Annotated in this window: 63 protein-coding genes (1 of these 63 only partly in view); 34 read left to right on the forward strand and 29 right to left on the reverse strand. The window is 54.5% G+C overall.

What is annotated here, in order from left to right:
* Both mltA and CSC3H3_RS19690 read left to right on the forward strand, forming a co-directional pair.
* Positions 1-118 carry the end of a murein transglycosylase A gene (gene mltA / locus CSC3H3_RS19685; protein WP_245881191.1) on the forward strand. It extends 1,145 nt beyond the left edge of the window, so only the last 118 of its 1,263 coding nucleotides appear in the window; its start codon lies off the left edge, out of view; the stop codon is at positions 116-118.
* Between the two features lie 355 nt (positions 119-473).
* Complete coding sequence (locus CSC3H3_RS19690; RefSeq protein WP_101265352.1) at positions 474-839, forward strand: Dabb family protein; 366 nt, start codon at positions 474-476, stop codon at positions 837-839.
* A gap of 52 nt (positions 840-891) precedes the next feature.
* Here CSC3H3_RS19690 and CSC3H3_RS19695 read toward each other — a convergent pair whose 3' ends face one another.
* Positions 892-1,788: an EamA family transporter gene (locus CSC3H3_RS19695; RefSeq protein WP_101285937.1), complete on the reverse strand. Its 897-nt coding sequence runs from the start codon at positions 1,786-1,788 to the stop codon at positions 892-894.
* Positions 1,789-2,120: 332 nt separating this feature from the next.
* Positions 2,121-2,525 (reverse strand): winged helix-turn-helix transcriptional regulator, encoded by a 405-nt coding sequence (locus tag CSC3H3_RS19700; protein WP_101285938.1) that lies wholly within the window; start codon positions 2,523-2,525, stop codon positions 2,121-2,123.
* A gap of 52 nt (positions 2,526-2,577) precedes the next feature.
* Here CSC3H3_RS19700 and CSC3H3_RS19705 point away from each other — a divergent pair, with 52 nt between their 5' ends.
* Positions 2,578-3,618: an aldo/keto reductase gene (locus tag CSC3H3_RS19705; protein ID WP_101285939.1), complete on the forward strand. Its 1,041-nt coding sequence runs from the start codon at positions 2,578-2,580 to the stop codon at positions 3,616-3,618.
* 90 nt (positions 3,619-3,708) lie between these two features.
* Here the strand turns inward: CSC3H3_RS19705 and rlmN are convergent, their stop codons facing one another.
* The 4 genes from rlmN to CSC3H3_RS19725 all read right to left on the reverse strand — a co-directional run bounded on the left by rlmN (position 3,709) and on the right by CSC3H3_RS19725 (position 7,281).
* The gene (gene rlmN / locus CSC3H3_RS19710) at positions 3,709-4,845 is read right to left on the reverse strand and encodes a dual-specificity RNA methyltransferase RlmN (protein WP_425444984.1); all 1,137 of its coding nucleotides are present in this window, start codon (positions 4,843-4,845) and stop codon (positions 3,709-3,711) included.
* Between the two features lie 508 nt (positions 4,846-5,353).
* Entirely contained in the window at positions 5,354-5,905 is a 552-nt protein-coding gene (locus CSC3H3_RS19715) for an invasion associated locus B family protein (protein WP_101265359.1), read from the reverse strand.
* A gap of 236 nt (positions 5,906-6,141) precedes the next feature.
* A complete protein-coding gene (locus CSC3H3_RS19720) occupies positions 6,142-6,780 on the reverse strand; it encodes a hypothetical protein (protein WP_101285940.1) in 639 nt (212 codons plus the stop codon).
* Positions 6,781-6,783: 3 nt separating this feature from the next.
* On the reverse strand, positions 6,784-7,281 hold the full coding sequence (locus CSC3H3_RS19725; RefSeq protein ID WP_245881193.1) for a bactofilin family protein: 498 nt from the start codon (positions 7,279-7,281) through the stop codon (positions 6,784-6,786).
* On the opposite strand from CSC3H3_RS19725, the gene CSC3H3_RS25050 reads away from it, so the two are divergent.
* Positions 7,271-7,543, forward strand: a complete 273-nt coding sequence (locus CSC3H3_RS25050; protein WP_245881194.1) for a hypothetical protein — start codon at positions 7,271-7,273, stop codon at positions 7,541-7,543. The genes CSC3H3_RS19725 and CSC3H3_RS25050 overlap by 11 nt on opposite strands.
* A 48-nt stretch (positions 7,544-7,591) precedes the next feature.
* Here CSC3H3_RS25050 and CSC3H3_RS19730 read toward each other — a convergent pair whose 3' ends face one another.
* Together CSC3H3_RS19730 and CSC3H3_RS19735 are read right to left on the reverse strand one after the other, a co-directional pair.
* Positions 7,592-8,272: an EI24 domain-containing protein gene (locus tag CSC3H3_RS19730; RefSeq protein WP_101285941.1), complete on the reverse strand. Its 681-nt coding sequence runs from the start codon at positions 8,270-8,272 to the stop codon at positions 7,592-7,594.
* 647 nt (positions 8,273-8,919) lie between these two features.
* Positions 8,920-9,630, reverse strand: coding sequence for a LolA family protein (locus CSC3H3_RS19735; RefSeq protein ID WP_101285942.1), 711 nt, complete (start codon positions 9,628-9,630; stop codon positions 8,920-8,922).
* Positions 9,631-9,831: 201 nt separating this feature from the next.
* On the opposite strand from CSC3H3_RS19735, the gene gshB reads away from it, so the two are divergent.
* The 5 genes from gshB (at position 9,832) to CSC3H3_RS19760 (ending at position 15,492) form a co-directional block, all read left to right on the forward strand.
* Positions 9,832-10,776 carry a glutathione synthase gene (gene gshB / locus CSC3H3_RS19740; protein ID WP_101265369.1) on the forward strand — a complete coding sequence of 315 codons (945 nt, stop codon included), beginning with the start codon at positions 9,832-9,834 and terminating at the stop codon, positions 10,774-10,776.
* 423 nt (positions 10,777-11,199) lie between these two features.
* On the forward strand, positions 11,200-12,573 hold the full coding sequence (locus CSC3H3_RS19745) for an alkaline phosphatase D family protein (protein WP_245881195.1): 1,374 nt from the start codon (positions 11,200-11,202) through the stop codon (positions 12,571-12,573).
* A 129-nt stretch (positions 12,574-12,702) separates the two neighbouring features.
* A complete protein-coding gene (locus CSC3H3_RS19750; protein ID WP_101285944.1) occupies positions 12,703-13,326 on the forward strand; it encodes a glutathione S-transferase family protein in 624 nt (207 codons plus the stop codon).
* Positions 13,327-13,469: 143 nt separating this feature from the next.
* A complete protein-coding gene (locus tag CSC3H3_RS19755; RefSeq protein WP_101285945.1) occupies positions 13,470-13,763 on the forward strand; it encodes a hypothetical protein in 294 nt (97 codons plus the stop codon).
* Positions 13,764-13,977: 214 nt separating this feature from the next.
* Positions 13,978-15,492, forward strand: a complete 1,515-nt coding sequence (locus CSC3H3_RS19760; RefSeq protein ID WP_101285946.1) for a YifB family Mg chelatase-like AAA ATPase — start codon at positions 13,978-13,980, stop codon at positions 15,490-15,492.
* A 352-nt stretch (positions 15,493-15,844) separates the two neighbouring features.
* Here the strand turns inward: CSC3H3_RS19760 and CSC3H3_RS19765 are convergent, their stop codons facing one another.
* The 5 genes from CSC3H3_RS19765 to CSC3H3_RS19785 form a co-directional block, all read right to left on the reverse strand.
* Positions 15,845-16,429, reverse strand: coding sequence for a class I SAM-dependent methyltransferase (locus tag CSC3H3_RS19765; RefSeq protein WP_101285947.1), 585 nt, complete (start codon positions 16,427-16,429; stop codon positions 15,845-15,847).
* A 172-nt stretch (positions 16,430-16,601) separates the two neighbouring features.
* Positions 16,602-16,892, reverse strand: coding sequence for a phosphoribosylpyrophosphate synthetase (locus CSC3H3_RS19770; RefSeq protein ID WP_101265379.1), 291 nt, complete (start codon positions 16,890-16,892; stop codon positions 16,602-16,604).
* A gap of 263 nt (positions 16,893-17,155) precedes the next feature.
* Entirely contained in the window at positions 17,156-17,626 is a 471-nt protein-coding gene (locus CSC3H3_RS19775; RefSeq protein ID WP_101285948.1) for a GNAT family N-acetyltransferase, read from the reverse strand.
* A gap of 251 nt (positions 17,627-17,877) precedes the next feature.
* Entirely contained in the window at positions 17,878-18,822 is a 945-nt protein-coding gene (locus CSC3H3_RS19780) for a 2-hydroxyacid dehydrogenase (protein WP_101265381.1), read from the reverse strand.
* 368 nt (positions 18,823-19,190) lie between these two features.
* Positions 19,191-19,610: a VOC family protein gene (locus CSC3H3_RS19785; RefSeq protein WP_101285949.1), complete on the reverse strand. Its 420-nt coding sequence runs from the start codon at positions 19,608-19,610 to the stop codon at positions 19,191-19,193.
* Between the two features lie 111 nt (positions 19,611-19,721).
* Here CSC3H3_RS19785 and CSC3H3_RS19790 point away from each other — a divergent pair, with 111 nt between their 5' ends.
* Positions 19,722-20,672: a LysR substrate-binding domain-containing protein gene (locus tag CSC3H3_RS19790; RefSeq protein WP_101285950.1), complete on the forward strand. Its 951-nt coding sequence runs from the start codon at positions 19,722-19,724 to the stop codon at positions 20,670-20,672.
* 18 nt (positions 20,673-20,690) lie between these two features.
* Here the strand turns inward: CSC3H3_RS19790 and CSC3H3_RS19795 are convergent, their stop codons facing one another.
* From CSC3H3_RS19795 to hisB, 9 genes are all read right to left on the reverse strand, one after another.
* Positions 20,691-21,191 carry a DUF6314 family protein gene (locus CSC3H3_RS19795; protein ID WP_245881196.1) on the reverse strand — a complete coding sequence of 167 codons (501 nt, stop codon included), beginning with the start codon at positions 21,189-21,191 and terminating at the stop codon, positions 20,691-20,693.
* Positions 21,192-21,464: 273 nt separating this feature from the next.
* Positions 21,465-21,836, reverse strand: coding sequence for a histidine triad nucleotide-binding protein (locus CSC3H3_RS19800; RefSeq protein WP_101285951.1), 372 nt, complete (start codon positions 21,834-21,836; stop codon positions 21,465-21,467).
* A 36-nt stretch (positions 21,837-21,872) separates the two neighbouring features.
* The gene (locus CSC3H3_RS19805) at positions 21,873-22,205 is read right to left on the reverse strand and encodes a phosphoribosyl-ATP diphosphatase (protein WP_101265389.1); all 333 of its coding nucleotides are present in this window, start codon (positions 22,203-22,205) and stop codon (positions 21,873-21,875) included.
* Between the two features lie 83 nt (positions 22,206-22,288).
* A complete protein-coding gene (hisF, locus tag CSC3H3_RS19810; RefSeq protein WP_101285952.1) occupies positions 22,289-23,050 on the reverse strand; it encodes an imidazole glycerol phosphate synthase subunit HisF in 762 nt (253 codons plus the stop codon).
* A gap of 15 nt (positions 23,051-23,065) precedes the next feature.
* Positions 23,066-23,794, reverse strand: coding sequence for a 1-(5-phosphoribosyl)-5-[(5-phosphoribosylamino)methylideneamino]imidazole-4-carboxamide isomerase (gene hisA / locus CSC3H3_RS19815; RefSeq protein ID WP_101265393.1), 729 nt, complete (start codon positions 23,792-23,794; stop codon positions 23,066-23,068).
* A complete protein-coding gene (locus tag CSC3H3_RS19820) occupies positions 23,791-24,345 on the reverse strand; it encodes a GNAT family N-acetyltransferase (protein WP_101265620.1) in 555 nt (184 codons plus the stop codon). The genes hisA and CSC3H3_RS19820 overlap by 4 nt, the downstream gene beginning before the upstream one ends.
* Positions 24,342-24,992 carry an imidazole glycerol phosphate synthase subunit HisH gene (hisH, locus tag CSC3H3_RS19825; RefSeq protein WP_101265395.1) on the reverse strand — a complete coding sequence of 217 codons (651 nt, stop codon included), beginning with the start codon at positions 24,990-24,992 and terminating at the stop codon, positions 24,342-24,344. Before hisH ends, CSC3H3_RS19820 begins: the two co-directional genes overlap by 4 nt.
* A complete protein-coding gene (locus CSC3H3_RS19830; RefSeq protein ID WP_101285953.1) occupies positions 24,989-25,417 on the reverse strand; it encodes a DUF2628 domain-containing protein in 429 nt (142 codons plus the stop codon). The genes hisH and CSC3H3_RS19830 overlap by 4 nt, the downstream gene beginning before the upstream one ends.
* Before the next feature lie 85 nt (positions 25,418-25,502).
* Positions 25,503-26,102 carry an imidazoleglycerol-phosphate dehydratase HisB gene (gene hisB / locus CSC3H3_RS19835; RefSeq protein WP_101265399.1) on the reverse strand — a complete coding sequence of 200 codons (600 nt, stop codon included), beginning with the start codon at positions 26,100-26,102 and terminating at the stop codon, positions 25,503-25,505.
* Between the two features lie 222 nt (positions 26,103-26,324).
* Here hisB and hslV point away from each other — a divergent pair, with 222 nt between their 5' ends.
* From hslV to CSC3H3_RS19855, 4 genes are all read left to right on the forward strand, one after another.
* Entirely contained in the window at positions 26,325-26,894 is a 570-nt protein-coding gene (gene hslV / locus CSC3H3_RS19840) for an ATP-dependent protease subunit HslV (protein ID WP_101265401.1), read from the forward strand.
* Between the two features lie 72 nt (positions 26,895-26,966).
* Positions 26,967-28,277, forward strand: coding sequence for an ATP-dependent protease ATPase subunit HslU (gene hslU, locus CSC3H3_RS19845; RefSeq protein ID WP_101285954.1), 1,311 nt, complete (start codon positions 26,967-26,969; stop codon positions 28,275-28,277).
* Positions 28,278-28,448: 171 nt separating this feature from the next.
* Positions 28,449-29,423: an aldo/keto reductase gene (locus CSC3H3_RS19850; RefSeq protein WP_101285955.1), complete on the forward strand. Its 975-nt coding sequence runs from the start codon at positions 28,449-28,451 to the stop codon at positions 29,421-29,423.
* A 42-nt stretch (positions 29,424-29,465) separates the two neighbouring features.
* Complete coding sequence (locus CSC3H3_RS19855) at positions 29,466-30,074, forward strand: TetR/AcrR family transcriptional regulator (protein WP_101285956.1); 609 nt, start codon at positions 29,466-29,468, stop codon at positions 30,072-30,074.
* 43 nt (positions 30,075-30,117) lie between these two features.
* On the opposite strand, the gene CSC3H3_RS19860 is transcribed toward CSC3H3_RS19855, so the two are convergent.
* Both CSC3H3_RS19860 and CSC3H3_RS19865 read right to left on the reverse strand, forming a co-directional pair.
* Complete coding sequence (locus tag CSC3H3_RS19860; RefSeq protein WP_245881197.1) at positions 30,118-31,512, reverse strand: ATP-binding protein; 1,395 nt, start codon at positions 31,510-31,512, stop codon at positions 30,118-30,120.
* 221 nt (positions 31,513-31,733) lie between these two features.
* On the reverse strand, positions 31,734-32,315 hold the full coding sequence (locus tag CSC3H3_RS19865) for a malonic semialdehyde reductase (protein ID WP_101285957.1): 582 nt from the start codon (positions 32,313-32,315) through the stop codon (positions 31,734-31,736).
* A 481-nt stretch (positions 32,316-32,796) separates the two neighbouring features.
* On the opposite strand from CSC3H3_RS19865, the gene CSC3H3_RS19875 reads away from it, so the two are divergent.
* The 5 genes from CSC3H3_RS19875 (at position 32,797) to cysK (ending at position 37,653) form a co-directional block, all read left to right on the forward strand.
* Positions 32,797-34,092 (forward strand): polysaccharide deacetylase family protein, encoded by a 1,296-nt coding sequence (locus CSC3H3_RS19875; RefSeq protein ID WP_245881198.1) that lies wholly within the window; start codon positions 32,797-32,799, stop codon positions 34,090-34,092.
* A gap of 125 nt (positions 34,093-34,217) precedes the next feature.
* Positions 34,218-35,438, forward strand: coding sequence for a bifunctional phosphopantothenoylcysteine decarboxylase/phosphopantothenate--cysteine ligase CoaBC (coaBC, locus tag CSC3H3_RS19880; protein WP_101285959.1), 1,221 nt, complete (start codon positions 34,218-34,220; stop codon positions 35,436-35,438).
* Positions 35,439-35,511: 73 nt separating this feature from the next.
* The gene (gene dut, locus CSC3H3_RS19885; protein ID WP_101265413.1) at positions 35,512-35,964 is read left to right on the forward strand and encodes a dUTP diphosphatase; all 453 of its coding nucleotides are present in this window, start codon (positions 35,512-35,514) and stop codon (positions 35,962-35,964) included.
* A gap of 80 nt (positions 35,965-36,044) precedes the next feature.
* Positions 36,045-36,500 carry an RrF2 family transcriptional regulator gene (locus CSC3H3_RS19890; RefSeq protein ID WP_101265415.1) on the forward strand — a complete coding sequence of 152 codons (456 nt, stop codon included), beginning with the start codon at positions 36,045-36,047 and terminating at the stop codon, positions 36,498-36,500.
* A gap of 205 nt (positions 36,501-36,705) precedes the next feature.
* Positions 36,706-37,653: a cysteine synthase A gene (cysK, locus tag CSC3H3_RS19895; RefSeq protein ID WP_101265417.1), complete on the forward strand. Its 948-nt coding sequence runs from the start codon at positions 36,706-36,708 to the stop codon at positions 37,651-37,653.
* Positions 37,654-37,724: 71 nt separating this feature from the next.
* Here the strand turns inward: cysK and CSC3H3_RS19900 are convergent, their stop codons facing one another.
* Positions 37,725-38,921, reverse strand: coding sequence for a Fic family protein (locus CSC3H3_RS19900; protein WP_215907532.1), 1,197 nt, complete (start codon positions 38,919-38,921; stop codon positions 37,725-37,727).
* Between the two features lie 214 nt (positions 38,922-39,135).
* Here CSC3H3_RS19900 and CSC3H3_RS19905 point away from each other — a divergent pair, with 214 nt between their 5' ends.
* Both CSC3H3_RS19905 and CSC3H3_RS19910 read left to right on the forward strand, forming a co-directional pair.
* Positions 39,136-39,936 (forward strand): HesA/MoeB/ThiF family protein, encoded by an 801-nt coding sequence (locus CSC3H3_RS19905; protein WP_101285960.1) that lies wholly within the window; start codon positions 39,136-39,138, stop codon positions 39,934-39,936.
* Positions 39,926-40,366, forward strand: coding sequence for a DsrE/DsrF/DrsH-like family protein (locus tag CSC3H3_RS19910; RefSeq protein ID WP_101285961.1), 441 nt, complete (start codon positions 39,926-39,928; stop codon positions 40,364-40,366). The genes CSC3H3_RS19905 and CSC3H3_RS19910 overlap by 11 nt, the downstream gene beginning before the upstream one ends.
* Positions 40,367-40,430: 64 nt before the next feature.
* On the opposite strand, the gene CSC3H3_RS19915 is transcribed toward CSC3H3_RS19910, so the two are convergent.
* Positions 40,431-41,150 (reverse strand): LysE family translocator, encoded by a 720-nt coding sequence (locus tag CSC3H3_RS19915; protein ID WP_101285962.1) that lies wholly within the window; start codon positions 41,148-41,150, stop codon positions 40,431-40,433.
* Between the two features lie 78 nt (positions 41,151-41,228).
* On the opposite strand from CSC3H3_RS19915, the gene CSC3H3_RS19920 reads away from it, so the two are divergent.
* Both CSC3H3_RS19920 and CSC3H3_RS19925 read left to right on the forward strand, forming a co-directional pair.
* A complete protein-coding gene (locus CSC3H3_RS19920) occupies positions 41,229-42,167 on the forward strand; it encodes a LysR substrate-binding domain-containing protein (protein ID WP_245881199.1) in 939 nt (312 codons plus the stop codon).
* 274 nt (positions 42,168-42,441) lie between these two features.
* On the forward strand, positions 42,442-42,999 hold the full coding sequence (locus tag CSC3H3_RS19925; RefSeq protein ID WP_245881200.1) for an MgtC/SapB family protein: 558 nt from the start codon (positions 42,442-42,444) through the stop codon (positions 42,997-42,999).
* Positions 43,000-43,098: 99 nt separating this feature from the next.
* Here CSC3H3_RS19925 and CSC3H3_RS19930 read toward each other — a convergent pair whose 3' ends face one another.
* Positions 43,099-43,497: a RidA family protein gene (locus tag CSC3H3_RS19930; RefSeq protein WP_101285963.1), complete on the reverse strand. Its 399-nt coding sequence runs from the start codon at positions 43,495-43,497 to the stop codon at positions 43,099-43,101.
* A 155-nt stretch (positions 43,498-43,652) separates the two neighbouring features.
* Between CSC3H3_RS19930 and CSC3H3_RS19935 the strand changes: the two genes are divergently transcribed.
* A complete protein-coding gene (locus CSC3H3_RS19935; RefSeq protein ID WP_101285964.1) occupies positions 43,653-44,255 on the forward strand; it encodes a TetR/AcrR family transcriptional regulator in 603 nt (200 codons plus the stop codon).
* 163 nt (positions 44,256-44,418) lie between these two features.
* Here the strand turns inward: CSC3H3_RS19935 and ddpX are convergent, their stop codons facing one another.
* Complete coding sequence (gene ddpX, locus CSC3H3_RS19940; RefSeq protein ID WP_101285965.1) at positions 44,419-44,976, reverse strand: D-alanyl-D-alanine dipeptidase; 558 nt, start codon at positions 44,974-44,976, stop codon at positions 44,419-44,421.
* A gap of 19 nt (positions 44,977-44,995) precedes the next feature.
* Between ddpX and tsaB the strand changes: the two genes are divergently transcribed.
* Entirely contained in the window at positions 44,996-45,823 is an 828-nt protein-coding gene (gene tsaB / locus CSC3H3_RS19945) for a tRNA (adenosine(37)-N6)-threonylcarbamoyltransferase complex dimerization subunit type 1 TsaB (RefSeq protein ID WP_101265431.1), read from the forward strand.
* Between the two features lie 143 nt (positions 45,824-45,966).
* Positions 45,967-46,464 (forward strand): GNAT family N-acetyltransferase, encoded by a 498-nt coding sequence (locus tag CSC3H3_RS19950; RefSeq protein ID WP_101285966.1) that lies wholly within the window; start codon positions 45,967-45,969, stop codon positions 46,462-46,464.
* 166 nt (positions 46,465-46,630) lie between these two features.
* Here the strand turns inward: CSC3H3_RS19950 and CSC3H3_RS19955 are convergent, their stop codons facing one another.
* Positions 46,631-46,888 (reverse strand): sulfurtransferase TusA family protein, encoded by a 258-nt coding sequence (locus CSC3H3_RS19955; RefSeq protein ID WP_101265435.1) that lies wholly within the window; start codon positions 46,886-46,888, stop codon positions 46,631-46,633.
* 188 nt (positions 46,889-47,076) lie between these two features.
* On the opposite strand from CSC3H3_RS19955, the gene CSC3H3_RS19960 reads away from it, so the two are divergent.
* From CSC3H3_RS19960 to lnt, 8 genes are all read left to right on the forward strand, one after another.
* Positions 47,077-47,499, forward strand: a complete 423-nt coding sequence (locus CSC3H3_RS19960) for a Fur family transcriptional regulator (protein ID WP_101265437.1) — start codon at positions 47,077-47,079, stop codon at positions 47,497-47,499.
* A gap of 163 nt (positions 47,500-47,662) precedes the next feature.
* Positions 47,663-48,451 (forward strand): l-ornithine N(alpha)-acyltransferase, encoded by a 789-nt coding sequence (gene olsB, locus CSC3H3_RS19965; RefSeq protein ID WP_101285967.1) that lies wholly within the window; start codon positions 47,663-47,665, stop codon positions 48,449-48,451.
* Positions 48,448-49,329: a lysophospholipid acyltransferase family protein gene (locus CSC3H3_RS19970; protein ID WP_101265441.1), complete on the forward strand. Its 882-nt coding sequence runs from the start codon at positions 48,448-48,450 to the stop codon at positions 49,327-49,329. Before olsB ends, CSC3H3_RS19970 begins: the two co-directional genes overlap by 4 nt.
* A gap of 166 nt (positions 49,330-49,495) precedes the next feature.
* Positions 49,496-50,875, forward strand: coding sequence for a tRNA (N6-isopentenyl adenosine(37)-C2)-methylthiotransferase MiaB (gene miaB, locus CSC3H3_RS19975; RefSeq protein WP_101265443.1), 1,380 nt, complete (start codon positions 49,496-49,498; stop codon positions 50,873-50,875).
* Positions 50,872-51,993, forward strand: coding sequence for a PhoH family protein (locus CSC3H3_RS19980; RefSeq protein WP_101285968.1), 1,122 nt, complete (start codon positions 50,872-50,874; stop codon positions 51,991-51,993). Before miaB ends, CSC3H3_RS19980 begins: the two co-directional genes overlap by 4 nt.
* On the forward strand, positions 51,977-52,546 hold the full coding sequence (gene ybeY, locus CSC3H3_RS19985; RefSeq protein WP_101285969.1) for an rRNA maturation RNase YbeY: 570 nt from the start codon (positions 51,977-51,979) through the stop codon (positions 52,544-52,546). The genes CSC3H3_RS19980 and ybeY overlap by 17 nt, the downstream gene beginning before the upstream one ends.
* The gene (locus CSC3H3_RS19990; RefSeq protein ID WP_101285970.1) at positions 52,543-53,535 is read left to right on the forward strand and encodes a hemolysin family protein; all 993 of its coding nucleotides are present in this window, start codon (positions 52,543-52,545) and stop codon (positions 53,533-53,535) included. The genes ybeY and CSC3H3_RS19990 overlap by 4 nt, the downstream gene beginning before the upstream one ends.
* On the forward strand, positions 53,532-55,115 hold the full coding sequence (lnt, locus tag CSC3H3_RS19995) for an apolipoprotein N-acyltransferase (RefSeq protein WP_101285971.1): 1,584 nt from the start codon (positions 53,532-53,534) through the stop codon (positions 55,113-55,115). The genes CSC3H3_RS19990 and lnt overlap by 4 nt, the downstream gene beginning before the upstream one ends.
* Positions 55,116-55,177: the final 62 nt, after the last annotated feature.

The raw sequence follows: 55,177 nt of genomic DNA on the forward strand, positions 1-55,177 counted from the left end.
GGGTGAAAAGGCTGCTTTGCATGCCGGTCATATGAACCGGCAGGGCCAAACGTATCTTTTGTTACCACGCAGTATTTCCATTGCTGACTCTGCAACAAACCGGCAGGATAAAAACTAAAGCATATTTTCTTTAGCAGGTTTTGTTTTAACCGTTACTGCCAGTGACTTGGGAATTGGGACCGGGACCAGGCCAGGATCAGGATCAAGACTAGGATAAGAACCAGTTTTTGCCCTGAATTGGCATAAGCCTGAAACAGGATAAGGTCCTATCGTTGGGTACTCTGTTGATGCGTCAGGCTGAGGTACCTTATTGGTGCTGTGATGGCAGGTTTGTTGCTGTCACTGGGTTGGGTGCCTTGGCCTATTCTGCCTGTTGCTGGCTGGGTTGGTTCGGTGTGCTGCCTGCTTATGAAAATTGGCTTTTAACGACATAAAACCATAAATCATCCCGTTATCAGGCAGGGACGCACGACGTGATCCGTCATATTGTTTTGGTACAGGTACCTTATCATGCCGATCCGGCCGAAAGGGATGCCGTATTTGCAGCCCTTAAGGATATTGCCCTGAAAACAAAGGGAATGCTGGCCTTTTCCGGTGGCCGCAGCCTGGAAAAGGATGGGCTGCATCAAGGTTTTACCCATGCTTTCACCATCGATTTTGTCGATGCCGGTGCCAGGAACGAGTATCTGTCCGGCCTTGATCAGAACCATACCGGACATCGCCTGATCAAACTGGCACAAGGGGGGCTTGGTGGTATTCTGGTCATGAATATCGAACTTGATCCGGCACCCCCTGCCGGGCCGGAGCGCCCGCGCAAATTGCAGGCAAGCTGGGGATGATTGAAAATATCGATGTTTAGATATTTTTGATAAATTCTGATGTTGAATTTTCTTAATTAACTTTGGCTTTTTGGGGCCTGTTAAGAAGTTTAAACAGCCTTTCACCAAAAATATTGATCAGCAAGCCCGCCATGACCAAAAGGGCAGCGATGATTTTGTAGAAATCAAACTGTTCGCCCAAAACCAGTGCCGACGTTGCCATACCAACAATCGGCACCAGCAGGCTGAAAGGTGCGACCAGACCGACCGGCAGGGTCGAAAGCAGCCGCCCCCAAATGGCAAAACCCAGCAGGGTTACCGGATAGGCCAGATAAAGAATGGCACCAATCCCCGTCCAGTTGATATGGTCCAGAAGATAGGCCGGATTGGCGCGGTCTTCTGTCAGGATCGATAACAGGATCAGGGGAATGGGCGGCACCAGGCTGGCCCAGACAACAAAAGACAGCATCTGGATTTTGCCAGCCCGTTTCATGATGATATTGGCCACCCCCCAGGCGCAGGCCGCAGCAATTACCAATAACAGCCCGGTAATCGTGACGGAACCGTCACTGACCAGCATCAGTACCGCAACACCGGAAAAGGCTACCAGCATTGCCAGATAGCGATGCGGTGCGATTTTTTCGGACAGGAAAACAAAGCCCAGAATAACGGTAAAAAACGCCTGGACCTGCAATACCAGCGATGCCAGCCCCGCCGATAGGCCCATATCCATGCCAATAAACAGCAGTGAAAACTTGATACAGCCAAGAACCACCCCAAAACCAACGACATAACCCCAATGGCATTTCGGGCGCGGCAGAAAAAACACGGCGGGAATGGCAGCAAAGGCAAAGCGTAATCCCGACAGCAAAATAGGCGGAATTTCACCCAGCCCCATTTTGATAACGGTAAAATTCGCCCCCCAGATGACAACAACCAGCAATATGGCAAGGAACTGACGCAGTGACATTTCCGGGGAACTCCGCATAGGCATAAAAGCGGGCTGCTTTGCCCATTTTCGTGGTTAGCATCGAATAATACGCCGCAAAATCAGGTGGTTAACCCTGTTGAATGCTTAACGCTAGTGCGGCCGTGTCGGCAGGTAAATTGAAACAATGTCACCGCGACAATTTTTTAGAATGCGCAGGTATTTTGCGATCCTCCCTATGGCTTCGCTTGAGGATTACCGGCGGGACCCTCAGGGTTCTGGTAGCGATTTGGCAGTGACTTGAGAGAGACTTGAGAGCGATTTGATAGTGGCTTGGCAGGTCCTGGTGGAGGTGTGGCTGGCGGACGATGGCCCTACTTTTCCGCTTCCTGTGCTTTGTCGTTATCCTGCTGTTGCAGGGTTTGACCCAGAATTTTAAGGGCGCGTAACGGTTCACGAAGGGCGCTGCCGCTTTCGCTCAGGGAATATTCCACCTTTGGTGGAATTTCCGGGTAAATCTGGCGGAAAATCAGGCCATCGCGTTCAAGCTCGCGTAATTGCTGGGCCAGCATTTTTTGGGAAATGCCATCAATATCGCGCTCCAGCATGGAATAGCGGCAGGGGCCATCATGCGACATCAAGGCAAACAGGATTTCGATTTTCCAGCGTCCTGCCAGGGCAGCAATACCGGCCTTTACCTGTGCGGCGGATCCCGCCGGGCCAAGGCAGTGTGACTTACTTTTTGGTAAGTTACTGATATTATTGTGCGTTCTTCCCAAACTTATCAATGCTCCCTATGTCTTTGGTTGCCATCACATACGGAGATTATAGATGAAATATCGTTTATTGGGCCAGAATACCGGTTTGGCCGTATCGGAACTGGTATTGGGAACAGCACGTATGGGAAAATCCGCCAGCGGGCAAAGCAACGCCAACGAAGCCCGCATGATTTTGCAGCATTTTCATGCTGCTGGCGGCAATTTTATTGATACATCCAGTGCCTATCAGGGGGGGCAAAGCGAAACCTTTTTAGGGGATTTTCTGGCAGGTCATCGGCGCGATGAATTTGTCATTGCCTCGAAATATTGTCGCACAGCAGAGGCAACACCTGCCATTGCCACCCATGGCAATCATCGCAAATCCCTGAAGATCGAGGTTGAAGGCAGCCTGAAACGCCTGAAAACCGATTATATCGATGTTTATTTTGTCCATTTTGATGATGGCATCACCCCAATCGATGAGATCATGCGCGGGCTTGATGATCTGGTGCGGGCGGGCAAAATTTTATATGTCGGCCTGTCCAATATGCCGGTCTGGCGTGTGGCATCGGCCTTTATGCTGGCAAAATCGGCCGGTTTGATACCGCCTAGCGTGATGCAGATGCAATATAACCTGGCTGAACGCGCGATCGAACGGGAATATCTGCCCTTTGCAAAGGCATCGGGCATGGCGATGATGGCCTGGTCACCGCTATTTGGCGGGGTTCTGGCAAAGGATATGGCTGATTTGGGCGATGTTGCGGGGGCGGGAAGCCGCCAATCAAATCCTCATAACCATAACCACCATAACAATGCCCATCTGGTCCCTGCCCTGGAAAAATTGGCAGAAATGGCCGGTCGCCTGCATAAAAGCCGGGCGGAAATTGCACTGGCCTGGTTGCTGGCCAAGGGGACATTCCCTGTTTTGGGGCCGCGCACGCTTGATCAGTTAAACGGCTGTCTTTCGGCAGGTGATGTTGTGCTATCAGACGATGATCTTGCCAGTCTTGATCAGGCCTTCGCCTTTCAGGCCGGTTATCCCTATGATCTGCTTGATAAAACCTGCCAGGCAGCCGGGTATCGCCGTTTGGCGCTAAATGGCCCGGTTTTATGAAAGCACCTAAACAAAACGGGCAGGAAAGGGTCCCGCCCGTTTAAATTATCTGTGTGCTGCCCGGTCTTGCCGTCTTGCCAGTATCTGCAATTACTGTGCGGCAACCGTATCGCTGTTGGTGGCAGTCGGGGCATCGCCTTTACAAACGCGGGATTTGCGCTGGCGCTGGCTTTCCGATTTCAACTGACCACAGGCAGCCAGAATATCACGGCCACGCGGCCAGCGGATTGGCGCTTCATAGCCATATTCGTTCAGCGTATTGGCAAATTTCTTGATGCCTGATGTCGGTGTGCATTCATAATCCGATCCCGGCCATTTATTGAAGGGAATCAGGTTGAATTTGCAGTGAACGCCCTTCACCAGTTTCGCCAGCGCACGCGCATGTTCGGGCTGGTCATTCACGCCTTTTAACATCACATATTCCATGGTGATCGGGCGTGAATTGGACATACCGGGATAATGGCGGCAGGCTTCCATCAGTTCTTTTAGCGGGTATTTTTTGTTGATCGGCATGATTTCGTTGCGCAGATCATCATCAGGTGCATGCAATGAAATTGCCAGGCCAACCCCCAGATCTTCGCCCGCGCGCACGATTTCAGGCACAACACCCGACGTGGACAGGGTAATGCGGCGGCGTGAAATTGAAATGCCTTCGCCGTCCATGGCAATGCGCAGGGCATCGCGAACATTTTCATAGTTAAACAGCGGCTCGCCCATGCCCATCATCACGATGTTGGAAAGCCGGCGTACACCATTGGCCGGGGTCGGCCATTCGCCATAGCTGTCACGTGCCACCATGAACTGGCTGATAATTTCACCCGGTGTCAGGTTGCGCACCAAAAGCTGGGTGCCGGTATGGCAGAATTTACAGGTCAGTGTGCAGCCCACCTGGGAAGAAACACACACCGCACCGCGTTCTTCGTGGCGATCAGGGATATAAACGGCTTCGGCTTCGTTACCATCGCCAAATCGCATCAGCCATTTATGGGTGCCATCCTCGCTAAGCTGGTCGGCGGTCAGGACCGGGCGGCCAATAACGTAATCCTGGCTCAGGCGTTCGCGCAGTTTGACCGAAATATTGGTCATGCCATCAATGCTGGTGACGCCGCGGTTATACATCCAGTTCCACAGCTGTTTGACGCGGAACTTGCTTTCACCCATGCCAGAAAGAACTTCGGTCAGTTCCTCGCGGGTCATGCCAATCAGGTCCTTGCGGCCATCGGCCATCAGGCCGCCTTTGGCACGGGCGACAAAATCGGCCAGACCGGGCTTGGACGGATCAGCAATTTCGGCCGAACGCGGCGCACTTTGGGCGCTCACCACATCAGAATCCTGATGTTGCGGGGCCATGTCGCTATTGGCTGCGCGTAAGACATCGCTGTCGGTCATTCCGGTCTCTCTCTTGTCTGGCAAGGGGTGTTTTGTTTTTATGGCCTGGCTGCTGCGGGGTGCCAGCAAAGGCTAGCCATAACATATTCAATTCCTGCCTGATATGGGCATGAGATTTGCCAATGCAAATTTCGCGGGAATATCGGTGTTATGACCCCTGCCCTGCAACATATCAGTTGGCACTGGCAGCCTGGTCCAAAAAACAGTCGCCCCGCATATAGCGGAGCGGCTGATATTTATAAACGATAAATTTCACATTGCTGCCATCAGGCCAGGGCAGGACCAAAGGGGACCTGCCTTGATGGATGAAGCCGGGTAACTGCCAACATCCAGGTTTGATCGCGCGTCAGCTTACCGGTTTGGTGCCGCAAGCCTTTGAAATCGCGTTATAGGCATCGGTAAAACCAGACAGGGAATAACTGTCGGTGGTTTTTGTATCACGGGATGAATAGCCAACAACCGTCATCTTGACGCCTGCTTTCATTGCCTTGACCAACTTGCGGTCTTCTTCGCTGTTCACGGCCCAGGCTGAATCATCATAGGTAAACAGTTTAAAACGATTCGAATCGACCTGAACATCGACTTCACTGTTTTTCTTGTAGGTATACCCGGTGATAAAGCTGACTTCGTTAAACAGTTTCAGGGCGGGACGATGCGTGACCATCACGTAAATTTTGCCGCGCTTGTTATAGTCACCTTTGGCCGATGTCGGCTGGCTGCCCATATAGCAAACCTTTTTGCCTTTCTCGGTATAGGTATAGGCTTCCCACTTATTGTAAACGTCGATCAATTCCGGGGAATTCTGCGCAAAGGCTGAACTGCTGCTGGTCACTGACACCATCATGGCAATTGCGCCAAGAAGTGTGCTTTTGACGAGACGATGTACTGCTTTTTCCATGGTATCCGCGTAACTAATCTGTGGTTATCAGGATCTTGGTGTTGGCAAAAAGCCAACAGGCGTACATTGCGATCAAAATGGAAAATCCAGCCAGAAGGCCGGTTTTGCAGGGTCCATTTTCATCACATTATAAACCGAATAAATCATTACCCATCAATGTGGCGTGGAAAGGTAAAGATTCGACCAAGGAATCACAGCTTTTTCACTATTGGCGGATGTATCTGCCCAGCAGATATTTACCCGGAATGCGATTGCCGGGATTTTACGATCTCGTCCAGGCAATCCTGCAGCTCGATTTTGTCTTCGCCGTTGCGCAGGCGCGCAAGCATATGCACCAGAACCGGTTCCTTGCTCGTACCCTGCGGATAAAAGAAAACATCAAGCGCACAGCGCTCAGACCGGTATTGCCAAACCTTTGCCGCACCTTCGCCGCGCTGCATTTCCGGTTTGCCCAGCTTGGCTTCAACCTTTTTGCCATCAAGATTGGCAAGCGAAGCCGCCTTGATCTGCACAAAGGGAATGGATGCCGTTTCCTTGGGCTTTACCGGTTTTGCCGGTTTTAGCGGGGGTTTGCGCGCGGCCAGCGAAGCTGCCTGGTTATTGGCCTTTTCAGGCGTTTCGGCATTTTTCGCAGCAGCGGTTTTGGAAGATGATTTGTAATCCGGCGTTATTGCGTCGCTATAGGACGCCCCTTTCAGGGTATTTTTGCCGTAATCATTATTTGTGGCACCAGGTGCAACCGCATTGCCAGCACAGGCGGCCAGCATCACCGAAAGCCCGATTGCGGATAAAACAGCACCCAGCCTTTTCCGGGCGCTGATGGACAGCATCCCGGAAAATTCAGGCAGGTCTTTTAAGATCGATGCGGCGCGCACGGATCAGGAATCGTCGCTTTTGCGCGGAATGGTAATCGCGGCAGACGGTGCCTGGCGCAGTGCCGGATCATCGATGCTTTCGACATAATCAAGGGTGCCCTTGATCTGCGCACCGCTGGCAACCTGCATGCTGCCGTAATTGATCGAACCCTGAATTTCAGCAGTTCCCAGAATGGAAACGCGATGTGCGTTCAGCTCGCCCTGGAATTTGCCGCTGATTTCGGCTTCATCAACCGTGACGGTGCCAACAAACGTGCCGCCGTCGCAAATTTCAATGCGCTGGCAGTCATTGATCTGGGCTTCGACATGGCCTTCAACAACCAGAATGTCGCATGAACCGATTTCACCCGACAGGCGGATATCCCGGCCAACCGTCAGCTTTTTGCCTTCGTTGTTGGAAACCGGGGTGCTCGGGCGGTTTGCACTGCCACGGGTCGGAATTTCCAACGGACGTTTCGGAATTTCCGGGCGGAAGTTGGTGGAATGCGGTTTGCTGGACATTGCGGGTTCATCCTTGGTGCGCGTCTGGGTGAACAGGCGCGGCTCACTGCGTTTTTCAGGTGTATCTTCCGGTTTGTTTGCCGGCGATGATGCTGCGCTTACCTCCGGCCCGGGGGTCGGTGCTTCATTCTTCGCGCCGGTAACTTCCGGTTCCAAAGATGTATCCGACGAAGCGGGTCTGCTGTCGACTGTTTTGTTGGCTTTTTTCTTACCGAACATGGGATTGATCAATCCTTGTCTTGCAGTTTCTGGCGAGAGGTAGCGCCATTAAGGTGGGTTGTAACGAAAAACGGGTTTGTTTTCAGACGTGTCAGGCGGCCACACCGGGCTGGAAGGCGCCAAGACGGATGGAATAATGCACCATGAAGGCCGTCGCAATGATCGGCGCAACCAGGTTGACGATGGGAATGGTCATCAGAAATGTCAGGGCCACACCGGCGATCCAAAGTTTCATCTGTCGGCGTTTGCGAAAGGCGGTCATGGTTGGAACATCAAAGCGGCGTGCTGCCACCAGTTCAAAATATTCGCGCGACAGCAGATAACCGTTCATCGCATAGAAGGCGATGACATAAACCGGGCCAAGAACCAGCAGCGGCAAAATCAGGATATTGAGCAAAAGGGCGGTCAGCGCAAATTTAAGCCCGCTGATCAGTGCTTCAAGAAACGGTTGGTGGCGGGGTTGCGGCAGGTGCGGATAATGCTTTTCTTCAACCGCTTCGGCGATCTGGTCAAGCAGCAGGCTGCTGATCAGAACCGTAACCGACGGGAATAACAGCAAAACCAGAACCGCCAGGCCAACACCAAGCAGCCAGTCAATAGCGGTTTCAAGCCAGCCGCCATTGGTGAAAAAATCAATCGAATTCAGGGCGAAACCAATAACGCCCCACAGGGCCAGTATGGTGACAATCGCACCGCCAACCCCGATCAGAACCACACGGCGAAATCGGGGGTCCGAAAACTGGGCCAGGGATTTCATGAAATCATTGATCATTTTTTCGGGTCGGTTCCTGTTTTCATCTGACGGGTGCCAATTACCATTTCCGGCCCGATCCGGGCGGAAAGGCGGGCAATTTTCATCACGCTCTATGGTGATAGGCAATTAAAATTAACAGCCGGTGAAGCCCGCCCCCACTTTTGCCAATAACCCCGAAAAGATGCAAATAATCGTTACTTTCAGGCGAACTTGCGCCGGAAAATCGCAACATCTGCTGTTTCATGGCCTGGGGAATGGGGGACGCGGGTGCTTCATACCACCCGTTTGCTTGAAAATCGCGGGAATCCGGACAAAAAAAGGCGCCCGGCCAGGGGGGTAACCGGACGCCAGCGCTCCATCAGTCTGGAGCGTGAGGAACGGTAGGGGAAACCGCTTCCTCACACTGGTCTTCCTGAAAATGAGGAAGCCTTGTGACAACAAAGGATATGGGAATATGGGTGCGCAATTACCAGTATCGCGCAGGACATGGCGGCTATTAATTTAACGCATGGCAACGAAAAAACGGTCAGTTAACCGGGCATTTCATGTGCCCAATAAAAAACGGGGCTGTCTGTATGCAGCGCCCCGTTTTACGTATGTTTTTCAATGTAAGGTATATTTTGCCAGGCCGGGTTTTAAATCATTGCGCCTGTGCTGGTGTTGGCCTAGTTACCCCGGCCAATCCAGATACGTTTAAATTCAAACAAACTTTGATCCAGTTTCATGCCTTCTTCGGCATTGAACAGGGTCACGGTGGTTTCAATACCGGTTGCATCCTCGACCACCCACTGGCGCAACTGCATTGGATTATCCTGGAAAACCAGGGTCACATTGCCAGCACCGGGGTCGGATTTACGGATCAGCTTGATACGGATGGTTTCGGCCGTACGGCGGAAATCGATGATTTTGACATCGCGGCTCAGCGAAACATTATCAGCCAGGATCAGCCCGGCCGGGGTTTCATCAATGTCAAAATAGGTTGGTGCGTTGATTTCCTTGTCATAATAAATGAAATCATGCCCGGTTGCGACCAGCAGGATTTGCGAGGGCGGCGCATATTCAAAGCGCATCTTGCCCGGCCGCTGCATGTAAAGTTCGCCCTTGGCGGCCCCGCCATCCGATGAAATCTGGACAAAATCGGCCTTCAGCGTGGTGATCCCGTTCAGGTAATCCTCGATCCGGGAAACATCCTGTTGCTGGTCGCTGGTCAGGGTTACGCTGTCGGCTGCCTGTGCACTGGCCGGGGCAAGTATGCCTGTTCCGGCAAAAGGTAAACCCGTGATGGCCGCACCGGCCAAAAGGGTGGTTACCGCAAGCGGACGAACGGCGGATGCAAGTTTTCTGGCAGTCGTGGCGAAGCGCAAATTTAAACCCATTTAAGTAGCCTGTTTGTCAGAACCGCTTGACGCAATGGCGATTGCGAAAAGCCGATGGCAGGTGATAGTAATTTCATCAAACTATTAACGTATCGCATCATTTGGCGTTCAAGGCCAGCCCGGTCAAGCAATGCCTGCAAATGATCACAATTGGCGGAAAATTGCCTGAATTGGCCTCCGCGACAAGGAGATACCCGGAAGATGAGCCGTATTGTAGCCATCCAGATGGACCCGGTTGAAGATATCAATATCAAGGGTGATTCGACCTTTGTGATGGGTCTTGAAGCCCTCGCACGTGGTTATCAGCTTTATCACTACCACCCTGACGACATGTTTTACGACCAGGGCCGTGTCAAGGCACAGGTCCGGCCGATGGTCCTGCGTTACGAAGCAGGCAACCATTACGACCTTGGTGAAGCAAAGATCATTGATCTTGGTCGTGAAACCGACGTGATCCTGATGCGCCAGGACCCGCCCTTTGACATGAACTATATTACCGCCACCCATTTGCTCGAGGCGGTCCACCCGGAAAGCTTTGTGGTCAACCATCCCGGCCATGTTCGCAATGCACCGGAAAAGCTGTTTGTTACCGAATTTCCCGATCTGATGCCGCCGACCATGATCACACGGTCCATTGACCGGATCCGTGATTTCCGCAAGCAGCATAAAGACCTGATCGTAAAGCCGCTTTTCGGGAATGGCGGCGCGGGTGTTTTTCACATTAAACCCGATGATGAAAACATTGCGTCCCTGGTTGAACTGTTTGCCGCACAATCGCGCGAACCGCTGATGGTTCAGGCCTATGTGCCCGCTGTGCGCAAAGGTGACAAACGCATCATTCTGGTCGATGGCAAGCCGGTTGGCGCGATCAACCGTGTTCCGGCCGAGGGTGAAGCCCGCTCGAACATGCATGTTGGTGGCGTTGCTGAAAAATCGATGCTGACCGATCGTGAAAACGAAATTTGCGAACGCATCGGCCCGGAACTTAAAAAACGTGATCTGATCTTTGTCGGCATTGATGTGATTGGCGATTACCTGACGGAAATCAACGTTACCTCGCCCACCGGCCTTCAGGAAATCAACCGTTTTGACGGTTCCAAACTGGAATCCCTGATTTGGGATGCCATTGAAACGCGCCTTTCTTAATGCGCCTTTCATAACGATCACATCGCCAATTTTGGCCCGCCCCTGTGCTGGCCCTAATACAAAGCCCCTTTGATTCAGTTTTGCTGGTCAAAGGGGCTTTTGTTTATGCGCAAATGTCGGGTACGGACGGCCAATATGGGCTCAAGCTTTTGCTAACATATTGTTTGCGCGGTTTAATATCGCTGCGATTTGCCACGATTATGTCACAGGCAGCGGGCAGGCTGTGGGGCAAGGGCAGGCAAACTTCCTGTTTTTACGGAACTTCCTGCCGGTTTTGGGCGTATCACCTGTTCCGGGGCTTTGGCTTCATTGCGAAAAGGCAGCAATATGAACGCGGCAAGTACGGCAAGTGACGATATTTCAGGCGATTGGCTGGCAGGACCATTTTTGTTTGGTCGGGGTTGTCATGCCGGAACTGCCCGAATGGCGGCCCTTGTCATCACCCGTTCCGATATCTCGCCGCCGCTTTTATCCCCGATGGGGACTGGCGCTGTTCAACCGGTTCGGCTGGCCGAAAAATTTGATCGGGTGTACTGGCGCTATGATTTTGGCCTGCCGCAACAGGCCGGTGCCTGGTACGAACTTGGCGGCCAGCATTTCCCCGTTTCCACCGATTTTGGCGATGAAGTCGGCCTTGCCTTTGTCTCCTGCAATGGTCAGGAAGAAGGCGACCTTGACCGCCCGATAGAAGAACGCAATGCCCTTTGGGCTGATTTATGCGACCGCCATGATCTACAGCCGCTTTCGCTGCTGCTGCATGGGGGTGATCAGATTTATGCCGATAATGTCTGGCATTGCCATGCCAAAATCGAAACTTTTCAAAAGGCATCAACCCGCGAAAAACGCGCGATGGCCTATAGCGGCGATATGGCTGACGCGGTTTTGAAATTCTATCTTGATCATTATCTGACCGTTTATTCCCTGCCCCAGATCGCCTATCTGATGGCACGTGTTCCCTCGGTCATGATGTGGGATGATCACGATATCTTTGATGGCTGGGGCAGTCATCCCGGCGGGTTTCAGGAAATGGAAGTTGCCCGTGGCATGTTTGAAGCCGCGCGTTACGCCTTCATGCTGATGCAACTGTGCATCGCGCCCGATGGCCGCGATATGCCCGATGGTATTTATGATCGCAGCGCCCAATCTTTTGGCTGGCGATATGATTATCCTGGTATCAGCATCATTGCCCCTGATCTGCGGTCCGAACGCCGGCGTGATGCCCTGATGGGCGATGTGGGTTGGCAAACCCTTGAAAAAATGGTGCGCGATATTCCCGCCACCAACCGGGTGCTTTTAATGTCCAGCGTCCCGGCGATTGGCCCGCGTCTTTCGGTGGTCGAAGCGATTTTGCGGATCATGCCGCAATCCCAAAAATACGAAGATGATTTACGCGACCAGTGGCAAAGCCGCGCCCATCGCCAGGAATGGCGGCGTTTTCTTGAACTGATTGAAAATCTTGCCAATGAAGGTGATCACGACATCACCATTCTGTCGGGCGAAATTCATCTGGCGACACGCGGCGTTTTTGAAATTCGATCGCGCGTGGTGCATCAATTGGTGGCATCGGGCATTGCCCATCAGGCCCCACCGGGCATGTTTGCCCACTGTCTTGGTTTTCTGGCCTGGCTGGGGGAAAATCCGCTGCCCGGGCGGCCCACGCGGCTATGTCCATTGCCGGGTAAATCCTCCATTTATGTGGCAGAACGCAATTATCTGTTATTAACCCGCCATCAGGCCGCCTGGCGCGCCAATTGGCGGCTGGAGGATTCCGGCCTCAGCACCGATCTGGAAATCTGACATGTCTGTTGGCTGCCATTATCATCCTGTAAAGGCTGCTGCGCCATGATGGGTGATGTTGTCTGCTGACACGCTGCTTTTGCACTGCCCGCCTATTTCGTCCCATTTGAATAAAGCCCAGGATCTGACATGCGCCTGTTTTTCTCCTTTACCTCGCCTTTTGCCCGCAAAGTCCGCATCTGCCTGCGCGAACTGGGCCTTGCCGGTACTGTCGATGAAATCCTGATCAATCCGTGGACGGATGAAAAGCTGCGCGCGATCAACCCGCTGGCAAAGGTGCCAACCCTGGTAAGCAATGATGGCCAGGTTATTTTTGAATCCGGCGTTATTTGCGATTTTCTTGATGAAGAAGCCCGCAGCCACGGCAAAATCGACCGGCGCCTGTTTCCCATTGCCGGGCCCAGCCGCTGGCGGGCATTGCAATTACAGGCCCTTGCCGATGGCATCATGACGGCAACCGGCCGCCTGTTTGCTGACCAGCAGCGCCCGGAAAACGAACGATCCGATTTTGTCATGAACCGGCAGGCCGATGCCGTTACCGCTGGTCTTGCAGCCCTGAATGATCAGATCGATATTTTAAATGCCGATCTGCCCGGTATTGGCGAAATTTCGGTGGCATCCGCACTGGAATATCTGGCTTTTCGCTGGCCCGATGAAAAACAGTTTCCCCTGCCCGCTAACCTTGCCGCCTGGCGCGAAACCATTGGGCAGCGCCCGGCAATGGTTGAAACACGGTTTTATCTGCCAAAATAACCACCAACAGGGCCTGGCTGCCCGGTTTTCATTGGCTGTGCGCCGGGTTTGAGCAGGGTTTACGATAAAGCGTCTGTCGTAACGGGCAAAATCGGGTATACAGGGCGCCAGCATTTTGCCGCACGCAATGATTGGATCATCACATGACTGAAATTTCCCGCGCCGTACGTGAACGTGCCTGGGCGAAGGCAAAGAAAATCAAGGGTGAAAACCCCGATGAAGTCCGTGTGCACAAGGCCAGCGGCATTACCATGAAACGCGCCAGCTTTGGTAAAATGCGCAATTTCGGCTGGACCGTGGTCGAAGGTAAAGCCGTGCCCTGCCGCAAGGAATTTTTGCAACCCCGCCCGGAAGACCAGGTTGCGGATGATGCAGCAGAAGCCGATACCGATATCGATGCTGAAGATGCAAATATCGAAACGGATAAAAATTCCTGATCTGGATTATTTGAATAATCCTGAAATGTGAATTTTAGCACTGATCGCGGTCAAAAATCCCGGATTTAGATTTATCGGACATATTCTGATGTGATCTCGCGTTTGCCGGGAAACCAGGTGCTCCTTGCAAAGCATTTCAAAATTGCACGTGCTGGTTGCCTGTGATCGTTTTTGACGCCAAAGTAGGCGTCTTGGGGATCAGACAGGCAGCATCATGACCGCACATGTAACAACCGTGGCCTTTGCCGGCATCGAAACCATTGCGGTGGATGTTCAGGTCCAAATGGCCAGCGGGTTGCCTGCCTTTACCATTGTTGGCCTGCCTGACAAGGCGGTATCCGAAGCCCGCGAACGGGTGCGTTCGGCGCTGTCGGCCATGGGTTTGTCCCTGCCGCCCAAACGCATCACCATCAATCTTGCCCCGGCGGATTTGCAAAAGGAAGGTTCGCATTTTGACCTGCCCATTGCCCTTGGCCTGCTTGCGGTGATGAATGTTATCAGCCTTGAAGATGTTTCATCCTGGGTGGTTTTGGGCGAATTGGGGCTTGATGGCTCAATCTCACCGGTGGGTGGCGTTTTGCCTGCAGCCATGCAGGCGGCCAGCCAGGCATTGGGCATTATTTGTCCCAAGGCCAATGGCAGCGAAGCCCTGTGGGCGGGGGACCTGGATATTCTGGCTGCCCCCAGCCTGATTTCCCTGATCAATCATTTCAAAGGCAGCCAGATTTTACCGCGCCCGGTAGAAGTGAAAGCGCTTTCACTTTTTGAAGACCAGCCCGATCTGCGCGATATCAAGGGGCAGGAAAGTGCCAAGCGCGCATTGGAAATTGCGGCGGCTGGCGGCCATAACCTTTTGATGAATGGGCCGCCCGGTTCGGGGAAATCAATGCTGGCGGCGCGTTTGCCGGGCCTTCTGCCAGACCTTTCAGCAGCTGAGGCCCTTGAAAGCACCGTGATCCATTCGGTATCGGGCACCTTGCCCGAAGGCGGGCTGGTTCGCCAGCGTCCTTACCGGACCCCGCACCATTCTGCCAGCATGCCGGCATTGGTGGGCGGCGGGCACCGGGTACGGCCGGGCGAAATTTCGCTGGCCCATCACGGGGTGCTGTTTTTGGATGAATTGCCCGAATTTCAGCGCAACGTGCTGGATGCTTTGCGCCAGCCGCTGGAAACGGGGCAGGTTTCGGTTGCACGCGCCAATGCCCATGTCACCTACCCGGCCCGGGTGCAACTGGTCGCAGCGATGAATCCGTGCCGGTGCGGGTATCTGGGCGATGAAAGCATGGCTTGCAGCCGCGCCCCGCGCTGTGGCGAGGATTACCAGAACCGCCTTTCCGGCCCGCTGATTGACCGGTTTGATATCCAGATCGAGGTTCCCGCCGTCAGCGCCGAGGAACTTGATGCCCCGGCCAATGGCGAAACCACGGCAGCCGTGCGCAGCCGCGTACTGGCTGCGCGTGCGCGCCAGCAACAGCGTTATCGCGATGATCGCAAGGTAAGCTGCAATGCCATGGCCGATGGCGAGGTTTTAACCCGCCACGCCACACCAGATGAAGAAGGCCGGACCCTGCTGCAGGATGCGACAAAACGGCTGCGGCTATCGGCCCGTGGGTATCACCGTATTTTGCGGGTGGCCCGCACCATTGCCGATCTTGCCGAAAGTGATGTCGTCCTGCGCATCCATATTGCTGAGGCCCTGATGTATCGTCAGATGGTTTATCGCCGCTGATACCGGGTGATTAACCGTGACAGGGTGGGAAGTGGCCGCACTGTTGCAGGTTTTTCCGGCAATGTTGGGGTTTTAAATGCCCCTTTCCTGATGCTTTGGTGCGGCGTCAGTTCGCTCAATCAGGTGAAAATGATCTGGGGCGAACATCGGCACATACAGAGTGAAAGCGCTTTCACTCTGGCCGCCCGTCAATCAGGAATCAATTTGGAATTGGCACGACAATGGGTTGGCCGGTGAGCGGACCTGTGATGATTGATGGGGTGGGTCTGGTTTTGATTTTGATCAGGCGGGCGGTGGTGGGAAAACGGGAACAGGTTTGAATTTGGTTGTGGTTGATTTTGGGCAGGTCAGATCAGCCAAACCAGTTTTCTTCGTCATCCAGGCGCGAAAAGCGATAGACGCCCGAAGGTGGGACATTGCGCATGGTGTGGCCAACGCGCGAAGCTTTAAGACCAAGGCGGTTCAATATGCTGGAATGAACCGGGCAGCGCGGGCTGTAGGTGAATTGATAAAAATAGCCGCCGCGCCGGATATAGCGAAACGCACCATCAAGCACGCCCATCACCTGACGCGGATTCATAGAGAGCATCGGCAGGCCGCTAATCACGGTGCCAAGGTTTTGTTCAGGATAAAGGTTGGCTTTGCCCAGGCGGGTTGCATCCATGCAAACCACGCGCGCCTGGGGAAAGCGCGCGGCAAGGGTATGGGCAAAATCCTGACCGGCTTCAATCAGGGTCAGGTCGCGCTGATCCAGGCCACGGGCCAAAAGCGCACGGGTAAAAACACCCGTTCCGGGGCCAAGTTCCAGAACAGGTCCATTTTCGGGGTCGACTTCACGGGTCATAAGCTCTGTCAAGGCTGACCCGGATGGGCTGATTGCGGCAACACGCCTGGGATCGGCGACCCAGGCGCGTAAAAACGGCAACAAATCGGACATAGGGTTTTCCATCCTTCCGGCAGCGGCGGGCACCGCTCAGCGTTCGTTATGATGCGCTCTCATATGGTCGATAGAAGGTGGTGATTTTGCGGCAAACTCACTGCTTTTTATGCCGTTTTCATGGCCTTTGCCGCTGCACCTTCCGGCAGGTGCCAGTCGGCCATTGCAAGTCCTAGTGCCGGTGCAAAAGCTGATCGACGATTTTTGCCTTGGTCGGATCGGCATAAAAACTGGCCGGGACGATCAGGGTGCCTTTGCTGCCATCGGCGGCCTCGATCATATAGATGGTGGCATCATCGCCGGGGTCGGTTCCGGTATCAACGCTGCTGCTGTGAACGATGCGAAGATCCTTGACCGGATAGACCGGGCCATCCCCATCACGCTGTACACCGCTTTCGGTGCAGACAAAGCTATGGGTGAAACCATGCTCTACGGCATTATCCTGCAGCTCTGACAGGTTCATAACGCTCTCCTCTGGCTTGTTGCGGTGTCTTTTGCAAACGTTGCAGCGTGCCATGTGTTCCCGGCACGCCGAGAACAGCCATCCTGCGCCCGAATTGTGGCATTGGCCTGTTGATCGCGTTAAAAATGCAAGAAATTACCGATAACCGGGCCGATATAGCCGGAATTGGCAGGAAAAGAGCCTTTAAGACCAGCCAGAGCACCAGAAAGAGGGGTAAACCTGCCCAAACCGGCTGGTTTTCAGGACAGATTCGGGCTTGAACCCTAAAGTTCGCGCTTCATGCCTTCGTGGCTGGCAACAAACCCCAGTCTTTCATAAAAGCGGTGGGCATCGCCGCGGCTTTTATCGGTGGTGAATTGCATCAACGTTGCACCAAGTGCGCGGGACATTTCAATTGCCTGCAGGATCATGGCTTCACCAATTTTGTGGCCACGATGTTTTGAGGAAACCCGGACCCCTTCGATCTGGGCGCGCAAACGGCCCTGCCGCGACAGGCCGGGGATCAGGGTCAGTTGCAGGCAACCGACAATATCGTCACCCAGAACAGCAAGCAGATATTTGTTGGGCAGGGCCTCGCTGGAAGTCGATTCCATGGCGTCAAACGCCCTGTAATAAACATCTGGCAGCGGATCGGTGAAATCTTCGCGGGTTTTGCCTTTTTCATCATCGGCCAGCAGGGCGACAATGGCAGGAAGATCGGATCGGACGGCAAAACGAAAGACCGGGCTGGTCATGGCATTCCCCTGCAAAATAATGATCTGCCCATCTTGTAGGAATTTTGCCCGCGCTCATCCATCAAAAACCGGGTTTTTGTGGTTGCGGGCATATCAGCAGGCGTTAAGCATGGATTTGCCACATAATGCATGTCCTGTTTGCACCGTCATAAAATACTCCCTGCCACGATTACGTCGCAGGGGGACATGCCAGGTAGGTGTCAAACCGCGTTGGCAGTTTGGCCGATCGCGGTTTTTGGCAAAGCCTGTGATTAATAGCCGGTATCGCGATCAACCAGACCAGCGGGTGTTTCGCCCTTTTCGATACGGGCGATATTTTCGGCAATCTGGTTGACGGCCGGGCCGATACGGGTGGCAGCGGCGATATGCGGCGTCAGGCGGATTTTCGGGTGGTTCCAGAAAGGATGACCTTTGGGCAGAGGTTCGTTGCAGGCAACATCCAGGAAGGCACCACGCAGATGGCCCATATCGACCAGACGCAAAAGGTCTTCCTCGACAATGACGGCACCGCGTGATGCATTGATAATGGCGGCATTTGCAGGCAGTTTTGACATGCGCGCACTATCAAGCAGCCCTTCAGTCTGGCGCGTGCGCGGCAGCAGGCAGATCAGAATATCGGTCTGACCCAGAAATTCATCCAGCGTTTCGTCCCCGGCAAAGGTGGCGACATTTTCAATCGCTTTCATCCGGCGGCTCCAGCCTGAAACACTAAAGCCCAGATCGGAAAGCTTGGTGGCGACCGCAGCCCCCAATGCGCCCAGCCCCATCACGCCAACGCGAAAATCGCTGATTTCGGCCACGTCGTGGGGGTGCCAGTCGTCTTCTTTTTCGTGGCGCAGGTAATGGTCAAAATCGCGCATGAAATGCAGCGTCGCATAGACATGATATTCGATCATCTGCTGGGCCATGCCGGCATCTTCCAGTCGAACAATCGGCACATTTACCGGCAGTGACGGGGCCGAAAGCACATGTTCAACCCCCGCGCCAAGCGAAAAAATGGCACGCACATTCTCAAGGCTTTTGATCATGCCCTGGGGCTGTTTCCATAACAGGGCATAATCGATTTCGGCGGGATCATAATCCTCGTCCTGGGAATAGATGGTGGCGTCGGGCAGCCGGGCCGTCATTGCCTTTTTCCAGCGGGTTTCGTCGCCCTGTGCGGCGATCAGGATTTTGCATGGGGCAGACGCAGGCATGGCTGCTCTCCTTTTTTGTTGCAGGGGCCAGGCCCTGATTTGTTATCGGGATGTGAATTTATAACGCATTTGGGGCAGCAGCGTTCCCCAAATCCATGTTTTTTGCCGGTTTTTCGGCTGTCATACGCGTAATTTCGCCCCGGCCTGGATTATCTGGTTGTTAGCCACGGGTCGCTGCGTTGCCTGCCTTACAGCTAAAGGCGGTGGGGCTTGCGACAGTCAGAGAAGCCTTTGCCATCAACGCAGGCAATACGGGGTGACTTTCTTGTATGGATGGGCAGAGGCAACTGGTGCTGGTTAAGCCCTGAATCAGGAAACTGCCGCGCGACGGGAGATAAAAGCCCGATCCGCGCGGCGGCAAAGATCGATTAGTGGGCGAAGATCATCGCCGGGTCGCGGAAGGTTTTGAATTCCAGACCATTGCCAGCCGGGTCGGTGACAAAAAATGTGCCCTGTTCACCCGGTTCACCAACAAAGCGGATTTTGGGTTCCAGCAGGAAGGCGACAGCGGCATTTTTCAGGCGGTCGGCCAGGTCGTGCCATTGCTGCCATTCCAGCACTGCGCCAAAATGGGGAATGGGTACAGCATCGCCATCAACCGTGCCGTTACCGGCATTCTGCCCGGCTTCGGGGCGGACATGGGCTGAAAGCTGGTGGCCGAAAAAGTCAAAATCGATCCAGTTTTCCGTCGAACGGCCTTCGTCACATCCCAGGATGCCAATATAGAAGGCGCGGGTATCGGCAATTGATTTGATCGGGAAGGCCAAATGAAATGGCGGGATTTTCATGGCTTCAATTTCCAGAAAAATTAATGATAATCGCTTTGTCAGACTGTAAATCAGAATGATAATGGCTAAAAAGTCAGAAGTTCTGCTTATATCATCAGGAAAACTATTGCTATGGCGTTGCGCCCTGCTACCCCGTCCTTAAATGCCCTGCGCGCCTTTGAGGCGGCGGCCCGGCTGGGCAGCTTTGCCAGGGCTGCATCCGAATTATCGGTAACACCCGGTGCGGTCAGCCAGCAGGTCGCCAATCTGGAGGCTCGGTTAGGCATTACTCTGTTTGATCGCAATGGCCCGCAATTAACCCTGCGCGAGGCCGGGCGCGCCTATTTACCGGCCCTGCAAAAGGCGTTTGACGGGATCGAGGCCGCCACCCTTGATCTTTTGACCCATGGGGGATCGGATCGGAAACTGGTGATTGGTGCCCTGCCTACCCTGGCGACGGTGTGGCTGATCCCGCGTTTGTCACGGTTTCAAAATGAATTTCCCAAAATTCGCCCGGTTATTGAAACCCTGTCGCTGAATTTTGCTACCCCGGACCGGATGCCGGATCTGGGTGTGCATCAGATGGATGTGGGGCTGTATTTTGGGAATGGCCACTGGCCGGGCTTTGCCAGCTTTAAAATACTGGAAGAACAACAGGTTGTTGTGGCCGCACCGGGGCTGGTTTCTGCCGATATCCGGGATCATGCCCGTTTAACCGGGGCGGATGCGGATATTTTATCGCGCTTTCCCCGTCTGGTGCATACGACCCGCCCGCGGGCCTGGCACCAATGGGCGCAGGTTAATGATGTGGTGATCCACGGCGAGCCGGGGTTGGGGTTTGAGCATTTCTTCATGCTGATCGAGGCCGCCAAAAGCGGCATGGGCATTGCCCTGCTGCCCCGTATCCTGATCGAACCGGCCCTGGCAAAGGGGGATTTGGAAATTGTCCATGACGGGACCTTGCAGGCCAGCGATGCCTATTACCTGATTTGCGATGAAAACCGGCAGCATGACCCGGAAATAACGGCTTTTCGCCAATGGCTGCTGTACGAAGCAGGATCAGGCGGGAATGAAGGCCGTTAAGTTGTTGGCATATATCGTTTATCCCTGCCCTTCAAGCTTGCGATAAACGGTGTGTAATTCGTAATCTTTGTTGGGACCAACGACTTTAATTCTGGTTTCGAAATGATCATCGTCATACCAGAACATGCGATGATGATACAAATCATTGCCGCAAGGATGATGATCCTGCGCAGCAAAGGAATCCTCGGGGTTATTGGCAGCATCGCCCGGTGCATTCTGGCTGAAATTCAGCAGCACATAGCGATTGCCAAAACTGACCGGGTCGCGAAACAGCATTTCAATGGCATCGCCCTGCAGGACAAAATCATATTCGCGGTAACCGTCAAACTTTTGCCCATCCTGGCGATGTAAAACCCCTTCTTCGCGATAGCGCAGGGTGTTTTCTGCGCTGTCAGGTGCGATGAAAAAGCGCGCTTTGCCGCTAAACTGGCCCATTTCCCCCATGGCGCGTTCAAGCGCCCAAGTCCCTTGCAGGCTGGTGAAAATGCGGCGGGCGGGAAAGTCGGGCTGCTGGGCCATAACGGGCTTTCAATTTTCGGCAGGAACAGGTGATTGGCGTTAACGCGCTGAAAATAAGTGCTTTTGTGATGAATCAGTTGGCCTGACAGGCACAAACAGCAAAGGTAACGAGTGAGAAGGCTGGGTGCTGCCGGGAAATGCGCCGGTTTTGTTTTGATATCAAAATGGCATGTGTGATTTAAAACCAGGGACATGCCATTTAAAAGCCAATGAACCGGATAGCGGCCCTGCCCGCCTGTAAATCGTGGGCGGGATGCACCGGGATCGCGGTATTTAGTCTTTGGGCAGCATCAGGCCCAGTTTGGTGCCACCGATAATGTGCACATGAAGGTGTGGCACATCCTGGCGGCCATGATCGCGGGTATTGGCGATCAGGCGATAGCCATCCTCGACCACACCGGCCGCTGCCGAGATTTTGCCAATCGCGCGGGTATAGGCGACAATTTCGGCGTCCGAGGCATTTTCGGCAAAATCGTCATAGGAGGTATAGGAACCCTTGGGAATGACGAGAATATGGGTCGGCGCCTGCGGGGCAATGTCGTGGAAGGCCAGAACGTGGTCATCCTCGAATACCTTGTTGCAGGGAATGTCGCCGCGCAGGATTTTGGCGAAAATGTTTTCGGGGTCGTAGGCTTTGATCGCCATCGGGATTCTCCTGAAAAAGACGGGATATAACCCGGATTATTCGCTACGTGATGCCTTTTCGGCAATACCGGAAATGCCTTCACGTTTGGCAAGGATATTCCAGACATCATCGGGTTTAACACCCTGATCCGCCCACAACACCATCAGATGATAAAGCAGGTCGGCACTTTCGGATGCCACGTTTTCCGGGCCTTCGGCCAGGGCGGCAATCACGGTTTCAACGCCTTCTTCGCCCACTTTCTGGGCGATTTTGCGTGTGCCTTTGCTAAACAGTTTGGCGGTATAGCTTTCGTCGGGGTTGGCACCCTTGCGCGCGGCAACCGTTTCAAACAAACGGTCCAGGATTTCGCCGTTAAGTGCTGTGGTCATTTTTCCCGTCCTGCCTGTTGTTTTGCCCCTTGGCAAACAATCCATAAATTACCATATTCGAAAAACGTTCTATTTTCGAAATGTTATGCGTCGCGCACCGGAAGCCCGGCTGCCTTCATGTGATTTTTGACGTCACGAATGCGATAGGTGCCAAAATGGAAGATGGATGCCGCCAGCACAGCGGAGGCATGACCTTCGGTAACCCCTTGAACCATATGGTCAAGTGTGCCGACACCGCCTGATGCGATAACAGGGACGGATACAGCATCGGCAATGGTGCGGGTCAGCGGAATATTGAAACCAGACTTGGTGCCATCGCGATCCATGGAGGTGACCAGCAATTCGCCAGCGCCATATTCCGTCATTTGTTTCGAAAAAGAAACGGCATCTATTCCGGTAGCGTTACGACCTCCATGGGTGAAAATTTCAAAGCTGTCCGGGCCGGTTGATTTGGCATCAATCGAAACCACGATGCATTGCGAGCCAAATTTGCGGGCGGCTTCGCGCACGAAGTCGGGATTATTGACCGCAGCAGTATTGATCGAGACTTTATCTGCCCCGGCCAGTAGCAATTTGCGGATATCCTCGAGTGTGCGCACACCCCCGCCCACCGTTACCGGCATAAAGCAGGCTTCGGCCGTACGGGCGACCACATCAAAAATGGTGTCGCGATTGTCGCTTGATGCGGTGATATCAAGGAAACAAAGTTCGTCTGCGCCTTCGGCATCATAGATGCGGGCCTGTTCGACCGGGTCGCCAGCATCGATCAGATCGACAAAATTCACACCCTTGACCACGCGACCGTCTTTAACGTCCAGGCAGGGTATCACACGGGTTTTCAGCATGTCGGCTTCCTGTCGTTATGCCAGTGCGGCAATGGCTTCGGCCAGGTCAATGCGGCCATCATAAAGGGCACGGCCCGAAATGGCGCCATCAATCCCGGCATCGGCCTGCGCCTTGACGGCGAGAAGGTCATCAAGCGATGAAACCCCGCCCGATGCGATAACCGGGGTTGAAATCGCCTTTGCCAGGGCAACGGTTGATTCGATATTGGGGCCACCCATGGCACCGTCACGGTCAATATCGGTAAAGATGATGGCCGATACACCGCAATCTTCGAATTTCTGCGCCAGTTCCAAGGCGGTGATTTCCGATGTTTCGGCCCAGCCTTCAACCGCGACAAAACCATCACGGGCATCAATGCCAACAGCAACCCGGCCCGGCCATTTTGCGCAGGCTTCCTTGACCAGTTCAGGATTGCGCAGGGCAACGGTGCCCAGAATTACACGGTGCACACCCTTGTTTAACCAGTAATCGACGGTTTCCATATTGCGGATGCCACCGCCCAGCTGCACCTTGGCGCGTTCGCCGACAGCAGCCAGAATGGAATCAACCGCAGCGCCATTGACCGGTTCGCCAGCAAAGGCACCGTTCAGGTCAACCACATGGACCCAATGGCACCCTTTATCGACAAATTCGCCAGCCTGGCTGCCGGGATCATTGTTAAAGACCGTGGCCTTGTCCATGTCGCCGCGTAACAGGCGAACGCAGGCGCCATCTTTCAGATCGATTGCCGGATAAAGGTTCACTGTTCTGCTTCCTGTATTTTCTTGGTGTAGTAATAGCCTTCGACCATTTTGCCGTCGATCATGGCGTAATAGGGGTTAATGCCCCAGCGGACATATCCCATGCTGTGATAAAGGGCGATGGCGGCTTTTTGCGTTTCGCGCAGGTCCAGTTTCAGCACGCTGTAGCCCTGCTGGCGGGCGAAATATTCAATCGCGCGCACAATGGCCTTGCCGTTGCCGCCGCCGCGTGCCCAGGGGGCCACGAAATGCCCGGTAATTTGCGCGGAATGGCGCTGCGATTCCAGGTTCGATGGCGTTTCAAGAAGCTGTGCCGCCCCTGAAATAACCCCATCAACCCGCGATACAAACAGATGCCGGCCCGGCATGATCAGAACGCCACGCCAGTATTTTTCCATTTCCGGGCGACCGGGCGGGGTCAGCCAGCCAAAGCCGCCCCCTTCAACAATCGCCTGGATGCAGGCATCAACGATATCGGACAGATCACCGGGGGAAAGATCGGTGACATGTTCGGCAAAAACATTCGGGCTCATGGTGACGCTGGGTCCGCTCATGGTTTCCATCCCAGGAAATTCCCGATCAGGGTCAATCCTGTTTTCTGGCTTTTTTCAGGGTGAAACTGCGTGCCGATCATATTGTCGCGGCCGACAATGGCGGTAATTTCGCTGCCATAATCCACGCTGGCCAGCCGTTGTGACGGGGTGGCAATACGCATGTGAAAACTATGGACAAAATAGGCGTGATCACCGCTGGAAATACCTTTTAAAACCGGGTGATCTGCCCCGGCATCGTCCAGGCGCAATTCGTTCCAGCCCATATGCGGAATTTTAAGGGCGGGATCATCTGGTTCAATGGCAACTACTTCGCCGTCAATCCAGCCCAGACCATCGGTATTGGCAAATTCCCGGCCGACTTTGGCCATCAACTGCATACCAACACAAATGCCCATAAAGGGTTTGCCACCTTCAATGACCTGTTCATGCAGAAGTTCAACCATGCCGCCCACGGCGTCAAGGCCGGCACGGCAATCGGCAAAGGCCCCGACGCCGGGCAACACGATATGGCTGGCATCCCTTACATGATGCAGGTCATCGGTGACGACAACATCAATGGCAAGGTTGTTTTCGCGGGCTGCACGCTCAAATGCTTTGGCGCAAGAACGCAGATTGCCTGAACCGTAATCAATGATCGCGACGGTCATGGGGTGGGGATGCTCCCGTAATAGGACGAAACAGGGGTCGGGGTGATGGCAGTCGTTTTTACCGCCCGGTGCACATATTGGTACAGGGCGTCTCTTTCGCTGCTGCTGGCAATGATATCAACCATTTTCCAGCCCTGCTTTGCCAGCTTGCGCCGGTGCAGGTCATTGGCAACAAGGCCAAAACCGATGGAAATTACGATATTAAGCAGAAATTCCATTTCCGGGCCGCCATTGGCCAGATATATCGCCAGATTGACCAGCCCTGACACCACCAGAAGGCAGATAAAGGCCAGCCATTGCCGGTGAAACAGGGCCCAAAGGCCCGTCAGCAGAAACGCCCAGAAGTTGAAACCTTCACGGACCAGCACGGCATCCTCGATCGGATCGGCATGGCCGGGGTTGATATGAACGGTATAAACCTTCATCGAAATTCAGACTTTCGCCCCGGCACCGCCGATACGGCACCACCGGGATGGATTGGCCTGATAAGCAGGCCGGGAAACAGGGCGTTTAAAGTGACCCGCCCAGAACACCCTTTGTCGACGGAATGGCATCGGACTTGCGCGGATCAATTTCGATCGCATCGCGCAGCGAACGTGCCAGCGCCTTGAAGCTGCTTTCGATAATATGGTGATTATTTTCACCATACAGGTTTTCGACATGCAGCGTGATGCCGGCCGCCTGGGCAAACCCCTGAAACCATTCGCGGAACAGTTCGGTGTCCATATCGCCGATTTTGTCACGGGTGAAGGTGACATTCCAGATCAGGTAAGGGCGGCTGGAAATATCAAGGGCAACACGGGTCAGGGCTTCGTCCATCGGCAGAAGGCAGCTTCCGTAACGGGTGATGCCTTTTTTATCGCCCAGGGCCTTGGCAAAGGCCTGGCCAATCGCGATGCCGGAATCTTCGGTGGTATGATGGAAATCGATATGCAGGTCGCCTTCGGCGCGAACCGTCAGGTCCATCAGGCTGTGGCGTGAAAGCTGTTCAAGCATGTGATCCAGAAAACCCACACCGGTTTTGATGTCATAGACACCGGTACCGTCAAGATTGACCTCGGCGGTGATACGGGTTTCGTTGGTGTTGCGCTCTACGCGGGCCTTGCGCATGCAAAGGCTCCTTTCCTGCAAAATCAATGCGTCTGTCAGCAGGTTATTTAGCAACATCGCATCTGAATTGCCAGTTTAACCGCATACCCAATGGCCGCAAAAATAACTGGCGGTAAAAAAGGGTGTGTGGTTTTGGCTGCTTGCTGCCCTGCCCCTTGACCCTGACACTCTACGTGCTAACTCTTGACCCGAACAAGCAAAGGCCAATTTCAGGAAGTTTTCATGAGCGATCAATCGCAGCAAAGCTGGCACGGGACGACGATTCTTTCCGTTCGCAAAGGCAACCAGGTGGTGATTGCCGGCGACGGGCAGGTGTCCCTTGGCCAGACCGTGATCAAGGGCAATGCCCGCAAGGTGCGCCGTATCGGCCAGAAGCAGGACATTATTGTCGGCTTTGCCGGGGCCACCGCCGATGCCTTTACCCTGCTTGAACGGCTGGAAGCCAAACTGGAACGCCACCCCGGCCAGACCATGCGGGCCTGTGTCGAACTGGCAAAAGACTGGCGCACGGATCGTTACCTGCGGCGCCTTGAAGCGATGATGGCCGTTGTTGACCGTGATATTTCACTGGTTCTGACCGGCATGGGCGATGTGCTTGAACCCGAAGACGGCATCATTGCCATTGGGTCGGGTGGCAATTACGCCCTGTCTGCGGCCCGTGCCCTGATTGACCAGGACATGGATGCCGAAGAAATTGCCCGCCGGGCCATGAAGATTGCCGGTGATATCTGCGTTTATACCAACGGCAATGTTACGCTTGAAAAAATCGATGAGGCAAAGGACGTCGCCTGAGCGAGACGTCTGTCATCTGCGCAATGATTGCCCATTAAGGGGATTATCGCGTTACAAACCGGACCAAAATACATGACACAGCAATTCAGCCCGCGCGAAATTGTTTCAGAACTTGATCGCCATATCATCGGCCAGAAAGATGCCAAGCGCGCTGTCGCGGTGGCTCTGCGCAACCGCTGGCGCCGCCAGCAATTGACCGAGCCGATGCGCGGCGAAGTTCTGCCCAAAAACATCCTTATGATCGGCCCGACCGGGGTGGGTAAAACCGAAATTGCCCGCCGCCTTGCCAAGCTGGCCGATGCCCCCTTCCTGAAGGTTGAAGCAACCAAATTCACCGAAGTCGGTTATGTCGGGCGCGATGTTGAACAGATCATTCGCGACCTTCTGGAAGTTTCCATCGATCTCACCCGTTCGATGATGAAGCGCAAAGTGACGGCGAAGGCCGAGCTTCAGGCCGAGGAACGCATTCTCGACAGCCTGGTTGGTGATAATGCCTCTGCCGAGACGCGTCAGAAATTCCGCAAGAAACTGCGCGAAGGCGAGTTGCAGGAAAAGGAAATCGAGATTCAGGTGCAGGAAAGTGCCTCGACCTCGATGCCGACCATTGATGTGCCGGGTATGCCTGGTGCGCAGATGGGGATGCTCAATCTGTCAGACATGTTTGGCAAAGCCTTTGGCGGCCAGACCAAAGCCAAACGCATGAGCGTTGCCGATGCCTTTGATCGCCTGATCGAGGAAGAATCCGACAAGCTTCTGGATATGGAAAAGGTGACGGCCGAAGCCATTGAGAATGTCGAACAGAACGGCATTGTCTTCCTTGACGAGATCGACAAGATCACCGCGCGTTCCGAACGCGGTGGCGATGTGTCACGCGAAGGTGTGCAGCGCGACCTGCTGCCGCTGATCGAGGGCACCACGGTTTCAACCAAGCATGGCACAGTTAAAACCGATCATGTGCTGTTTATCTGCTCGGGTGCGTTCCATCTGGCAAAACCGTCGGACCTGCTGCCGGAATTGCAGGGTCGTTTGCCGATCCGGGTCGAGCTGAAGGCACTGACGGAATCTGACTTCCGCAGTATCCTGCTGGAACCCGAAGCATCGCTGATCAAGCAGTATATTGCCCTGATGGGTACCGAAGACGTGACGCTGGAATTTGCCGACGATGCCATTGACGAAATTGCCCGCATTTCGGCATCGGTCAATGAAACGGTCGAAAATATCGGTGCGCGTCGCCTACATACGGTTCTGGAAAAGCTGCTGGATGAAATCAGCTTCACCGCCACCGACCGCTCCGGCGAGAAGGTCGTGATCGATGCGCAATATGTGCGTGATCAGGTCGAAGAACTTTCGAAAAACGCTGATCTGTCGAAATTCATTCTCTGACGTCAGATCACATCGAACAGATAGTCCGATGATCATGAAGGCCAGCATTTCGGTGCTGGTCTTCTTTTGTTTTGGTAGTGTTGTGTGTGAAAATGACAAAAAACAAAATTTGTCATTTGTTATTTTTTGTAGTTAAGCTGGCTTCTGTCCCCAATAAACAGGAGCCTTGATATGACATTTCCTAACCGTTTTCTGGGTCGTAACGGCCCGGCTGTTTCGGCAATCGGGTTGGGCTGCATGGGCATGTCGGATTTTTATGGTCCCAGTGTGCGCACCGATGCCCTGCAAACCATTGATCGGGCGTTGGAGGCGGGCATTACCCTGCTTGATACCGGTGATTTTTACGGGATGGGCGATAATGAAATGCTGCTGGCCGAAGCCTTGCAGGGCACAGGCAAAAACAAACGTGACCGCGCTTTCATCCAGGTGAAATTTGGTGCCCAGCGCGGGCCGGATGGGGCGTTTCTTGGTACGGATGCAAGGCCCGCTGCCGTGAAAACCGCGCTGGCCTATTCGTTAAAGCGGCTTAAAACCGACTATGTCGATTTATACATGACCGGGCTGGACCCCACTGTGCCGATTGAAGAAACAATTGGTGCAATGGCGGATCTGGTGGAACAGGGATATGTGCGCCATATCGGTATTTCCAACCTGGATGCAGCCATAATCCGCCGGGCCCATGCCACCCACCCGATTACCGCCCTGCAATATGAATACAGCGTCATTTCGCGTGATATGGAGGCGGAAATTCTGCCGCTGTGCCGGGAACTGGGGATTGGCATAACCGCCTATGGCGTGCTTGGCCGTGGCCTTTTGACGGGCAGTACTGGCGCTGGCGAAACAGACTGGCGATCAAAAATTCTGCCGCGTTTTCAGGGGGAAAACCTTGAAGCCAACCGCAAGCTGGTGGCTGTTTTGCAGGATTTTGCCCGGCAGGAAGGATTAAGCCCGGCACAGGCCGCGATTGCCTGGGTGGCAAGCCAGGGAGAGGATATTATTCCCCTTGTCGGTGCGCGCACCCTTGCCCGCCTTGAGGAAGCAATTGCCAGCCCCCTGAAATTGCCTGCCGGTATTTTGGCCCGTATGGAAAAGGCCCTGCCGACAGACCAGGTGCAGGGAAGCCGGTTAATGTCGCTGCGGCGGTGAAGCCCCTCGACACAGGGAAGTTCCCCGGATTATGGTGCGGGGATGAAAGCAAACAGTACTGATACGGGCGATATGTATGCCCGTATTCTTGATACCGCAGAGACATTGTTACGCCGTTTTGGACCGGAAAAATTGACGGTTACCGATGTGGCGCGGGCAATGGATATGAGCCATGGCAATGTGTATCGCCACATTCCCAGCAAGGCGGCCTTGCGTGCGGCCGTGATTGCGCGCTGGCTTGAAAAGGTATCACACCTGACTGATGCCATTGCCCAAAACGCAGGCCCGGCAGATCAGCGCCTGCGGGAATGGCTGGTGGAACTGGCCGTGATCAAGCAGCGCAAGGTAACCGAAGACGCCGAAATGCTGGCAGGTGCCGCCCTGGTGGTGCGTGAAAGCCCGGATGTTGAACAGGAACATTCAGCGCGTTTGCGCATCCAGGTGATTAAAATTCTGCAAGACGGGCTTAAAGACGGCACCTTGCCCCATGCTGGCGATGTGGGCGTATCGGCATCGGCGATATTGAATGCGACATTCCGTTATCACCACCCGGACCTGGTGGCAAAGGGCGGTGCGCCGGAAAAGCAGCTTGCTGCATTGCAGGATGTTGTGTCGCTGATCCTTGCCGGGTTGCAACGCTTGCCGGAATGATCGGGCTGGCAGCCTGATCTGTCCGTCGATCGTTAAGGCGTGATTAAGCGCTGTAAAGCTTATGGACGTTATCGGTTGTGCGGGCGGGCAGGTAAACGGTGAAGACAGACCCTTTGCCAACTTCGCTTTCAATCGTCATGGTGCCGCGGTGGCGCTGAACCAGATGTTTGACAATGGCAAGGCCAAGGCCGGTGCCACCAACCGCGCGGGAACGGGCGGTATCGACACGGTAAAAACGTTCGGTCAGGCGCGGCAGATGTTCGCGTGCAATACCATCAGACCGGTCGCAGACCGATACGGCCATGATGCGGCTGTGGCGATAGCGCGCAAGGGCTGCTGGCGGGTTTTTCACCAGGTTCAGTTTCACATCAACGGTGCTGTCCTGGTGGCCATATTTGATGGCGTTTTCGATCAGGTTCTGGAAAACCTGGATCAGTTCCTTTTCCTCGCCAATCGTGTGGGTGTCTTCCAGGTTGGATGTTACCCGGATCGCCATGCTTTTGGCATCCGCCTTGACCTTGAGGCCCGTTGCCACTTTTTCGATAATGGTGGTGACATCGCAATCGCTTGACGGCGGGGTATGTTCGTTCAGCTCGATCCGGGCAAGGGACAGCAGGTCTTCGACCAGGCTTTGCATGCGTTGTGCCTGATCGCGCATCACCGGCAGGAACTGGCCAAGGGCATCGGGGTCGTCCTTGGCGGGGCCTTCGAGTGTTTCGATGAAACCCAGCAGCACCGAAAGCGGGGTGCGCAATTCATGGCCGGCATCGGCGGCAAAATCGGCGCGCATCTGTTCGACCTTGCGCAGTTCTGTCAGGTCGCTAAAGGACAGGACAAAATTGCGATTGCCGGTTTCGGCAGGCAAATGGGCGGTCAATACGTCGAAATGGCGCTGGGCGTCGCTGGCAAGCACAAATTCGGTATGCTGCATTTTGCGCCGGCCCGAAGACACCATATCAAAGGCATCCAGCAGGATGGGATCACGGATAAAGCGGGTCAGGTCATAGCCGGTTTCAAGGTTGTGAAACAAAGACTTGGCCGCCTGGTTAAAGCCGGTCACCGTGCGCTGGCGGTTCACCATCACCACCGGGTTTGGCAGGTGGTCAAGGATTTCGGCATCGGTGCTGGTTTGGGCTTCCAGGTCCAGGATGCGTTCGCGAAAGGCCGTTGTCACCTGGGTATAAAGCGATGAAAGCTCGGCTGCGGCCTCGAATGTCAGGCGCTGCGGCGGGGTGCCGCGAAAATGATCCCGCAGGGTGGCGGCATAGCGGGCAACAGCGCGCAGATCCTTGAAATAAATGCGCAGCAGGCCGACAATGCCCAGCCATGATGCACCCGCAGCAACCACGGCAAGCCCCCAGGCGATCTGGTCGGACGCGGCCAGCAATACCAGAATGGCAGCAGGCGGAATGTTCAGTGCGAACGCTGTCGCAAGCAATTGCCGAAAGCCCAAGAGGTTCTCCAGATCAAAGCGGCGGCATCAAATAGAGCGAGATAAATTTTGCCTAACATGATGATGTCAGAGCGAATATCAAATCAACTTTAGATGACAGTTTTCAATTCATTGAAAACTATCGGCTTTTTCATATGAAAAATGCCGCCTCGTGCAAAAACGGAGCGGCATTTGACGGAGTCGCACTGTAATTTATACGATTGGCCTTAAAGGATGCTTGCACCTTCATCAAATGCCAGGCGCGGGCTGCGGGCAAACAGTTTGGCGGCATCGCCATAGCCGATATTGACCATGAAATTGGTTTTAACAGCCGTGCCAGCGAAAAATTCGCGATCAACACCCTCAGCATCAAAGCCCGACATCGGCCCGCAATCTAGGCCAAGGCTGCGCAGGGCTAAAATCAGATAGGCGCCCTGCAGGCTGGCATTGCGAAAGGCGGTTGCCTTGATCAGCTCGTCATTGCCAGCAAACCAGGAACGGGCATCGGCATGGGGGAAAAGCTGCGGCAGTTTTTCGTAAAATTCCATGTCCTGGCCGATAATGGCGGTTACCGGGGCTTCCATGGTTTTGGCGCGGTTGCCTTCGGCCATGAGCGGTTCAAGGCGGGCTTTGGCGTCTTTGCTTTCGACAAAAATCACGCGCATCGGTTCGCAATTGGCGCTGGTCGGGCCCATCACGGCCAGGTCCCATGCCTGTTGCAACAGGGCGCGGTCGACCTTTTTATCCTGCCAGCCATTATGGGTGCGGGCATCGTTAAACAGGATATCGAGGGCTTTTTGATCAATCATTTTGAAAAACTTTCTGGATTGTTCAGGGTTTAGGGTCTGCACCCTATTGCCAGCAGCCTAGGCAAATAACATGGCAATGAGAAGGCCCGACTTGGCGCAAGTCATTTTGATGGATCGCCATTCTGATGTTGCGCCCCTGTCGGCGCCAAACTTCAACGGCGTTATCACGGCAACGGTTGGCATTGCTTTCTTTGCACTGGTAATCGTGATGGGGATGGCGATGGGCCGGGTATGGGATCAATCCCGGGTATTATGCGTTATGATGCCCGTGGTAAGGCAGTTTGCCCGGCGATATCTGGCCGATCAGGTGGTGTTTTGCCGGTTTTGCGATGTGATTAGGCCGGTTTTGGGCCGCAAATATATGAAATGCAGCGTAAAATTGGCCAATATGTCGTCACGCATTGCCACAATATCGCGACAATGGCGATGTTTTATGTCGCCCGGACCGATGCACAGATCATTGAATGGCATGGATAAATAAATGCAGATCGATAAAAACAATTCCCGTTCCGGCCTGTGGGCACAGCCAAATCCTAAACGGCATATGGTGCGTGGCGCGCTTTTGATGGCAGCGACGGCATTGGCCTTTACCCTGGCGGCCCCGGCACAGGCGCAAAACGCGCAGAATATGGAAATTACCGGCGATGCCGCGCCACAGAAGGCTGCGGGATCAAATGAAGCCACCGCCCAAAAGGCGGTACCTTCTGCACCGGCTGAAGGGTCTTCCGCACCGAAAACCACATCCGGTGCGCCGTCACCGTCGACCAGCCCGGCGGCCACTTCTCCGGCAGCAGCGGAATCGGGTGTGACGGCGAAACAGGATGCCGGCTCATCGGCGGTGGTATTTATGTATCACCGTTTTGACGAAGGTGAATATCCGTCAACCAATACACGGGTGGATCAGCTTTCAGCCCATATCGCCGAACTTGGCAAATCGAAATACCATGTGATGGATGTGGGCAAGATCGTTGCCGCCATCGCCAATGGCAGCCCCCTTCCCGACCGGGCCATTGGCATTACCGTAGATGATGCCTATCGCACCTTTTATTCGGTTGCCTGGCCGATGTTTAAAAAGGCGGGAATGCCGGTTACGGTTTTTGTCTCAACCAGCCAGCTTGATGCCGGTTATGACAGCTACATGACCTGGGATATGCTGCGCGATCTGGTCAAGCAGGGTGTTACCGTAGGAGGGCATAGCAACAGCCACGCCCATCTTTCGGCCATTTCGGCGGCAGAGGCCAAAGCCGAACTGGAAAAATCGGCACAGCGTTTCAAACAGGAACTGGGTTTTGTGCCCGAACTGTTTGCATACCCCTATGGTGAAGCCAGCAGTGAGGTGCAGCAGGCCGTGCGCGATGCCGGTTATAAGGCTGCCTTTGGCCAGCAAAGCGGCGGGTTTGATAAAACGGCCGACCGGTTTTATCTGCCGCGTTTTGCCCTGAATGAACATTACGGGTCGCTCGACCGGTTTGAACTGGCGGCAAATTCACTGCCGCTTGATGTTTCCGACCTGACACCGGCGGATTATACCCTGACCCGTAATCCGCCTGCCTTCGGTTTTACCTTGCAGCAGCCGGCCAAGGATGTGAAATGTTATCCGTCCGATGGCACCGCCACCATGAGCCGCCTTGGCGAAGAACGTGTGGAAGTCCGCCTTGATGGGCCGGTCTCGCCGGGTCGCTGGCGCATCAACTGCACTGCGGGTGGACCGGATGGCCGCTGGCGCTGGCTGGGGATGCTTTATACCGTCCCCGAAGGGATCAAAAACCCCGGTTAAAACCGGGGAATTCCCTTATTTACGCATCATTTTCGTTTTTTCCTGATGAATAACGGCTATTGCGTGTTGAACCGCAACGCGCTAGGTTATCCACACTTCGATAACGTAAATAATGGCCATCCACAGTGCTAACAGGAAAAAACATCCTTTTAATCATCTCGGGCGGGATTGCTGCCTATAAGGTGTTGGAAGTCATCCGTCGTTTGCGCGACCAGGGGGCATCGATCCGTGCCATCCTGACCAAGGGTGGCGCCGAATTTGTCACGCCATTGTCGGTGGCGGCGTTAACCGAGAACAAAGTTTACCAGGACCTTTTTTCCCTGACCGATGAATCCGAGATGGGCCATATCCGCCTGTCCCGCGAGGCGGATTTGGTGCTGGTTGCGCCTGCCAGTGCCGATATTCTGGCAAAAATGGCGGCGGGCATGGCCAATGATCTGGCGACAACCGCCCTTCTGGCAACCAACAAGCCGGTTCTGGTTGCACCGACCATGAATGTTGAAATGTGGAACAACCCCGCCACCCAGGCCAATATTGCGACGCTGGAAAGCCGTGGCATTTTGCGCATTGGCCCGGCGGGCGGTGATCTGGCCTGTGGGGAAACCGGTACCGGGCGGCTGGCCGAACCTGCCGAAATTATTGCTGCCGTGCAGGATTTTTTCGCCCGCCAGGACGGGCCAAAACCATTGGCTGGAAAAAAGGCCGTTGTAACCAGCGGCCCGACGCACGAACCGATTGACCCGGTGCGCTATATTGCCAACCGGTCATCAGGCAAGCAGGGCCATGCCATTGCCGCCGAGCTGGCGCGTGCCGGTGCCGATGTGACGCTGGTTTCCGGCCCGGTAAACCTGCCCGACCCTGTTGGTGTCAATGTGGTTCGGGTGGAAACCGCGCGCGACATGCTGGCATCGGTGCAGGCGCAAATGCCGGCCGATATTGCAATTTTTGCCGCTGCTGTGGCCGATTGGCGCGTTAAGGACCAGGCCGGACAGAAGATAAAGAAAACCGGTGATGGGGCATTGCCGGTTCTGCAATTTGCCGAAAATCCCGATATTCTTGCCACCATCAGCCAAAGCAGCCCGACACGCCCGGCGCTGGTGGTGGGGTTTGCCGCCGAAACCGAAAATGTTGTTGAACATGCGCGTGCCAAACGGGCGCGCAAAGGGTGTGACTGGATTTTGGCCAACAATGTTGCGCCTGATACCGGCACCTTTGGCGGCGAAGACAATGAAATTCATCTGATTGCCGGTAATGACACAACAGGCGACGAAGTTTGGCCGCGCCAAAGCAAGGTTGCGGTGGCAAGAACCCTTGTCGCCCGTATTGCACGGCATTTTGATACGTAAATAGAACCCGGAATATGACGCGGTGCTGCTGTATGTGGTGCCCGGAAAATACAAGACGAAACAGGATTTATGAATGACGACGCTGTCTGTTGATTTGAAGGTTTTGGACCATGGCCGTGATTTGCCCCTGCCGGCTTATGCGACGGCACAGGCGGCTGCGGTTGACCTGGTTGCGGCCATTGGCGCGGAAGTGGTGATTGCACCGGGCAAACGCGCCATGATCGAAACCGGTATCGCCATTGCCCTGCCCGCCGGGTTTGAGGCCCAGGTTCGCCCGCGTTCGGGGCTGGCAGCAAAAAACGGTGTCACGGTGTTAAACAGCCCGGGCACCATCGATGCGGATTACCGCGGCGAGATCAAGGTGATTCTGGTTAATCTGGGCGATGAACCCTTCCGCATCGAACGCGGAATGCGCATTGCGCAAATGGTGATTGCACCGGTGACCCAGGTGGGTTGGAACGTGGTGGCAGAGCTTGATGCCACGCAGCGCGGTGAAGGCGGTTTCGGGTCAACTGGCGTTGCCTGACCCGACAACCCGAATGGATGTTCAGCGCAGATATCGGGGCTGCGATGACAGGCATAATCGAGGGGAGCAAACGAGAGACGATGCTTAAACTTTCAAAGAAAATGCTGTTTGCCATCGAGGCTGTGGTGGACATTGCCTATAACGCCGCAGGTGAACCGGTTCAGAGCCGTGATATCACCGCACGGCAGGGGATTCCCAAACGCTATCTGGAGCAGACCCTGCAGCAACTGGTGCGCGCCGATATCCTGACCGGCGTGCGCGGGCCGCGCGGGGGCTATCGTCTGGCGCGTGAACGCCGCCGCATTACCCTGGCCGATATTGTTTCCGTGATCCGGTCGATGGAAACGTCGGATGACCCGATTGAGGATCCGGCTGGATCCCCGCTGGGCAAGGAAGTGGTGCGACCGCTGTGGCGCGAGCTTCAGGAAACCATGATGAAGCAGCTTGAACATATTACGGTCGAAGATCTGTGTAACCGTGCACGCGATGCCGGATTACGCAGCGGCATCGAAGAATCACCGGACTTTATCATCTGATTTTTCCGGCTGACCGGTGCTGTGTGATATATTCAAACCACAGGAAAGTTTCGCAAATCGGTTTGATTGCACATTTGCGAAATTGCGTGCCGGCAGCGAAAAAACGTAAATATTCCTTGTCGCCCCTTTGACTTGGGGTAAACTCGGGATAAATACAAATACAATATGTGTTGATTTGTAATGCACACAAAAATGCGAGGAAATCATGACTGAATTTCGCGGCAAGATTTATGACAGCATCATCGATACCGTCGGTGCCACGCCGCTGGTTCGCCTTTCGCGTATCGCGGATGCCGAAGGTGCCAAGGCAGAGATTCTGGGCAAGCTGGAATTTTTCAATCCGCTGGCTTCGGTCAAGGATCGCATTGGTCTGGCCATGATCGAGGCAGCCGAAAAAGAAGGCCGCATTAAACCGGGTGCGACCCTGGTCGAACCGACCTCGGGCAATACCGGTATTGCGCTGGCATTTGTTGCTGCTGCCAAGGGTTACAAGCTGATCCTGACCATGCCTGAAAGCATGTCGCTTGAACGTCGCAAGATGCTGATGCTTCTGGGTGCGGAAATTGACCTGACCCCGGCTGCCAAGGGCATGAAGGGTGCAGTTGCCCGCGCCGAAGAACTGACCCAGGAAATTGAAGGGGCAATCATGCTCCAGCAGTTTGACAACCCCGCCAACCCGGAAATTCACCGCAATACCACCGCACAGGAAATCCTGAAGGATACCGGCGGCAAGGTTGATATCTTTGTTGCCGGTGTTGGTACGGGCGGTACGCTGAGCGGTGTTGCCAGTGTGCTGAAGGAACAGAATCCTGGTGTGCAGATCATTGCTGTTGAACCCGAAGACAGCCCGGTTATTTCCGGTGGTGCGCCTGGTCCGCACAAAATCCAGGGCATTGGCGCGGGTTTCATCCCCGGCAACCTTGATACCAAACTGATCGACAAGGTCATGACGATTGGCAACGAAACCGCGTTTTCGACCGCACGCAAGCTGGCCTCGCTTGAAGGCCTGCCGACGGGCATTTCGTCGGGTGCGGCGGTTGCAGCGGCCATCGAACTGGGCCAGATGCCGGAAAATGAAGGCAAGCGTATCGTCGTGATCATTCCGTCCTTCGCGGAACGTTATCTCTCGACCCCGCTGTTTGAAGGTCTTTAAGCCATTTTCTGGCTTATATAATTAACTGAGAGAAGGCCCGGAGACTTGAGAGTTTCCGGGCCTTTTTCGTTCTATTGTGGTTGTTCGGGAAACAGGCCTGGCATCCACTTTCCGGCAAGGGTTGCCGGGAATGCAAGGCGAAATGGTGCTTTTGGGCTTTCGCTGGTCAGCACATTTTGCTGTTGCAAGACCGAGGTAACGCGCCGTGCCTGACGCTCGACAACATCAAGTAGGCCGGGAATATCGCTGCGCGGTAACTCCCCGCGATATAAAATTGCATCCAGGATGATATCAGATTTTGTCGGGAGTGCATTTGCGGCTATTTCTGCACGGGCCCATGATAAAATTCGTTCCCGCAGCCGGTTAGGTTCGACTAGTGCGCGCATAAATTTTACCTGGTCAATGGCTGTTTGCAGGAAGAATTCGGTAAAATTGATCAATGCGTTCTGACTTAAGTGACCACGACCATCAAGATCACCCTGTCGTATCTTGTCGCAATTGGCCAGGTGCCGTTTATATTCCGCTTCCTGTCGGGCAAGACCGCGCGCCACCGACCATATTGCCCCCGTATCAAGGTTTTCAAGCAACATGGCATGGGTCATCAATCTCGTGACACGACCATTGCCGTCGAGAAATGGGTGAATCCATAAAAGGCGATGATGGGCTGCTGCTGAGGCGAGGACTCTGTTTGTGCGATTTAAGTGACTATAAGCGCTGGAAAAACGCTCCAGAAAACGTGGAATTGCACCGGAACTAACGGGAATATGTCGTCCAACCTGCACATCCCGATCACGAAAAGCACCAGGGACCACAGATACTGTTTCCCCGGTTTGTGGATCAGTTGTTGAAAGCAGGTCAGCAGGCAGTAATTCGCAAAATCGTTTATGTGTTTCGATTAAGCCTTCAGCGCTGGAGGTGCGCCCCGAAAGGCCTCCATCATCAATCCATTTTTGTACCGTGATATGCGCTTTTGCTTCGAGCTGTAAGTCCCGCTTACGGGCATCAGTGCTGTAATCGTCTTGCAACGCACGTTCAATATCAACAGGGTGGGTGTTGTGACCTTCGATCAGGTTGCTGTAATAGCAGTTCATTGATCGCACCAGATTGGCCAGTGATGACACAATGTTTTGTGGCAGGCTGCTTTTGAAGGCTGCTGATTCTGCGGTGAGTTCCATCGCGAGATCAATCAGGTCTTCCCGGCGTCTTGCACTTTCGGAAACAAGCATTGGTTCCATTAAACCAACAACTTCACCTCGATCTTCTGCCATGTGAATGTCCGCTTTTATGACCGGTAAAAAATCATGATTTTTCTTTATATCACAATGGATTGATGTGGTTAACAGTTATTGACATGTCCGTCATTATGTCCGGCTAAATGTCCGGTTGGCAGATATTTTATAAATACATTTGTTTTGCAATTTTGTGATTGAGCGATAGGGCCTCGCATCCTATCTCTTGGTAAGTAACCTGAGAGGCCCAAAAATGGATTTTGACTTCAGTGACAGCGAAATACAGCGTTATGCCCGCCATATCGTTTTGAAGGATGTGGGCGGCACCGGTCAGATGAAGCTTAAAACCGGCAGGGTGCTGGTGGTGGGGGCTGGCGGGCTGGGGTCGCCGCTGGCGATGTATCTGGCGGCGGCCGGAGTTGGCACCATTGGCATTGTCGATGACGATATTGTCGAACTTTCCAACCTGCAGCGCCAGATCGCCCATGGTATGGATGACCTTGGCACGCCCAAGGTCGAAAGCGCACGCCAGACCATGGTCAATATGAATCCCGAAGTTACGGTTCAGACCCATCAGATGCGGTTGAATGCGCAAAATGTTGTCGATCTGATTTCGCAATATGACGTGATTGCCGATGGCTCGGATAATTTCGAGACGCGGTTTTTGCTTAATGATGCCTGCTATTTTGCCGGTAAAACCCTGGTCAGCGGGGCGGCATTGCGCTTTGACGGGCAGGTTTCAACATTTAAGGCCCATCTGGGCGCCCCCCATCCGTGTTATCGTTGCATTTATCATGCTCCGCCCCCGCCCGATGCCATTCCGTCCTGTTCGCAGGGCGGTGTTTTGGGCGCAGTTGTGGGCACGATTGGCGGTTTGCAGGCGACTGAGGTTTTGAAGGAACTGATGGGCATAGGCGATAGCCTGAGTGGCCAGTTGGTGATTGTGGATGCCCTGGCGGCAAGCTTTCGTAAAATTCGCGTCCCGCGCGATCCCGGTTGCCCACTTTGTTCTGAAAAAGCAACAATCAAGGATTTAAGCTGCCATGAGCACTGATATCAGCCCCACAGCATCTGTTGCGAAATTGTCGCTGGTGGTGTTTTCCGGCAGCTTTGAAAAAGTTCATTACGCTTTGGTAATGGCAAGTGCTGCCCTGGCAACCGGGCGCGATGTGACCCTGTTTTTCACCATGGAAGCCAGCCGCACCCTGCTGGCCCCGTCTGGCTGGCGGCATTTACGCCCGGACGCGCATGGGGCCACCGCCACCAGCCTTGATTTTGGCTATGCCGAACGCGGTGTTGCCACGTTTGAAGAGCTGCTTTCGGCCTGTGGGGAACTGGGTGGCAAATTTATGGTGTGCGAAATGGGCCTGCGCGCCCTAGGCCTTGAAAATGAAAAACGTCGTGATGATCTGACGATCGAGGTGGGTGGCGTGGTGACATTTTTAAATGATGCCCGCCAGGGCGGTGAAATGCTGTTTATCTGACGGTCTGTTTGACCTGAACTGGCAGGAGCCTTGGGCGGACAGCGGCCGTGTTTTGCCGTGCCGGTTAGTTGCTCGCCAGGATTTTAATGCCCAGCCCGGCCAGGCAAACCCCAACCCCGCGTTCGATCCAGCCCTTTACCCGTTCAATGCGTGCCTGAATTGCCGGCAGGGTTAAGGCCAGGGCAACGATCGCAAACCACAGCATGTGGCAAAGCGCGATAAATACCCCATAACCGATTTGCAGCATCGCGCTGCTGTCGCTGGAAATAACCTGGCTAAACAGGGACACGATAAACAGCATGGCCTTGGGGTTTAGGGCATTGCAGGCAAAACCGCCCCAAAAAGCCGATGACAGGCCCTTTTGTGCTGCTGCCTTTGGGCTGGTATTGCCGTTTTCGGGCGTTGCATGCGGCGTGCTGCCCTGAAGGCCGGAATGATCGGCATTTACCTGTGCAAGCGCCGGGCGATTGCGGCGTTTGAGGATTTTTGCCAGATCGGGCAGAAAGGCGCTGATGCCCAGCCAGATCAGATAGCTGGCCCCAAGAATGCGGATGGTATTTAGCACCCAGACATTATTGGCGAAAATAACGCCAAGGCCGATCATGGTGTAAGTCACATGCACCGAAATGCCGGTGCCAATGCCAATAGCACATAAAACCCCCGCCTTGCGCCCGCGTGACAGGGCAATGCGGGTGACCATCGCAAAATCCGGGCCGGGGCTGATGACCGCAAGAACAGTGATCACGGCGACAGCGAGGATTTCGACAGAGACACTATCGGGCATTTTGATTTTCCTTGAACTGTGAGAAAATCCATTATTGTGGTGAAATATCTGCCGGAAAATCGAAATTAAGTGGGATTTATGGTGAATAATATTCACATAAAACGCGGGTTTTTGCCGTTGGCATCCCTGCCCGCCTTTGAGGCCGCAGCACGCCATCAAAGCTTTTCGCGCGCAGCCGAGGAATTGAACCTGACCCATGGTGCCATCAGCCGGGCGGTGGCGCAGATCGAGGATCGATTGGGTGTTGACCTGTTTGTGCGGCGAAACCGCCGGGTTTACCTGACGCGTGCGGGGCAGCGCTTGTTGCTGACAGCCAGTGAAATGTTAAGCGCGCTTGATCGCACGGTAGAGGAAATCCACCGGCATGATGTGCATTCGCCGATCCTGTCGGTGTCGTGTGAACCCAGCCTTGCCATGCGCTGGTTGATGCCGCGTCTGGGCCGATTTCGCGAGGATAACCCCGATCTGAATGTTGAAATGCATATGGCGGGCGGCCCGGTGGATTTGCTGGCATCGGGATATGACATTGCCATTCGCCGCCAGGATTTTGGCGTGCCGGATGATTATGTTGTCACCCCGCTTTGGTCGGAATTGGCCGGTCCGGTCTGTGACCCGGATTGCTGGCAAACCATTTTGGCCCGTGATTTGACCAATGCCCGCTGGCTTCACAGCCGCACCCGCCCCGAAGCCTGGGATATCTGGAAAAAAGCCAGTGGATTTGATGGTCGCCCGGCCAGCGAACAATATTTCGATCATTTCTTTTTTGCCCTGCAGGCTGCGGTGAACCGGCTGGGCACGGCCATTGGTTCGCTGCCGCTGGTGATTGATGATCTGGCGGCGGGGCGGCTGTGCGCGCCGATGGGCATGGCACCAACCGGGAATGATTATGTGATGCTGACCCTGGATTCGCTGAAAAAGGATGGCCGTATTGCCCGCTTTGCCACCTGGCTTGCTGCGCAGTCGCACGAAACGGCGGAAATGGCAAACCACCTGTTTCCGCTGCCAGCTGCCAAGTGAGGTTCGGGGAATCGCGGTGTTTTTAAACGGTGTGATGTTGAATGGTTTATGGGGGCGGTGATTGGGCTGTTTGATCCCGTTTTGTTCAATCCCTGCCAGAGGTATAGACCGTTTTTGGTGCCTGATCGGTGCTTGGGGCGCATTGGCTGGGGGATAGAGGGCAGAAACCGCGTAATTTGGTGCGGTTAATGGGGCTGGAGTATTTGATCCGGGTGGAAAGCGCGGATATGCCCCCTTGTCCGGGGGCGGAACATTTTGGAAACAGGCAGCGTTTATGATTTCGGGTCCGTCGATGGGGAAACCGGAAAGCATGTTTGATCTGCCTTACTTTGCAACAGCGCGCCAATATTTTGATATTGGCATGATCGATCTGATTTTGCGGCTGGTGGCGGCCACCGTGATTGGCATGCTGATTGGCCTGAACCGCGATATCAATGACAAACCGACTGGCATGCGCACCCTTGCTTTGGTGTCGCTGGGGGCGGCGGTTGTGTCGGTTGTTGCCGTGCATTTCCAAGATCTGATTGATCATCCCGATGCCCTGTCACGGGTGGTACAGGGGATTTTGCAGGGTGTTTTAACCGGGATCGGTTTTATTGGTGCAGGTGTGATTATGCGCCAGCCCAAGGAAATGACGGTTTCGGGCCTGACAACGGCAGCCACCGTCTGGATTACGGCTGCCCTTGGCATCGCCTGTGCGCTGGCGGCATGGCATATCGTGCTGGTTGCCAGCGTGCTGACCTTTTTTGTCCTGATTGTTTTAAAGCCGGTGGAGCTTTTTCTGGTGCGTCTTTTTGGCGGGGATGTCCAATCCGTGCGGGAAGACGACTAGCCGCTGATGGCGAAACGTTTCTTGCCGTGGGTATATGAATGAAATGGCCGGAACGTATATGCCAAGCATGCGTTCCGGCCTGTTTTGTCATGGCAGCAATCAGGCTGCGTTGGGCAGACGGGCGATAACCTTGATTTCAAAGTCAAACCCGGCAAGCCAGGTCACGCCAACAGCCGTCCAGTTGGGATAGGGCTTTTTGCTGAAAATGCTGTTTTTCACTTCCATAATCGTCTCGAACTGGTTTTGCGGGTCGGTATGGAAGGTAGTGACATCAACCAGATCATCAAATGTCGCCCCGGCAGTGGCCAGGGTTGTTTCCAGCCGTTTAAAGGCCAGTTGGACCTGTTTTTTGAAATCCGGTTCCGGTTCGCCATCTTCAAGGCTGCCAACCTGGCCGGACACAAACAGAAGGTCGCCAGAGCGAATGGCAGCGGAATAGCCATGTTTTTCATACAGGGCGTCGCGGCCTGCGGGAATAATTGCTTCGCGTTGGGTCATGATTATAAAGTCCTTCATCATTTAAAGAACAGCCCGGCTGACGACACCGCATTTGTCATCCGGGCTGTTTTGACATACGGTGTGTATGTTAAATAATCGAAATACGAAGCGCATGTCAAATTAATATACGCCTCGTATGTGAATGGAGCTAAGCAATGGCCGCCAAAAAGCGCGCAGAAACCATGGCGGAAAACCGCGAAAAGCTGATCAATGCTGCCCGCAAGGCCTTTGCCGAGAAGGGGTTTGCTGCGGCCTCGATGGATGATCTGACGGCTGCGGCCGGGCTGACGCGCGGCGCGCTTTATCATAATTTTGGCGATAAACGCGGCCTGCTGGCCGCCGTGGTCAACCAGATTGATGGTGAAATGGCAGCGCGTGCACAAGCCATCGGCGCGCAAAAGGATGACCCGTGGGAAGGCCTTTTGGCGGAAGGCGAAGCCTATATTGAAATGGCGCTGGAACCCGAAGTGCAACGCATCGTGCTGCTTGATGGGCCGGCCTTTTTGGGGGACCCGTCACAATGGCCCAGCCAGAACCAGTGCCTGATGGCAACGCGCGAACTGGTTGAAAAACTGGTGGCCTCGGCCTTTTTAAAGCCGGTGGACCCGGAGGCCGCCGCCCGCCTTCTGACCGGCGCTGCCCTGAACGCGGCGCTGTGGATTGCCGCAAGCGAGAACCCGGCCGATATTCTGCCCAAGGCGATTGATGCCTTTCGGGTGCTGAGTACCGGCTTGCTGGCCACACCTGCGACCAGATGAACCCGATGATTGCGGGTTTTTCGTAATGCGCGCGGATGGCGGGTTGATCGGTTTATAAAAACCAGTCCCTTTGCCGATCCGGCGCGCAAGGGCGGGAAGGCCAGCATTATTGCCGTGAAGAGGTGCGAAAGATTGTGCCGGTCGGGTTATAGTTTTGGCAGACCTAACGCATCATGGACTGGTTTAGCGAGCTATCGGAAAATAGCGGATACCGGGTACGGGCATTGGGAAGCTGGTAGTGCCACCATTCGACATTATAAAATTCAAAACCAGCACTGATCATGATGCCAAGCAGCAGCAGACGGTTGGATTCCGCAGTTTTTGAGATACCATCCGCCCCGTGATAGGATTTGATATCCATTTCGTCAAAGCCGGTTCCCATATCCAGTTCCTTGCCGTTTTCGTCTAACAGCGTTAGATCAATGGCGACACCGCGGCCATGCGGTGATCCGATATCGGGATTGGCGATGAAATCGGCATTCGGGGTGTGGTTCCACAGGGCGCGTTGGGCTTCCTGCGGGCGAAAAGCATCAAGCAGCAAAAGCTTTACCCCCTGGCGTCGTGCCATCAGGCTTGCCTTTTTCAGGCAGGCGGCCGCATCCTGATGCAGGTAACATGCTGGCCGCGAATAAATCGGTGCCCCGGTGAAATTTCGATCGGTGGCGTAGACGATGTCGATTTCGACATCATATTCTTGCGGCGTAATTTCGACCAGCGCCATTGGCGGAGGCTCCCTGTTCTTGACGTTTACCGACTACATCAAAAAGATGCTGACCGGACAGATGATTAAGTCATCGCATAGCGCAGATCACGACATGGCGCAAACCGGCAGCGATGCAAACGGACAAAAGCCCGCCGGGCCGACGTTGCTGGCAATTGATACGGCATCCACATCGCTGGCGACAGCCGTTTTGGTAAATGGCGAAGTGCGCGGCGAACTGTTTGAAAAAATGGAACGTGGACAGGCCGAGTCGCTGCTGCCTTTCATTATGAAAAGCCTGCGTGAAGCCGGGCTTGAATTTGCCGATATTGACGGCATCGCCGTAACGGTTGGCCCCGGTGCCTTTACCGGCATGCGGATTGGCCTTTCAACGGCACGGGGTTTGGGCCTTGCGCGTAAAATTCCGGTGGTGGGTGTCAGCTCGCTTGAGGCGGTGGCCTATGGCGTCGATGAACGTGACCACCAGGGCCGCAATATCCTTGTCGCTCTTGATAGCAAAAGGACCGAAATTTTTGCCCAGGCCTTTGATGCGCGTAAAAACCCGATCAGCACGCCCGAATGTGTTGGCCCGCGCCAGGCCTTGATGTTACCGCCCCCCGGCCCGACCCTGCTGGTCGGGGATGGTGCGGCACGCCTGCTTGGCCCCGCAACCAGCAGCGGTGGTGAATTCTTTGCCGGAACTGCACCGGGCCTGCCCCGTGCGGGTAATGTGGCACGCATTGCCGCCGAACGCTGGCTGACGGGCAAAAACCTTGCCCCTGTTCCGCTTTATCTGCGTGCGCCCGATGCCAAACGCATGGATGAACTGGCCCAGGAAAAAGCTGCCAAATTGCAGGATGATGCCTGATCACCCAGGGGCATTGCCGTTGGTGAAAGCCAATCAGATAAAGGCTGATTGGGAATTACGCGGGGTGATTTGGCCCTGGCCCGTGTTGCTATTGGGCAGGAAGCAGATGAGCCGCGAAGTGGCAGGATTTCGGGAATTCAAAGATGACGACGGATGCATCCGGTATTGAAATTGTGACCCTGACGCCGGCATTTGCCGGGGTGGCGGCAGCCCTGCATCAAACCGGGTTCGACGATTGCTGGGACGAAAGCGCCATTTGCGATTTGCTTGCTGTGCCCGGCGCGTTTGGTTTGCTGGCCTTTGTGCCCGCTGGCATCGAATTTGATGGTGAGATTACCGCTGGTGACATTCCCCTTGGGTTTGTTCTGGTGCAAACCGTACTGGATGAAGCTGAAATCAACACCATTGTTGTGGATGGCAACGCGCGCCGACATGGTGTGGGGCGGCTTTTGATGCAAAACGTGTTTGCCCAATTGCAAAATCGGGCCAGCGCCCGTCTGCTTTTGGAAGTCGCCTGCGACAATGATGCGGCAATTGGCCTTTATACCGGGCTTGGTTTTGGAGAAATTGGCCGCAGGCGCGGTTATTACCACCGCAAGGATGGCCCGGCGGTGGATGCACTGGTTATGGAACGGGTTTGAACCCGGGGTTGCCAGATGATTTGAATTTTCCCAATTATTTTCATAAGCATATGAAATATTTGGGAAAATAAACCACATAAAGGGTGTGGTCTTGACCTTGAAATTGTTATAATATTCGGGCCGTTAAATGCGGTTGGCTTTCCTGGCCTCAGGGCTGTTCAACCATCTATTTTTTTCGGATTGTCAGCCGGTAAGTACCGGTAGCATCTGCCGATTTTGTCAGGTCCAGAACGTCGTCGCCCATTTCAGTTACGGAACGCGGAACATTTTTAAGCGGTTCGCCGTCTTTGAGAATGACTTCCAGAATTTGACCCGGTGTCATTTTTTCAAGTTTCAGACGCGTTTTGACAAAGGTCATGGGACAGACATCGTTTGTGATGTCTATTGTGATATCTGGCGTCAAAATCTGGCTGCTGCTGGACATTCCAACCTCGTAAATCAGGGCATCTGATCACGAGGTAACGTTATATAATGAAAACGGCAAGGTGTGCCGGGTTATTTTCGTGAAATCGGTCTTGCGACCAGGCGAAGATTTCTCGATATTTAGGCCACCAGAGCGTATGTAGCCTGCGGGCCTTGGGGACAGGCGGAACCGGAAACGAGAACAAGAGTATGTTGGCAGAATCAACCATCGAGCAAAAATGCATTGACGCGGGCCTGAAAATGACCGGGCAACGCCGCGTAATTGCAAAGGTATTGTCCGAGTCCGAAGATCACCCGGATGTTGAACTGGTTTATCGTCGGGCCACCGAAATTGATCCGAAAATTTCGATTGCCACTGTTTACCGGACGGTGCGTCTGTTTGAAGAGGCAGACATCCTTGAAAAGCACGATTTCGGCGACGGTCGTGCCCGTTACGAGGAACTGACCGAAGAACATCATGATCACCTGATTGATATGCGGTCGGGCACCGTGATCGAATTTTCGAACGAAAAGATCGAAAAGCTTCAGGAAGAGATCGCACGCGAGCTTGGTTACGAGCTTGTTGGCCATCGTCTGGAGCTTTATGGCGTTCCTGTTAAAGACGGAAAATGACAGTTTACTGACTGTTCACGCGCAATAGGTGTATAAGAAAGCCATCCGTGCTAGAGTGCGGGTGGCTTTTCACATTTTTGTTACGAGTTCTTAACAAAGCCTTCACTCGCTCTTGAGGATTTTCCTGCGCAAAATTGGCGCAGTCAAACGAAAGGGAGTTGCGATGAGCGACGTTCGACAGCAGCGATTGGAAGTCCGTCTTGCGCAAAGCGAAGCGGAAATTCTGGCCAGCCAGCGTTTACGTTACAAGGTGTTCTACGAAGAACGCGGGGCACAGCCGTCTGCTGAGATGATCGAATCCCAACGGGACTTTGACCATTACGATCCGATTTGCGACCACCTTCTTGTGATTGACCATGGCAAAGGCGAAGGTGCCGATGGTGTGGTGGGAACCTACCGTCTGCTACGCCAGTCTGTTGCCAATAAAAATGGCGGTTTTTACAGCGCCGATGAATACCAGATTGACTCCATGCTGGCTGCGATCAAGTCCGGCGAGATCATGGAACTTGGCCGTTCCTGTGTCGAGGAAGGCTATCGCACCATGCCGACACTGCAATTGCTGTGGCAGGGCATTGCGAAATATGTATTCGAACATGACATTAAGCTGATGTTTGGCTGTGCATCCTTTCATGGCACCGACCCCGACGATTTCAGCGATGTTCTGACCTATCTGCATCATAACCATCTGGCACCCGAGGGCATGCGCCCGCGTGCGGTTGCCGAACGGTATGAAAGCATGGCGCGCGCCAGCATTGATGCAATTGATGCCCGCCAGGCCCTGCGTGACCTGCCGCCGCTGATCAAGGGTTACCTGCGACTGGGCGGTTATGTCGGTGACGGTGCAGTGGTCGATCATCAGTTCAATACCACGGATATTTGCATCGTTCTGCCGACCGAAAAAGTCACCGAACGTTACTACAAGCATTATGAACGGACCGCGAGGGTATCGTGAGCTGCTATCCCTGTGCTGCCATCAGGCTTTTGATCTATGCCGTCCTGACACTGGTTTTGCTGCCGGTGCAGATGGTGGCACTGGCCCTGCGTCTCAAGCTGGCCGATGATTTGCCGCGGTTTTACCACGGCCTGTGCCTCAAGATCATGCATATCGAGGTGCGCTATAGCGGTGCGCCCCTGATGGAAGGCAGTGGCATCATTGTTGCCAATCATGCGTCCTATCTTGATATCCCGGTTCTGGGGGCAATGACCAAAGGCAGCTTCATTGCCAAAAAGGAAGTGGCAAGCTGGCCGGTATTTGGCCTGCTGGCAAAGCTGCAGCGCTGCACTTTTGTTGAACGCCGCCCGGTTCGCGCCCGTGAGCAGACCCTTGAAATCAAACAGCGCCTGGCCAGTGGCCACAAGCTGATCCTGTTTCCCGAAGGCACCAGCAATGACGGCAACCGCGTTTTGCCGTTTAAATCCACCCTGTTTGGTGTTGCCGACACCCTGCTTCCGGATGGATCGCAGGTTATGGTCCAGCCGGTTTCAATTGCGGCAACCCGCCTTGACGGGGCCCCGATGGGCCGTGATTTGCGGGCATTTTATTCCTGGTACGGGGATATGGACTTGGCGCCGCATTTGTGGCAGTTTCTCGCCCTCGGCAAGGTTACGGTGGAAGTGGTTGTTCATCCGCCGATGACGCTGGCGCAGGCAGGATCGCGCAAGGAAATGGCCCGCATATGCGAGTCGTTGGTCGTTCAGGGGCATCAGGCCGCGTTATCTGGTGCCAATCAGGGCGCACAGATACCGCTTCCGGAAGGCCGGCGGTCTGGCGAATTGATCGGTTGTTCCCCGCTGGCGATTGTTTTTGAAGATTTTCGCTTGTTTGGCTAGGTTCCCCAGCGCATCGCGATGTCGGCTTTTTTACCGTTCCGCCGAAAAACGGGTTGCATGAACGCAAAATTGTGCCACCTGATCTCAGATATCAAGAATGTTCGACACGCGGCGTGAGGTTCACGCCGCTTTCGGCGTATGAAACGAGCGGAAACGGATCATTAAAGTGAGCGCGACGAAAAAGCTTTTTGTGAAGACCTATGGCTGCCAGATGAATGTCTATGACAGCCAGCGTATGCAGGATGTGCTTGCACCGCTGGGCTATCAGCCGGTCGATGAAGCTGATGGTGCGGATATGGTGATTCTGAACACCTGCCATATTCGTGAAAAAGCCGCCGAAAAGGTCTTTTCCGATCTGGGCCGTATTCGCAAACACAAAAAAGCCAAGGAAGAAAACGGTACCGACAAAATGATCGTCGCCGTCGCCGGGTGTGTTGCCCAGGCCGAGGGCGCGGAGCTGATGCGTCGCGAACCGATTGTCGATATGGTTTTTGGCCCGCAGACCTATCATCGCCTGCCGGAAATGGTGGCGCGTGCCAACCGTGCGATTGGCAATGACCGCATCATTGATACCGATTTTCCGGTCGAGGAAAAGTTCGACCACCTGCCCGCCCAGGTATCGCAGCAGGGTTATTCCGCCTTTATCGCCATTCAGGAAGGCTGTGATAAATTCTGCACCTTCTGTGTGGTGCCTTATACCCGTGGTGCCGAATATTCGCGCCCGGGCATGGATATTGTGAATGAAACCCGCCAGATCGTGGCACAGGGTACCCGCGAAGTAACCCTTCTGGGCCAGAACGTGAATGCCTATCATGGTGCCGGACCTGATGGGGATGAATGGACGCTGGGCCGGTTGCTGCGCGAGCTTTCCGATATCGAAGGGCTGGAACGCATTCGATACATCACTTCCCATCCGCGCGATGTTGACGATGACTTGATTTTTGCCCATCGCGACCTGCCCAAGGTGATGCCGTTTTTGCATCTGCCCGTGCAGTCCGGCTCGGACCGTGTGTTGCAGGCGATGAACCGCAAGCATGACCGTCAGACCTATTTTGATATCGTCAAACGTCTGCGCGATGCTCAGCCGGATCTTGCGCTGTCGTCGGACTTTATCGTCGGTTTCCCCGGGGAATCGGAAAAGGATTTTGAAGATACCCTCGATCTGGTGCGCCAGGTCGGCTTCATTCAGACCTTCAGCTTTAAATACAGCCCCCGTCCCGGTACGCCGGCATCGGCCATGGAATTGCAGGTCCCCGAAGAGGTCAAGGCTGACCGTCTGGCACGCTTGCAGGCCCTGTTGGCCGAACAGCAACTGGCGTTTAACGAAAGCTGTGTCGGTAAGGAAATGGATGTTCTGCTTGACCGCACTGGCAAATTTGAAGGCCAGATTGTTGGTCGCAGCCCCTATATGCAGCCGGTTCACGTCAATGGCCTGACCGAGGCCGACCTGGGCCGCATCGTGCGTTTGAAAATTACTGCCGCCAAGCCTTTTTCCCTGGCCGGGGAACTGGTTGAAGATGGCGGTTCGGAAAGGAATGTTGCGTGAGCGCTACCACGGAAAAGGCAAAAGGCCCGATCAAGAAACAAAAACAGACACCGCTTGATACCGACCAGATAGAATTTACCGATAATGCCCTGTCGCAGTTGCTTTATGGGCCGCAGGCACAGAATCTGCTGCGCCTTGCCGAAGGGACCGGAACGGAAATTTCCAGCCGGGGATCGATTGTGGTGGTGCGTGGTGCCCCGCAAAAGGTAAGCCAGGCGAAATCGGTTTTATCACAGCTTTATGCCCGCTTGCGTGATCAGGAAATTGACCGGGTCGATGTGGAAACGGTCGATGCGGCCATTCGCCTGTCAGAACCCGATGAAGGCAACCCGTGGGATGACCCGGCAGCACCCGGTGCCAATATGTTTGGCGGTTCCGAACTGGTGATCCAGACCAAGAAACGCCGGATTTCGCCGCGCTCCAAACGCCAGAAAAACTATGTGAAGGCAATGCTGGAACATGAACTGGTATTTGGCATTGGTCCGGCTGGTACAGGCAAAACCTATCTTGCCGTGGCAATGGCGGTTCAGATGCTGTCCCAGGGGCAGGTTGACCGTATTGTTCTGTCGCGCCCGGCTGTTGAGGCTGGCGAGCATCTGGGCTTTTTGCCCGGTGATCTGAAAGACAAGGTCGATCCCTATCTGCGGCCGCTTTACGATGCCCTGCATGATACGCTGCCGGGCGATGTTGTGATCAAACGCATGGAACGCGGCGAAATCGAAGTCGCACCGCTGGCTTTCATGCGTGGCCGTACGCTCTCGCATGCTTTTGTTATTCTTGACGAAGCCCAGAACACCACCCCGATGCAAATGAAAATGTTTCTGACCCGTCTGGGGGAAGGATCGCGCATGGTGATCACGGGTGACTTGACCCAGATCGATTTGCCATCGGGTGTGAAATCTGGCTTGCGTGATGCGATGGAAACCCTTGAAAATGTTGAAGGGGTCGGCCGCATCAAATTTGACCAGCGCGACGTGGTACGCCATGCGCTGGTGACAAAAATTGTCAAAGCCTATGACGAGGCCGATGCCCTGCGGGATCGCATTGGCAAAAGTTATCGCCAGGGGCATGGCCCGCGTAACACACAAGAGATCTCCGGTGATGACAGCGCTGCTTGATCTTGATGTTGCCGTCGAGGCGGGAAACTGGAGCGATTCCGAACAGGAAGCCATAACCGGGGCGGTTAAAGCCGCCCTGTTGGCCGCTGCCGAAGATGGCGCGCTGTGGGACGAGGAAGACGAAAAATCACTGCTGGATCAGGTCGGCCTGATCGAGATCAGCGTGACGCTGTCTGATGATGCCAGTGTGCGCGAATTGAACCGCGATTATCGTGGCAAGGATGCGCCGACAAATGTGCTGTCATTTGCCGCCCTTGAAAGCGATGAGGATGCCAGCGATTTTGCCATGGCACCCGATATGCCCCTGATGCTGGGCGATATCGTTATTGCGCGGGAAACCTGCGAACGTGAAGCGCTTGAACAGAACAAGCCGCTTTTGCATCATCTCATTCATTTATCGGTGCATGGTACACTTCATCTTGTCGGTTATGATCATATGGTTGATGATGAGGCCGAACATATGGAGCAACTGGAGCGCCATATTCTTGCCGGGATGGGTATCGATGATCCCTACGCCCCAATCGAAGATCAGGATGTCGAAACAGGACAATGAACGACATAAGTGAACGCGACGAAGACAAGGACAGTATTTCGCCCCGCACCAGTGGGGATTTACATGAAGAAGCCGATGGGGCTTCGTTTTGGGGCAATGTTGCTTCGGCCATGGGGCTGCGCAAGGCCCGGTCGCGCAATGGCGAGGCGTCGCTAAGCGATACGCTTGAAGAACTTGCCGAACGTACCGAAGAAGACGACGAACCAGTTTCGCTGCACGAACGTTCGCTGTTTGAAAATATCATTGCGCTTCGCGATATGACCGCCGAAGACGTAATGATTCCGCGTACCGATATTGTCGCGGTTCAGAAAAAAATCACCCTGTCCGATCTCGTCAATGAAATGGTGACCAAGGCGCATTCACGCTTGCCCGTTTATGGCGATACGCTTGATGACATTGTTGGCATGGTCCATATCAAGGACGTGCTGGCCTGCCATGCCGCGGGCCGGGAATACCGGTTGTCATCGCTGTTACGCCGGGTTCTTTTTGTCTCGCCTGCCATTCGTGTGCTTGACCTGCTGTCGGAAATGCGGCTGTCGCGCACCCATATGGCGCTGGTGGTGGATGAATTTGGCGGCATTGACGGTTTGATCACGATTGAAGACCTGGTCGAGGAAATCGTTGGTGAAATTGACGATGAACACGACGTGGACCAGACCCCGAAACTGATCCGCCTTTCCGATGGCTGTTTTATTGCCGATGCCCGCTACGAGATCGAAGATCTTGAAGAAAAGCTGGGTTTCGGGCTGCTTGACGAAGAAGAAGACGAAGATATCGACACCCTGGGTGGTTTGGTGTTTTCGCTTGCCGGCCGGGTGCCAGCGCGTGGCGAGCTGATCGAACATCCGCTGGGGCTGCAGTTCGAGGTTCTTGATGCCGATCCGCGCCGGGTGCGCCGCCTGCGCATTCATTTGCATCGTCCCGATCCTTCCGACCCCTCTGCCCCTTCACTGCAGGAAGGGGAAAATTCTCAGGAATTGCCTAAATGATTGATCGCTTGGCCAAACGTGTGGCCGTTCTGCAAGGCTGGCCACGGCGTTTGACGTGGCTGTTATCCGGGGCGGCGGCAGTACTGGCTTTGCCGCCTTTCTTTTTTATTCCTGCCTTGCCGGTGGGATTTGCCATTTTGCTGTGGTCGCTGGACGGGGTTAAAACCCGCAAAAGCGCTCTGGCCGCGGGCTGGTGGTTTGGCACTGGCCATTTTGCCGCCGGGTTTTACTGGATCAGCCATGCTTTTCTGGTGCAGCCCGAAATTTATGGCTGGATGATTCCCTTTGCCCTGTTGGGGCTTGGTGGTGGCCTGGCGATTTTTCCGATGCTGGCTGTGTGGGGCAGTTGGCAATTGGGCAAGGGGCGCATTGCGCGCGCCTTTTTGCTGGCGTCTTTCTGGTCAATTGCCGAATTTGCCCGTGGGCATGTGCTGACCGGTTTTCCCTGGAACCTGCTGGGGCATATCTGGGCGATTGACCCGGCGCCGATGCAGTTTGCATCACTGGTGGGAATTTACGGGTTAAGTGCGGTGACGGCCCTGTTTGCCACCCTGCCCGCAGCCTGGATTGCCGGGCGCAGCGGCCGGTTTGTGGCACTGGGCGGTATTCTGATCGCAGCCCTTTTGTGGGGGGGCGGTGCCATTCGTTTGTCGGGCCTGCCTGATATGGCAACCGAACTTGCCAGCGCTCCGGCAGATGCGCCGATATTGCAGGTGGTGCAGCCCAATATTGCCCAGTCGGAAAAATGGGAAAAATCGCTTCAGGAAATTCATTTCCGCCAGCTTCTGGCCATGTCGCGCCGCCCGGCCGACATGGATGCCAGCCAGCAGCGTATTGTGATCTGGCCGGAAACGGCGGCGACATTCTTTTTGGAAACCGATCCCGGCCGACGGGCGATGATTGGCGATGTGCTGGGCCCCAATGATATCCTGATTACCGGCGCACCCCGTACCTTCCCGCGTGATAGCGAAGAATTCCAGGTGTGGAACTCGGTCGAGGCGATCGATGATCGCGGGGCGATTGTTGGCAGTTTCGACAAGTTCCATCTGGTTCCATTTGGCGAATATGTTCCGTTCCGCTCTATCCTGCCTTTTCCCAAGCTGACCGCCGGGCGCACCGATTTTTCGGCAGGGGCCGGACCGGCAACTTTGCATGTAAAGAATTTGCCGCCTTTTTCGCCTCTTATATGTTATGAGGTTATTTTTCCTGGTGCTGTTACCGACGATCAGGACCGGCCAGCGTGGCTATTGAATGTCACAAATGATGGCTGGTTCGGTCATAGTGCGGGTCCCTATCAGCATCTGGCTGCAGCGCGTTTTCGCGCCGTTGAGGAAGGCGTACCGATGGTGCGCGCAGCCTATACCGGCGTATCAGCCGTCTTTGATTCCTACGGTCGTCTCCAGAAGGATTTACCCCTAACCAAACAGGGAATCCTCATTTCACCCCTTTTGGTGGGGAAAAACCATACCACTGTATATTATTTGTGGCGTAATATACCATTTTACGGTATTGTAACGCTGATCTTCGTTCTCGTATTGGGATATCAGCAGGTTAGGAAATCCCCCGGAACGAAAAAATAGTTTACCGGACCGCCCAGAAAGTGTCCCCCATAAGAACAGGGCGGCAGGTCGGAGTGTGAGAA

The sequence above is a fragment of the Thalassospira marina genome (assembly GCF_002844375.1).
GTDB lineage: Bacteria > Pseudomonadota > Alphaproteobacteria > Rhodospirillales > Thalassospiraceae > Thalassospira > Thalassospira marina.

Excerpts from the sequence above, each read along its gene's own strand:
- CSC3H3_RS19695 (WP_101285937.1), bottom strand. The coding sequence starts at position 1,788 with ATGTCACTGCGTCAGTTCCTTGCCATATTGCTGGTTGTTGTCATCTGG.
- CSC3H3_RS19705 (WP_101285939.1), top strand. The coding sequence starts at position 2,578 with ATGAAATATCGTTTATTGGGCCAGAATACCGGTTTGGCCGTATCGGAA.
- rlmN (WP_425444984.1), bottom strand. The coding sequence starts at position 4,845 with ATGGCCGATGGCCGCAAGGACCTGATTGGCATGACCCGCGAGGAACTG.
- CSC3H3_RS19715 (WP_101265359.1), bottom strand. The coding sequence starts at position 5,905 with ATGGAAAAAGCAGTACATCGTCTCGTCAAAAGCACACTTCTTGGCGCA.
- CSC3H3_RS19725 (WP_245881193.1), bottom strand. The coding sequence starts at position 7,281 with ATGTCCAGCAAACCGCATTCCACCAACTTCCGCCCGGAAATTCCGAAA.
- CSC3H3_RS19730 (WP_101285941.1), bottom strand. The coding sequence starts at position 8,272 with ATGATCAATGATTTCATGAAATCCCTGGCCCAGTTTTCGGACCCCCGA.
- CSC3H3_RS19735 (WP_101285942.1), bottom strand. The coding sequence starts at position 9,630 with ATGGGTTTAAATTTGCGCTTCGCCACGACTGCCAGAAAACTTGCATCC.
- gshB (WP_101265369.1), top strand. The coding sequence starts at position 9,832 with ATGAGCCGTATTGTAGCCATCCAGATGGACCCGGTTGAAGATATCAAT.
- CSC3H3_RS19745 (WP_245881195.1), top strand. The coding sequence starts at position 11,200 with ATGGCGGCCCTTGTCATCACCCGTTCCGATATCTCGCCGCCGCTTTTA.
- CSC3H3_RS19750 (WP_101285944.1), top strand. The coding sequence starts at position 12,703 with ATGCGCCTGTTTTTCTCCTTTACCTCGCCTTTTGCCCGCAAAGTCCGC.
- CSC3H3_RS19755 (WP_101285945.1), top strand. The coding sequence starts at position 13,470 with ATGACTGAAATTTCCCGCGCCGTACGTGAACGTGCCTGGGCGAAGGCA.
- CSC3H3_RS19760 (WP_101285946.1), top strand. The coding sequence starts at position 13,978 with ATGACCGCACATGTAACAACCGTGGCCTTTGCCGGCATCGAAACCATT.
- CSC3H3_RS19765 (WP_101285947.1), bottom strand. The coding sequence starts at position 16,429 with ATGTCCGATTTGTTGCCGTTTTTACGCGCCTGGGTCGCCGATCCCAGG.
- CSC3H3_RS19770 (WP_101265379.1), bottom strand. The coding sequence starts at position 16,892 with ATGAACCTGTCAGAGCTGCAGGATAATGCCGTAGAGCATGGTTTCACC.
- CSC3H3_RS19775 (WP_101285948.1), bottom strand. The coding sequence starts at position 17,626 with ATGACCAGCCCGGTCTTTCGTTTTGCCGTCCGATCCGATCTTCCTGCC.
- CSC3H3_RS19780 (WP_101265381.1), bottom strand. The coding sequence starts at position 18,822 with ATGCCTGCGTCTGCCCCATGCAAAATCCTGATCGCCGCACAGGGCGAC.
- CSC3H3_RS19785 (WP_101285949.1), bottom strand. The coding sequence starts at position 19,610 with ATGAAAATCCCGCCATTTCATTTGGCCTTCCCGATCAAATCAATTGCC.
- CSC3H3_RS19790 (WP_101285950.1), top strand. The coding sequence starts at position 19,722 with ATGGCGTTGCGCCCTGCTACCCCGTCCTTAAATGCCCTGCGCGCCTTT.
- CSC3H3_RS19795 (WP_245881196.1), bottom strand. The coding sequence starts at position 21,191 with ATGGCCCAGCAGCCCGACTTTCCCGCCCGCCGCATTTTCACCAGCCTG.
- CSC3H3_RS19800 (WP_101285951.1), bottom strand. The coding sequence starts at position 21,836 with ATGGCGATCAAAGCCTACGACCCCGAAAACATTTTCGCCAAAATCCTG.
- CSC3H3_RS19805 (WP_101265389.1), bottom strand. The coding sequence starts at position 22,205 with ATGACCACAGCACTTAACGGCGAAATCCTGGACCGTTTGTTTGAAACG.
- hisF (WP_101285952.1), bottom strand. The coding sequence starts at position 23,050 with ATGCTGAAAACCCGTGTGATACCCTGCCTGGACGTTAAAGACGGTCGC.
- CSC3H3_RS19820 (WP_101265620.1), bottom strand. The coding sequence starts at position 24,345 with ATGAGCGGACCCAGCGTCACCATGAGCCCGAATGTTTTTGCCGAACAT.
- hisH (WP_101265395.1), bottom strand. The coding sequence starts at position 24,992 with ATGACCGTCGCGATCATTGATTACGGTTCAGGCAATCTGCGTTCTTGC.
- CSC3H3_RS19830 (WP_101285953.1), bottom strand. The coding sequence starts at position 25,417 with ATGAAGGTTTATACCGTTCATATCAACCCCGGCCATGCCGATCCGATC.
- hisB (WP_101265399.1), bottom strand. The coding sequence starts at position 26,102 with ATGCGCAAGGCCCGCGTAGAGCGCAACACCAACGAAACCCGTATCACC.
- hslV (WP_101265401.1), top strand. The coding sequence starts at position 26,325 with ATGAGCGATCAATCGCAGCAAAGCTGGCACGGGACGACGATTCTTTCC.
- hslU (WP_101285954.1), top strand. The coding sequence starts at position 26,967 with ATGACACAGCAATTCAGCCCGCGCGAAATTGTTTCAGAACTTGATCGC.
- CSC3H3_RS19850 (WP_101285955.1), top strand. The coding sequence starts at position 28,449 with ATGACATTTCCTAACCGTTTTCTGGGTCGTAACGGCCCGGCTGTTTCG.
- CSC3H3_RS19855 (WP_101285956.1), top strand. The coding sequence starts at position 29,466 with ATGAAAGCAAACAGTACTGATACGGGCGATATGTATGCCCGTATTCTT.
- CSC3H3_RS19865 (WP_101285957.1), bottom strand. The coding sequence starts at position 32,315 with ATGATTGATCAAAAAGCCCTCGATATCCTGTTTAACGATGCCCGCACC.
- CSC3H3_RS19875 (WP_245881198.1), top strand. The coding sequence starts at position 32,797 with ATGCAGATCGATAAAAACAATTCCCGTTCCGGCCTGTGGGCACAGCCA.
- dut (WP_101265413.1), top strand. The coding sequence starts at position 35,512 with ATGACGACGCTGTCTGTTGATTTGAAGGTTTTGGACCATGGCCGTGAT.
- CSC3H3_RS19890 (WP_101265415.1), top strand. The coding sequence starts at position 36,045 with ATGCTTAAACTTTCAAAGAAAATGCTGTTTGCCATCGAGGCTGTGGTG.
- cysK (WP_101265417.1), top strand. The coding sequence starts at position 36,706 with ATGACTGAATTTCGCGGCAAGATTTATGACAGCATCATCGATACCGTC.
- CSC3H3_RS19900 (WP_215907532.1), bottom strand. The coding sequence starts at position 38,921 with ATGGCAGAAGATCGAGGTGAAGTTGTTGGTTTAATGGAACCAATGCTT.
- CSC3H3_RS19905 (WP_101285960.1), top strand. The coding sequence starts at position 39,136 with ATGGATTTTGACTTCAGTGACAGCGAAATACAGCGTTATGCCCGCCAT.
- CSC3H3_RS19910 (WP_101285961.1), top strand. The coding sequence starts at position 39,926 with ATGAGCACTGATATCAGCCCCACAGCATCTGTTGCGAAATTGTCGCTG.
- CSC3H3_RS19915 (WP_101285962.1), bottom strand. The coding sequence starts at position 41,150 with ATGCCCGATAGTGTCTCTGTCGAAATCCTCGCTGTCGCCGTGATCACT.
- CSC3H3_RS19920 (WP_245881199.1), top strand. The coding sequence starts at position 41,229 with ATGGTGAATAATATTCACATAAAACGCGGGTTTTTGCCGTTGGCATCC.
- CSC3H3_RS19925 (WP_245881200.1), top strand. The coding sequence starts at position 42,442 with ATGATTTCGGGTCCGTCGATGGGGAAACCGGAAAGCATGTTTGATCTG.
- CSC3H3_RS19930 (WP_101285963.1), bottom strand. The coding sequence starts at position 43,497 with ATGACCCAACGCGAAGCAATTATTCCCGCAGGCCGCGACGCCCTGTAT.
- CSC3H3_RS19935 (WP_101285964.1), top strand. The coding sequence starts at position 43,653 with ATGGCCGCCAAAAAGCGCGCAGAAACCATGGCGGAAAACCGCGAAAAG.
- ddpX (WP_101285965.1), bottom strand. The coding sequence starts at position 44,976 with ATGGCGCTGGTCGAAATTACGCCGCAAGAATATGATGTCGAAATCGAC.
- CSC3H3_RS19950 (WP_101285966.1), top strand. The coding sequence starts at position 45,967 with ATGACGACGGATGCATCCGGTATTGAAATTGTGACCCTGACGCCGGCA.
- CSC3H3_RS19955 (WP_101265435.1), bottom strand. The coding sequence starts at position 46,888 with ATGTCCAGCAGCAGCCAGATTTTGACGCCAGATATCACAATAGACATC.
- CSC3H3_RS19960 (WP_101265437.1), top strand. The coding sequence starts at position 47,077 with ATGTTGGCAGAATCAACCATCGAGCAAAAATGCATTGACGCGGGCCTG.
- olsB (WP_101285967.1), top strand. The coding sequence starts at position 47,663 with ATGAGCGACGTTCGACAGCAGCGATTGGAAGTCCGTCTTGCGCAAAGC.
- ybeY (WP_101285969.1), top strand. The coding sequence starts at position 51,977 with ATGACAGCGCTGCTTGATCTTGATGTTGCCGTCGAGGCGGGAAACTGG.
- CSC3H3_RS19990 (WP_101285970.1), top strand. The coding sequence starts at position 52,543 with ATGAACGACATAAGTGAACGCGACGAAGACAAGGACAGTATTTCGCCC.
- lnt (WP_101285971.1), top strand. The coding sequence starts at position 53,532 with ATGATTGATCGCTTGGCCAAACGTGTGGCCGTTCTGCAAGGCTGGCCA.